We start from the raw sequence: 56,053 nt of genomic DNA, 5'->3' as shown, positions 1-56,053 counted from the left end.
CGCATTTTTCCCAATGAGTGGGCTCGTTCCGAAGAAGTTGATGTGATCTGTGATAATCATCAAATCTCCAGGGTTGAACGACTCGTTACAAGCGCCCGCAGCGTTCGTGACGATGAGTGTCTCGACACCAATCAATTTGAGGACACGAACCGGGAACGTCACTTGTTCCATCGAGTATCCTTCATAGAAGTGGAACCGTCCTTGCATCGCGACGACGCGCTTTCCTTCAAGTTCCCCGAACACGAGTTGTCCTGCATGTCCTTCGACGGTTGATACCGGGAAGTGCGGAATCTCCTCGTAAGGGATTGCAACCGGGTTCTCAATTTCGTCCGCAAGGACCCCAAGACCTGACCCGAGAATAAGTCCGATTTCTGGTGTATCACCCATACGCTCCTGCAAAAACGCTTTTGTTTCGTTCCAATTTACCATGAATGTTGCCTCCTCAAATTTCGTTTAAGAAACTCTTTCCGTTTGATGGTGTTTCAACGTCAAAGTTGTCAGCCACTGTCGCACCGATATCTGCGAACGTAGCACGAATGCCTAAATCAACTGCTTTCGCTCCATTGTGATGAACGATGAGCGGGACGTATTCACGTGTGTGATCAGTTCCAGCGTGTACTGGATCGTTCCCATGGTCCGCAGTGATGATGAGTAAATCGTCTTCACGAAGACGTTCCATTACTTCTGGTAGACGAGCATCGTATTCTTCAAGGGCAATCGCATAGCCTTCAGGATCACGACGATGACCGAACAAAGCGTCAAAGTCTACCAAGTTCAAGAAGCAAAGTCCTTCGAAGTCTTCCTCGAGGGAATCGACCAACTTGTCCATCCCGTCCATGTTCGATTTCGTACGGATTGCTTTCGTCACGCCTTCGCCATCGTAGATATCACTGATTTTGCCGAGGGCGATCACATCTTTCCCTGCTTCTTCAAGCGTGTTCATGACTGTCTTACCAAAAGGTTTGAGTGCGTAGTCATGACGATTTGCCGTACGTACCCAAGCACCTGGCGTACCGATGAACGGACGAGCGATAATGCGGCCGAGCATATATGGATCTTCACGTGTGATTTCACGCGCGTATTCACAAATCCGGTACAACTCGTCGATCGGCACGATTTCTTCATGTGCAGCGATTTGTAGAACCGAGTCTGCAGATGTATAAACGATGAGCGCACCTGTCTCGACATGTTCTTCGCCGAGCTCGTCTAAGATAGCTGTCCCCGATGCCGGTTTGTTCCCGATCACTTTACGGCCACTGAACTCTTCAAGACGATGAATTAAATCATCCGGAAACTCTTCAAAGACACGGAACGGTGTCTCGATATGAAGGCCCATGATTTCCCAGTGACCTGTCATCGTATCTTTACCAGCCGAGATTTCTTCCATACGACCGTATGCACTCGGTGTCTCCGATGCGTCGATCCCTTGAATCGGCTTTATGTTCGCGAGTCCGAGTTTTCCCATGTTCGGCATGTTCAACCCGTTATGCTCACGAGCGATATGTCCGAGCGTGTCCGCCCCTTTGTCACCGAACTGTTCGGCATCCGGTGCTTCACCGATCCCAACCGAGTCCATGACGACTAAGAATATACGTTTAAACTTCTTCACAAAAAATTCCTCCTTTTCGGTGTCTAGGCACGAGGGTGATGCTTGCGATACACATCATGTAACCGCGACTTATTGACGTGTGTGTACACTTGCGTCGTCGCTAAATCCGCATGACCGAGCATCTGTTGAATGGCACGTAAGTCCGCACCGTTCTCGAGTAAGTGTGTCGCAAAGGAATGACGGAGTACGTGAGGTGTGATCTCCTTGTCGATTCCAGCAAGCTTGGCACGTCGTTTGATCATCTTCCAAAATCCTTGACGACTGAGCCGTCCTCCTCTGCCGTTTAAAAAGAGCGCTTCGGTTTCTCTGCCGCCAAGACCGTTACGAGCTTGTTGAATATATCGCTCGACAAACCCTTGCGCGACGGACGAGACCGGAATGATTCGAGCGCGCTCGCCTTTCCCTTCACATTGTAGATACCCCAATTCGAACTGCAAATCATCCAAATCAAGACCTAAAAGTTCACTGACCCGCATTCCTGTCCCATATAGTAGCTCGAGCATCGCCCGGTCTCGAAGCGAGAGCGGATCGGATGTCGGTACACTATCCAAGAGACGTTCTACTTCCCCTTGCGACCAAGTATCGGGAAGGTGTTTCTCTGCTTTTGGCGACTCTAGATAAAGAGATGGATCGGTCGTTGTGACCCCAGTCATTTTTAGATGATGATGGAACATCCGGATTGAACTGACGGCCCGTCTTAACGACGACGAGGCACGACCAGCCTGTGACAGTTCTTCGATATGTTTGACGATATGGGAACGCGTCACATCGTTCCAATCTTCCACCCCCAACTGGGTCAAGGTCGATGCGTACTGCGTCAAATCGCTCGCATACGCCTGTCTCGTGTTTGCGGACATCCGCTTTTCAACCGTCATGTACTGAAGAAATGACTCGATATGCGAACGCATCATACCCTCCTCCTTCCTCGTTTCACCTGAATACGCTTACAGCATATCACTTATGTAAACTGTTGTGAAGATGTCTGACCTCATTTTTTAATCACTTTTTTGTGACAAAATAACCGTGACTATTTTTTCTTATGAGTACAACAAAAAACCATCCTCATTCAAGGATGGTTTGCATGTAAGATTAACCGTTGATGACTGCTTTATGACCTTCAAGCGTGACGCCTTTTGCTTGGCATACTTTACAGATGCCATGAAACGTCAAGCGATGGTCTTTAATGAGAAATTCGTATTTGCTCTCGACTTTTTTCTCGACATCGACGAGCAAGTCTTCCATGATTTCCTCGACCGATCCGCATTCAACACAGACGAGATGGTGGTGCGAATGATTCGCGCCTTCCGGACGCAAGTCAAAGCGTGCGACCCCGTCGCCGAAATTGACTTTATCCACGACACCAAGCTCGGTCAGTAACTCGAGTGTTCGATATACTGTGGCGAGTCCGATTTCTGGTGCGATGCTCTTGACGAGCATAAAGACGTTCTCCGCACTCAAATGGTCACTCTCATTCTCAAGTAAGATGCGAACCGTCGATTCACGTTGTGGTGTCAATTTATATCCTTTGGCGCTCAATTGCTGTTTAATTCGTTCAATTCGCGTTTCCATAAGGCGCCCCCTCTTTACATAGTTCACTACACAAAGCATACCGAAGTTTTAATCAATTTTCAATTTAAAATCATTACTATGTAAGTTTACCATATAAAAATTTAGATTAGAATTATTTTAATCTGGACAATTGCCACCATTGAATCGCCATGATTGTCTTCGCATCAGTGATGATCCCTCTGTCTAGCAAATCGACGACCTCATCAAAGCTATAACGTTTCACATTTAAAAATTCATCTTCATCTAAATTCATCTCGCCAGCTGATAATCCCTTTGCGACAAAGACATCGACGCGTTCACTGCAAAAACCTGGTGCCCCGTAGAAAGAAAAGATTTTTTCAAGCGACTCTGCCGAATATCCGGTCTCTTCTGCTAATTCACGTTCGGCACTCGCCACCGGATCTTCTCCCTTTTCGAGTTTTCCGGCAGGGATTTCAAGTGACATCGACTCGAACGCCTTACGATACTGCTCCACCATGACGATGTTGTCCGATTCATCGATGACGAGCACGGCGACGGCCCCATTGTGATAGACGAGTTCACGTACAGACGTGTTTCCATTCGGAAGGGAGACGACGTGCTTTTCCACATCGAAAATCTTACCTTGATAGATGACTTCCCGCTCAATCGTTTTTTCTTCCATATGATTACTCCTCACTTTTCGATATACTCTGATTATGAGTCAAACCAACATTTCGAACAAGGAGGAATCCATATGAGTGAACTCGGACTCGGAACGATGACGATTTTAAAGCATGGAGAGACTGAGGCGAAGAAAATTCTGGAGACTGCGATTCAGTCCGGTATTCGCCATATCGATACAGCAGATGTCTATGCACGACAAGCTGTCGAGCGCGTGATTGGGGAAACGTTAGGCCAGGAACGAAAACACCTTTTTTTAGCGAGTAAAGGCGGAAACGAACTGACCGAGGACGGCATGCGCTGGAATCCTAATCCATCCTACTTAGAGGAAGCGTTACACGGATCGCTCGAACGATTGCAAACAGATTACCTCGATTTATACTATATTCACGGCGGTACGCTTGAGGATGACCTCGACGCAACAATCGAATGGGCACAAAAACAAAAGCGCGATGGTCTCATCCGACAAATCGGACTCTCATCCATTCGACCGAATGTCATCAACCATTGGGTCGAGTCGGGTGCTCTCGATGTGCTCATGACGCCATACTCGCTTCTCGACCGACGTCCAGAAACGCTCGAGACATCGATTCCTATCGTTGGTCGTGGTGTCCTTGCCAAAGGACTTTTGACAGATGAATGGGAGACGCGTCTTGGTGATAAAGGATTCGAGGCGTGGCGAAAAGAGGAACTCGAAAGCGAACTGGCGATGATGCCTAAACCGATTCAGGCGTATGCGCTCGAAGCCGCAACACGATTCTGTGACGTCGTCTTACCGGGTGCCTCTTCAGTCAAGCAGTTGAACGAGACGATTCGCGCATTCGAGACTGAAGTCGATGAAGAAGTGCTAGACCGACTACTCGCCCGTCTACCGATTCATCCTTATACAAAACACGTGACCTGATTTGTTCAGGTCACGTGTTTTTCATTACGCGCTTTAATCTGTTCAATCGCCCAGTCTGCCCATCCGGCATAGTTTTCCATCATCCGAATCGCATATTCACTCGTTAACAAATAGCCGAGCGTATCTTCATCGGATTGATGTTCTTCCTGAAACATCCGAATTTGTTGAGCGACTTGTTCGTGATGGGCTTTTGTCTCTTCGATATATCGAACCGCTTCTTCGACCGGTAACAATTGAAGCAAACTGACTCGCAACAGATTCTCATCTTTCATTTTTGGTTGAAACGATGTCGGTTGACGAAGCCAATTGATCAACTCTTCACGTCCTTGATCCGTGATCGAATATATTTTCTTATCTGGCAACTCCTGTTGCGAAATATGCTCCGCTGAGACAAGTGCATCTTCTTCCATCTTTAACAGTTCCCGATAAATCTGTGTATGATGTGCGTTCCAAAAATGAATCATCTGCGCCTTGAACGTCGCGTTCAGGGCGTACCCGGTCGCAGGCTGATGGGTCAATAACCCGAGCAATGCGTGACGTAACGCCATATCCATCACCTTTTCCTTATCATGCTATTTTTATAAGTGTATCACATTCTTCTATGGATTCGAGAATGCCAATCTGTTGACGACTCGTTTAAAACCCGACAAAATAGATAGAAGAAAGGAGAGTTGTCTATGCAACCGATTCATTCATCACAACAATTTGACGAAGCTACTAAAGATCATGGAATGGTGGTCTTCACCACATCATGGTGCCCGGACTGCAAACGTCTGGACATGTATGTTGACGAGCTCGTCAAAGACTATCCACAGTTTAACTGGCATGTCGTCGACCGCGACGAACTCCCAGAATTATCTGATGCACAAGAAGTTCGCGGCATCCCTTCACTTCTTTATTATAAAGACGGGGTAAAACAAGAACACCTCCACTCGGCGAACGCCAAGACGGAGATGCAAATCCGTTCATTCCTCGATACGATTCAAGCATGACCTAATTCCTGCAGACCATTCGGCTGCAGGATTTTTTGTACACGCATCTGTCATTCTCGATTATAATGTAAGAAATATCCAACCGAGAGTGGTGAATGAAAATGACAGGTACTCGCTTTTTCACAGGGTTATGTTTGACCATTTTGATGTTAACCGGTTGTATGCACCCATCGACTTCGTCATCTACATATTCTGATGATGAAGCGGACGCCATCAAAAGTGCCGTTTTATTTTTGGAGCAGATGGATTGGCTGCCGGTAAATGAAGATTCAAAACAAGCCACGATTCAATCGATCAAGGTCGATGATCGTTATGAGCTACTCGACTCACAATTTAAAGAAACACACGCTTGGCTCATCACATTTCCAACTGATTCGCAGCGCACGATTGAAATTCCACACGTGCTCGTCGATCCTGAATCAAACGAAGTGATCGGCTATTTGCCGAGTGAATGAAACATCTCACCATCCACTAATTATAATGACGCACATATCGCGAGTCGATGAATCGCTTCAAATAATATGGAAGTCGTCCATGCCACGTGAATCGTCCGAATGTCAACAATGCATGTCCTGATGTCGTCAATAAAATATTCAACGATTGACGCTTCCGAAAAGGTCGGGTCGTTTCACCGAGTAACCGCTTGGCGACATAACGCCCCGACCTGACAGCATCGACACCCCCATTCAAATTAGATGCCATGTCTCCGGTCACATAAATCGTTCTGAACTGGTCATGACGCAAATACGCATCCGTCTCGATGAACCTGTCTGGTTTTGCGAGTCCGGACTCAGCCCACCATTCTAGGGGAACAACACCAGTCGCATCTAGTAATAGTCCTTCTGATTCGTCACTTTGAAGCTGTTGTTTTACGACCATAATGCCTGACTTCACTAAAAGACGTTCGATTTGTTTTCTAGTGTGAGTCGGCGCCTCTGGCAAGATCCGTTTTGCATATAGCGTCACGTTCTTCGTCCGAGCGCAAGTGAACGCCAATTCCACCCCGGCCTTCCCCCCACCGACGATTGTCACTTCCTGACTCAAATCGATGCGTTCGAGTAGAGCTTGTGTCATCGGTTTAAGTGGTGTCCCAATTCCCCTGCTTTTTGCACCCGTCGCGAGCACGAGTTGATCGTAGTGAATCGCCCCCTTTTCCGTTTGTACGGTCTGCTCGCGAGGATCAATCGAGATGACTCGTTCTGCGACCGGTTCAAGTTGAGGTGGCCTCACAGTGGCGGTCGGCATCAGTTTCGCAATGACTTGTGGAAACGCACCGGTATACACCGTCTGTCTTCCTCCGATGAATCGAACTTCGTAGTGCTCTTGAATCTCCTCTAAACGATCAAGAATCTCAAGTTGACCGTGACCAAGTCCTGCCAACACTAATGTTGGTTTCATCGCAAAATCCTCCGCGCCTCAATGAAACGTTGTGTAATCGTCATCACTTCAAGCAACAAAAAGATGAGTGCGATTCCACCAACCCAGTTCGGGAAGAGAATCATCAATGTGAATAAGATGAAACATTCTGTTCGTTCGATGATTCCTGGTTGATAATAAAACGTCTTTTCCGATTTCCTTGAACTACTTGCCCCGACAGCTAAAAATAGTGTCATCGCAATGACGAACGAGGCAATCAATATTAGAAAGATTGGCATATATTCCGGGTAACGAAGTGCGAGGGCAATCACGACCGATAGTTCGACAAACCGGTCTAACACGAGGTCGAGTACCGTTCCAAAACCACTCGTTTTAGATTTTCGGGCCATCGTCCCGTCTAATACATCAAACAAACCAGAGAGCCACAATAAGATGACGGCAGTCCAGTGCATGTCATTATAAATAAAGATTCCTGTTGAGACTCCTATCATTCCACCAAGGATTGTCACTTCATTCGGTGTAAAGTTCCACTTGAGCAGTCGATCCGCCCCTCGTTCTATGACAGGTTGTACGTAACGACTTCCGTACGTATCGAGCATATTATCCCTCCTTTCGTTTGATTCGATACATCATTCCGATTTGGAACGATTCTTCCGTCGATAACATGACCGACCGTCCATCCTCAAAATGATATTCACCGAAGCACTGACCGAACCGATAAATTTTTTTCATCAGTTGCACCGGTTCACCGGCCGTTTCAGATACTTCGACTTCAGCCAACGGACGCAGTTCGCCCTCAAGCATCACAAAATCTCCGAAGCCAGGTGCGGTGTCGTATAATTGCTCGACTGTTCCTGTCCTCGTCACTTCGCCTGATTCGAGTAACGTCACTCGGTCTGCCATGAGCATCGCCTCTTCCCGGTCATGGGTGACCAGAATCGCTGTGAGTTTGAGTTCTTTCACTAAATCACGAATAAAGCGCTGCAGGTCGACTTTTAATTTTGGGTCTAAGTTTGTGAACGGTTCATCCAGTAAAAGAAGTTCTGGTTCTGCCGCTAGCGCTCGCGCGAGACTGACGCGTTGCTGCTCGCCACCAGACAGTTCGTGTATCTCGGCATCGTAACGGTCACCAAGGCGAACGACTTGTAACCACTCTTCTGCTTGTTTACGTGAACGGCTACGTGTCGCGAGCGTGACATTTTCTCCTACCGTCAGATGAGGAAACAACAAAGCAGACTGCGATAGCATCGTCACGCGTCGCTTGTGTGCCGGGATATTAAGCAAAGATCGATTATTCCACAATACGTCTCCCCCATCAGTCGTCTCTAACCCTGCGATAATTCGTAAAATCGTCGACTTGCCTGAGCCACTCACCCCGACAATTGCATGAATATCATGAGGCTGAACCTCAAAATCGACACTATCTAGTATTTGTCTTGTTCCAAATTGTTTCCGTATCGCTATTACATTCAAACTCATTGCAGACGTCCTTTCAGCATGCGCACCATCCACCGACTCCATCCTGAGAGCAGGAAGTAGATCAATACGGGGAAAAAGATGAGCATCCATGTGTTTGAGAGCGCGAGGCTCAGATTGTTTCCGGCATAAGATTGATATAGTTCTGTCGTCACCGTCGGAATCAACCCAGCGCCAATCAGCTGGATGAGCGCAAATTGGCTTAGCAAAATGACGGTCGTGAATAAGGCGATTGTTCTCATTGTTCGAGAAAAGAGCGGAAACAACACGTAAATGAAGCGTCGTCTCATCGGCAATAATTGTGCCTGTTCTAAAAGTGGACGACCGATGACGGCCATTCCGTTATAGGCAAGACGAATCGAATAGGGTAACGTCACGACGAGCAAGCCAAGCGAGACACCGATATACGTTCCAATCAGTCCAGCTTCTGCCAAGATGAGATACAGACCAAATAGTGTAGCAAGCATCGGAATGAACAACGGTAAAAATACAAGCCATTCCAAAATATACCGCCATTTCGATTCTGTCCATAAGAGCCACCAGGCAAATGCCGTCGCGAGCCACACGTTGATCGCGGATAATAGGACGATTAGTCCAATCGAATGAAAAATGGCTTCTCTGTTTTCAAATTCGATCGCCGGAATCGCTAAAAACAGACTGACGAATGGGATTAAGACCAGTGAGATGATGAGCACTTGACGAATCATCGTCTCACCCCCCGTTCAATCCGTCTCCGAACGGATGCGGTGAAGAAGTAAGTCGTGAATACGCCGATTCCGACTAGACATGTCCACACGAGCGCTACCGCGTATGGCTCGGTCGCCTCCAAATATAGTCCCGTAGACAGTCGTTCATATGCGAGCACGCCAAGTAGTTTCGGATAGGTCACACCAAGTAATGCCGGCACCTCGTATGCGAACGAGATAAAGGCGACTAGAATCCATGTCGAATCGAGCAACGGTTTAATCAAAAACGGGAGCTCCCCATGTTTAAACTGGTCAAGTGGTGAGAGTTGGAGTGTCTTCGCCGTCTCTACATAACTCCGATTCAACTGTTCATACGTCCCGAGCATCATTAGGAAAACAAACGGTGTCTCCTTCCATATGTACGTGAGGATGACCGTCGCATAATTTCGCTCGTTCGCTTCAATCCAGCCGATACCGCCCGACCCGCTAAACAATAGCCAAAACAAATAGGCAGCTGCGATATGTGGGACGAACATCGGGACTTTCAGTATGGTCGATGTGAGGTGCCATCCCTTTTTAACGACCGTTCGCGCGAACCACGTTCCGAGGATGAGTGATAGGACTGTCGACACACTGACGACATAAAATGTCGTGAATAGGCTATCTCGCCACGTCTCATCCGACAACAGCACGCGCCAATCCGTCCCGATCGATTCGACCCCTAAAAAGACGAGGGCGGCGAGTGGCAAAAGGGATACGAGAATTGTTAACGCGACACTACTTCGCAACACGTGGCCATTCCTCGCGGACGGTATCGATCACGTCTGGTCCGTAATCTGGAATCGAACGTTCGAGTAACTGTTCTGGATCCGGATACGTCACGCCATCTCCAAGTTCTTCGAACGCTTGCTGGTCTCGCTCGTCAAGCTTCGTCAAATCGAGCGATGTCCCATCTCCCCAATAGTCAGGTCCTTGTTTGACGAGCTGTGCTTCAGGCGACAATAATTCTTGAATGAGGACGAGTGCCCCATCCGGATTAGGAGCATTGAACGGGATTGCCAAAAAGTGCGTCGAGGCAATCGAGTGATCTAAGACGAGGGCACGTGTCTCTTTCGGGAAGATGCCTTCCTTCACTTCCGCTTCGGCTCGGCGCTCATTGAATCCCATCGTCATCCAAACATCTCCGGATGCATATAACTGATCGAGTTGCTCGAGCGTCTTCGGATACGTCTGTCCTTCTTTCCATAAGTTCGGTGACCAAGCTTTCAAGTCATCCCAGAACGACTCCTCAATGGTTGCATTTTTGTCTAACTCATCTCCATAACGTTCATATAAAAGATGGCGAACGAATGCATTGCCGGTGAAATCGGTGACTTCAGGATACGTGAAACGACCTGGGTTGTCTTCGGTCCAGCGACGTAATTCTTCAAACGATTCCGGAGGATCATCGACTTTCGCTGCGTCATAATGCAAGATAAACTGTACATTTCCCCATGCGAGTTCCAAATCATCCGTCGGCGTGCCGGCATCTGATTGTTGAGCCGTCTCATTCAACAATTTGGCGTTTGGGATACGTTCCATCAATCCGTCACGCAAAAGTTTAGCTTCTTTCGCATTTCGGAAATTATCGCCATTAATCCAGACGACATCGATCGTCCCGACCTCTCGATCCGCTTTTTGATCGAGTGAGAGCTGTCGAATGAATTCGGCCGTATCCATCGCGACACGATTCAATTCGACTTCATAAGATTCCTCAAGGCGAGGGGCGACGTAGTCATCAATGTAGCTGTTAATTCCCTCGTCTCCACCCCACATATATAGATTGACGGTCGACCCTTTTGCGGACTCGGTCGCCGCTTCAAATGAGTCCGAGAACTCGACCTGTTCTTCATTCCCACATGCTGCAACAAACGCGAGCATACACGTTGCGAGCAAGATTCTCCATTTCTTCATCGTTCTCCCCCTTTTTACTTTTTCTCAAATCCCCGTTTTGCGAGCATTTCGAACATGTTTGGGCAGATTGCGTACACATTCGCCCCAACGTTCATCCACCAAGGGGCATTAATTTCGCGTTTACGTTTGCGACTCCCGTTGACGATTGCGTCTGCCAAGCGCTTCGGATCGAGCATAATACCTTGAACACTATGGGCATATGTACCACTCTTATCGGCTCGATCGAAGAACGGCGTGGCAATCGGTCCCGGGTTGACGGTCATGACATGGATTCCACGTGGCTTCAATTCTAATCGCAATGCATTCGAGAATTGCAAGAGTGCTGCCTTTGAACCGGCGTAGACGGCGGACTTCGGTGTCGGCACTTTCCCTGCTTGCGAACAAATATTTACGATGACGCCTCCACGCTCTAACACATTGGCAGCATCTCTCGACAATAGCATCGGGGCGACCGCATTTACACGCATCGTCTCTTCCATCACATCGGTTGATTGATCCGTTACGAAATCAAATTCGGCCATCCCTGCATTGTTGACCCATACATCAAACTTCCCGATTCGTTCGATTACCTCATTTACGAGAGCTTCCGACTTCGTGACATCTGCGCATATCCAGTCTCCCTCGCACGTCGTCGCAATCGTTTTTAATCGATCTTCATTTCTTCCAATCAACAATACGTTATATCCTTGTTCATAAAAAGAATGCGCCAATGCGGCACCGAGCCCGCTTGACGCACCTGTAATGACTACCCGTTTCATGACATCGCTTCTTTCTTTGTATAAATCCATTTTTGGTTATCTCGACGCCTTTCGATGTCGCCACGTTCCTCAAGTAAACTGAGTCTTGCGAACACTTCGCTAAAGACAAGCGGCAAACCGCTTCGCATCTTTCTTCCATATAATTTCATCGACCAGTCAAACACACTGAGACCATCTTCCCAATCGGCGAGCAATTGTTCACTTCGCTCATACCGCTGACGAATTCGACTCTCAATCAAATCGTTCGGATGATGAATCGGTTCACCGTGCCCACTGACGACAAGTTTTAAATCGATTCCGCGCAATTTTTTGAGCGAATCGATATAGAGAATGACCGGTGAGGCAAATCCTTCATCATCATATGGCTGTTCGATGAGGGGATTCGGTTCGACTTTATCAATCAAGTGATCTCCCGCGATTAAGACTCCACCAGGACCTATCAGCCCGAGCTGGTCGCTCGCATGTCCCGGCAAATGGATTGTCTGCCACGCCCCGTCCGATGTCACGGCTTGTCCGTCACTGAATGTCATCGTGACGGTCGTCGGTCCGATCCAACGTAACGCTTCCCGATAATCTGGCAATTTTTCCACGAGTTGCTCTGGTGCGCCGAACGAGAGGGCCAGTTCATGTAAAAAGTGGTTGCCCCGCTTTAAAAAATTTGGGGTCTGTTCTAAGTATCGAACGAGCTTCTCGTGCCCGTACACGGGAATTGATGCGTCGCGAAGTCGCCACGCCTGCCCTGCATGATCGGCATGATGATGTGTCAAAAATAAAAAGTCGATGTCAGACAACGATAGTTCAAGCTCTTCAAGTTGCTGATTCAATGATGTCCACGCTTCTTCCGTATCTGGTCCACAGTCGACCATAAAAAAGCGGTTCATATGTTCAACGATATATACGTTCACGTTTCCAACTTCGAACGGTGTCGGAATATCGAGTCTTGCCAGTTGGCTTGAAATCCAGTCCGCCACGTCATCACCATCCCTTCTTCCTGTCTTTCTCCATTATACCCGTCTGAAAGATGCGTTTTCAATCAAACAAAAAAGAGGGGGATGTCTCCCCCTCACGAAATTTGATTCTTATAGGTTGATGACCGTCACTTTGTCACGCGTCATCGTCTCGAGGCTACGTCCAATCCCTTGAACGCCGAGTCCCGATTGTTTCACACCGATGAACGGGAAGTGGTCTGGGCCACGTTCTGTGCGCCCGTTCACTTGGACCGTACCGACTTCTAACTTGTCAGCAACAGTGAAGGCGCTGTTCACGTTTTGTGTGAAGACACTCGCTTGAAGACCGAACTCAGATTCGTTCGTCAATTCAATCATCTCGTCGAGTGATTTCACTCGGATGACAGGAAGGACTGGTCCGAACGGTTCTTCCCAGGCGACACGCATGTCTGTCGTCACGTGATCGAGCAATGTCGGATAAATAAGGTTTCCTTCACGTTCGTTCCCGTGAACGACCGTCGCCTTTTTATTGACCGCATCGTCAATCAAACCTTGAACGTAATCCGTCGTCTTCGCATCGACTAAAGGAACGATGAAGCTGTTCTCTTCAGGAGATCCGACTGAAAGTTTCGCGACGCGTTCTTTCAACATAGCGACAAGTTCATCTGCTTGTTCTTCAAGAACGAATACACGCTTGATCGCTGTACAACGTTGACCTGAATATGAAAACGCACCACTGACGATTTGATCTGCCGCGAGTGTCAAATCTGCATCTTCAAGGACAAGTGCAGGGTCTTTTCCACCGAGTTCGAGCACGACCGGTACCATAGATGCTTGTTGCGACAAGTGTTGACCTGTACCTGTTCCACCTGTGAATGTGATCATGTCAATCCCTGGGTGAGACGTCAAATAATCTCCGATGACCGAACCGCGTCCTGTCACGAGATTTAAGAGACCTTTTGGAAGTCCTGCATCATGAAGGGCTTCGACCATCTTGATTCCACTGATTGCACCTTGAGTTGCCGGTTTGAAGACGACCGCATTACCCGTGACGAGAGCCGGCGCAATTTTCGCCGCTGCCAAGTTGACCGGGTAGTTGAACGGTGAAATCGCGAGAACGACACCAAGTGCTTCTTTCTTGATGATGGCCATCTTGTTTTTCGAACCACCTGGGAACGAATCTCCTTGCATGAATCCACCGTTGAAACGAATACCTTCTTCCGCAGTGTAGCGGATGATTTCAGCTGTACGAACGACTTCTTTTTTTGCGTCGTTCAAGTTTTTCCCGACTTCTTGCATGATGATTTGACCGATCTCATCAACGCGTTCTTCGAGTTTTTCTGCCCATGCATACAACAATTCAGCGCGCTTGTTGACCGGAAGCGCCGCCCATTCTTGTTGTGCACGTTTTGCGCCATGAATGGCTTCGTCGACTTCGTCGCGTGACATCGCCTGAACGCGACCTACGACTTCGTCTTTATATGGTGAAACGAGTTCAATCGTCTCCTGACTTGAAGATTCCTGCCATTGACCATTCAATAAATATGGATATGTGTTCATACTCATCATCTCTATCTGCCTCCTGAGTAAGCTGTAATATCTCGTTGCCAACCCCATTGTATGCAGATTTTTTTGCATTGGACAACTATAACGATTCAGTTTATAAGATGTAAACGGTTACTATGAAACTTTTTGTGAATTCTGACGAGAGTTCGACAACTTTTCACTATAGATTTGATGCTTCGAGACCGATAGTAAAGAAGAGAGTACGTGAAATAGGAGGGACAACCATTGAGCACTGATCATAATATTTTACTTGAGGCTGGGACGAACGAACTTGAAATCGTCATCTTCCAAGCCGGACCGTTCTTATTCGGCATCAACGTCATGAAAGTACGTGAAATCATCACGATGCTTCCGTTGACACCTCTACCGGGTACACCAGAGGCAATTATGGGACTCATCGAATTACGTGGCGAGGTCATGACCGTCATCGATCTTCCGATGGTCATCAATCACCCACGTGAGGTCGGTAGTGACGATCGCTTGATCGTCTGTGAATTTAACGGCGAAAAATCAGTACTTCGTGTCGACCAAGTGACTGAGATTAAACGCATCTCGTGGGAGCAAATTGACACGCCTTCTGATCTTGCACGCGGCGTCCAAGGAATCACGAACGGTGTCGTCAAAACAGGTGACCAAATGATCATCTTACTCGATTATGAACGAATCGCACTCGAGCTTTCTCGTAAAGACATCATGGCCCGCGAATCCGTCAAACGCCTCGGTGCTCGTGAGCGATCGAACAAAAACATTTGGCTTGCTGAAGACTCTGAAATGCTCCGCTCCCTCATCCTCGATACGTTGGATGATGCGGGCTACTTCAATACGACCGTCTTCAACAACGGGAAGGAAGCGCTTGATGCGTTCGAACAAGATGGGGCGGAATGCGACCTTCTCATCACGGACATCGAGATGCCACAGATGGACGGACTCCATTTAACAAAACGCCTTCGGGAGATGGATCGTTATGCTTCCCTTCCGATTATCATCTTCTCTTCTCTCATCTCAGATGACTTGAAGCATAAGGGGGAGGCCGTCGGTGCCAACGCCCAAATCACGAAACCCGAAATCGGGATCTTGATTGCGACGCTCGACGAATTTGTAGGGTAACAAAAAAAGTTTGCGACTCCTCGGTCGCAAACTTTTTTACGTCAACTGTTCAAAATGATTGTTCCATTCAATTAAAAACCGCTTACTGTGTGACTCGATTGTCGCAAGGGTTTCATTTGCTCCATCAAGATGTGCATTCTCGCCCGCAACTTCAAGGTCATGAAAAAGAAGCGCTGTCTGTTCCAAGCCGACTGAATAAGACGCTCCTTTTAGTAAATGAGCGAGTTGTTCGACTTGTGAATAATCATTCGATTCAACAGCTGCTTGTAGTTCAGGATATTTCGCCTCGAACTGCTTAATATATGTGGTTGCAATTTTATTTAAAAATTCCATGTTTCCATTTGCGATTTGGTGGAGCTCCGCTAATTTATCTTCATTGAACAGAGCATCTTCGGGCATTCTTGTCAATGTAACCCCTCCTCAATAAACGATATCCAATCGTTCCCTTTCACTGTAACACGTTTTCGGGAGAAAACAAAAAAACTCCTGCTTTGGATTGCACTCTTCTTTTTGGCTACCTATAATAAGATTGAGTTAAGGTAGGAGGAAGATGCATGCTGACGATTTACCGTACTGACGCATCAGGCCATGTGGATGAAATCGAAGACTTTGATAAAGGAAGCTGGATTCAACTCGTGAATCCGACAAAAGATGAGGCCGATCAAGTCATCGAGGCGTCCGGCATTCCAGAAGACTTTGTATATGACCCACTTGATATTGAAGAAAAACCGCGTTTTGAAAAAGATGATGAAGGACTTCTAATGATCATTGACGTCCCATATGTGGAGGAAGATGATACAGGTCGAGCCTACAATACGATCCCGCTCGGTATCATCGTGACCGGACGACATTTCATCACCGTCTGCTCACGTGAGCTTGACGTCCTGAACTTGTTCGCAAACGGCAAAGCACGACTGTTCCGGACGAACTATCGAAGTCGTTTCGTCTTTCAAATTTTACATCGGGTAAGTATGACGTACTTACGCTTTTTGCGACAAATCGACCGGAGAATGGACGAACTTGAACAGGAACTACAACGTTCAATGCGAAACCAAGAAATCTTTCAATTGATGAATCTTCAGAAATCCCTCGTCTACTTCATGACATCTTTGAAAGCAAACGATAGCGTCTTAGACCGAATCGTCAAGACACCAAGTTTGGAGAAACATGAAGAAGATGAAGAACTGTTAGAAGACGTCTTCGTTGAACACCGCCAGGCTATGGAAATGGCATCGATTTATAACGACATCATTAGCATTAAGATGGAAGCATTCGGGTCAATTATCTCGAACAACGTCAACTTCGTCATGAAGTTCTTGGCGTCAATCACCATCGTCCTAAGTATTCCGACGATGATTTCTGGAATCTTCGGGATGAACGTGCAAGTCCCATGGGAAGGACAGCCGTTCGGTTTCATCATGGCGATTGCTATGATGATCGGATTTTCTGGTCTCGCCTTTTACATCCTATGGCGAAAGCGATATTTCTAACGAACAAGAGCCTGACGCATCATACGTCAGGCTCTTTCTTATGTGATTTTGACCGTGACGAGACAAAGGTCATCCTCAATTTCAATTTTCGGTACGAGTTGCTCTGCGACGTGACGGCTATAGTCGAGACCGTACGTGCCAACGTCCTTCTCAAGCCAACGAATCCCATCATCGATATCTTTGCTGTAACATTCCATCAGCCCGTCCGTGTACATGTGAAGTGTCATATCCGTCGTAATATCAATCTCTTTCGACTCATAGTTCGGTTCTTCAAACATGCCGACTGGTACGCCTGTCGTCTCAAGACGACAGTTGCCTTCTTTTGACGACACAATGACTGGGGGATGGCCAGCATTCACATATTCGATTCGACGCTTCGTTGTATCGATATAGCAATACACCGCTGTAAAATAACTATGCATATCATCACCTGAGAACAAGAACGTCATCTGACGATTTAACTCCGTCATGACGTCCACCGGATATTGCACATTTCCGACAAGTCCCGGTAAAATCGAACGAATTCCCATCGTGATGAGCGCTGAGGAGACGCCGTGTCCCATGACATCAAAGATGATGACACCATAACGGTCCGGTGCGACCTGGAACCATGCATACATATCCCCTGCCAATTTTTTTGATGGCAAATAGAGGGCACGTACGTCAATCTCTTCATTACTGATCGGTGGAGTAAGTGCACTTTGTTGAATTTTTTGCGCAAGATCCAAATCGTATTGAAGACGGGCCTCATAAATTTTCCGCTCGTCGACGGCCGCTTTATAGCGGAGAGCAGAGCGGATTCGCGCGAGTAGCTCCGTCACTTTGATCGGTTTCGTCGTATAATCTGACGCTCCTGCATCTAGTCCTTCTGCAATCTGCTTTTCATCTGTACGACCCGAAACCATAATGACTGGCATTTCTTCATAATCAGCCATCTGACGAATTCGTTTACATGTCTCAATCCCAGAAATTCCAGGCATCTCGACATCCAACAGGACGAGATCATACAGCGATGCGGCTTGTGGGGCCATCAATAAGTCGAGCGCCTCTTCCCCGCTCGAGACCGAGACCGTCTCATAGTCGTGTTGGTGAAGCAGTTGCTCGAGAACGAGTGTATTGACCGGTTCGTCATCCACAATCAAAATCGCCATGTCTATCCCTTCCTTCTCTACATAATGTTCTACATCGTATTGTACCATATCTTTTCATTTATCAGACGAAATTGCCGTTTGTTCATTCTAGTTGAAGAACTGGCTTACTATTTGGCATACTGAAGAGAGAAAGTGAGGGGTTCTTATGGCCTGGATATTTGCCGTCAGCGGCTTGATTATTTTACTCGTCCTCATCGCGTCCATCGTCGTCATCCAAAAAGGATATGCCTATAAAGATAACAAAGACGATATCGTTCTCGACTATGACGAAATCAATCGTCGCATCGAGGACGACCAGAAAAAAGAAACGACTGACAAAACAGAAGGGCCGCTCTAATTCGCGACCCTTCTTTTATTTGAACTCGAATCGTAACGTACCTTTTTCAAGATATAGAGAAGCATTGAACGTCTTCTCGCCTTTTTTAAACGTATGCACGTTCGATTGACCGCCATTGATCATTTGCTTCAACTCATCTTTGACGAGGCCTACGCCGAGCACCTGTTTCGAGACCGTGAAACGACAGCCTTCCCGGTAACCGCTGCAGCCGATGAACTTCGGATGTTCAACAAGGCCTTTACCACAATTCGGACAAACCCCGAACGACGCCTTCGGTCGAGTCGTCCCCTTCTTGCCGTAACGCTTCGCCTCAATCGTATAGCCTTCTGGGTTTGCCGCTTCGACCCGTGACTTTGCTTCTTCGACCAAATGAATCGACATCTTCTTGGCCTGTTCAATGAATTCAGCAGCAGATGCAGATGCCTGTCCGATTTCGTGAAGTCGTTTCTCCCATTTCGCTGTCATAACGGGCGATGCTAAAATACTGTCCCCAAGCACGTCAATCAGTAGACGACCTTTGTCTGTTGGGACGAGCTCTTTTTTCTGAAGTTGGACATAGCCCCGTTTCTTCAATCCATCGATAATGTTAGCACGTGTCGCCTCAGTGCCGAGACCTTCTACTTCTTTCATGATATGAATCAACTCTTCATCATCGAGCTGTTTTCCGGCGACCTTCATCGCCATAATGAGCGCCCCTTCGGTATACCGTTTCGGTGGCTCTGTCTGTTTCGACAACACTTCGACTTTCTTTTCTTTTACCTCTTCACCGAGAGTCAACGCCGGAAGTTCGACATCTTTTGATTTCATCTCGACGACTTGACGATAGCCGGGACTCACGACGACGGTCCCTTTTGCCCGATACATGTCGTTCCCATCAATCAAATCAACTGTCGTCTTCTCAAGCATCGCCGCAGGTGCAAATGCGGCAAGGAAACGTCGGTTGATCAAATCGTACAGTTTTGCCTCGTCTCCACTGAGTCGGGCGACGTCACCACATGCTTCAGTCGGAATGATGGCGTAGTGGTCACTAACCTTTTTCGCATTGACGTACCGACGATTCTTAGACGGGTCTTCGGTTAAGACATCGCGAAGTCCAGCATAGGCAGCAGACTTCAGTAGTCTCGCTTTCGTCTGAGGGAATAGCGTCGCTTCATCTGGAGTGACGAAACCTGAATCCGTCCGCGGGTAGCTGATCCAACCTTTCGTATAGAGCTTTTGAGCGATATCAAGCGTCTTTTTCGCCCCGAAACCGAACCGTTTTCCCGCTTCGGCTTGAAGCCCGGATAAACTGAACCAAAATGGGGGGTGCTCCACTTTTTCTTCTTTATCAATCGTTTTCACGATTGCGGTTCCAGAAGCGCGTTTGACGACCGCGTCTGCTTCCTCACGTGTTTTTAACTTCGTCGTCTTCCCGACTGTATATTTCGCTTTGAATGTGCCTCGACCTTTCGCGAGAGTCGCCTCGACTTCAAAGTACGGTTCTGGTACAAACTGCTTGATCTCGCGTTCGCGATTGACGATCAAGGCGAGTGTCGGAGTCTGAACACGACCGAGCGAGAACACGTCCTCAATTCCAATCGTTTTCAACAAGGTCGTGTACGCACGCGAGGCGTTCATTCCGACGAGCCAGTCGGCACATGCTCTGCTCATCGCTTCATGATAGTAAGGGACGGTTTGCTCACCCGGCAACAGTTGCGAGAATCCACGATCGACCGCTTGCTCCGTCAGACTCGAGATCCATAGCCGTGCTAACGGTTTATTGTTGCCTGCGAGTCGAAGAATTAAGCGAACAATCGCTTCTCCTTCCCTTTCAGCATCCGAAGCGATAATCACGTCTGTGATGGAACGGTCGTGTAACCATTTTTTTATGGCATAAAACGGTTTTGATTTTCCTTTTGAGATCCGATAATCAAAACGCTCTGGAACAATCGGAAGCGCCTCATATTTCCATGACTTCCATTCTGGACGATAGTGTGATGGTTCCTGTAGTTCGCACAGGTGACCGACCGCCCAGACGACGATTGCTCCTTCTGGGAAACGTGAGCAAGGTGAGATTTCAATCTCATCTTTTCTTTTTTTAGATGGGTAGGGAGCCGCCAACTTCTGAGCTTGTGATGGCTTCTCCGCGATGATTAGTCTCATAAGAACTCCTTACTTCGCCTTAAGTTTTATGGCAAGACGTACGTGGTTAGATTGCTTCTTCTTATGTATTTTACTATACCAAGTCGAGGATGGACACCGCGAAAGGGGAGCATTTGTTTGTGATTCATGAATCATGTCTTGCCTCACGGCTGTTTTCCGATATGATTAACAGAGAATATACATATGTGAAGGAGTGTCGTCATGTCTTATCTCATTTTATTCGCCGCTGTCTTTTTCTTGTCGACGAGCGTTTTGTTCGTCAAATGGACGTCCGCTCCAGCCGAGACGGCTGCGTTTTACCGCATGCTGATCACGTGTCTTATGCTACTCCCGTTCGTCGATTTCAAATCACTTATCACCACTCGACTCATGACACGATATGCCTTGTTACTGAGCGGAACATTGCTCGCGTTTCACTTTTGGCTTTGGTTTTTATCTCTCGATTATACGACGGTCGCCAGTTCAACACTCTTCGTCACCTCAAGTCCGATTTTCGTCTTGATTGGAAATGCGTTGATCTTTAAAAAGAACCCGACTCGAAAAGGATTGGCATACGCGCTCGTTGCCGTCCTCGGTGGTATGCTTGTCGCTGCTGGTGATATTCAACTTGGACGAGAAGCACTGTTCGGAGATCTGCTCGCGCTGATCGCCGCACTCCTGATCGCGGGATACTGGCTTGTCGGCCAACATGTGCGGACATCGATGAATACGAATACATATTCCTTTAGCGTCTATCTCGTCGCAACGGTCGTCCTTTGCTTCATGCTCCTCGTTCGCGGGACGACATTCACCGACTTTGAAACCGTCAACTGGTGGTATTTCCTTGCCCTCGCCTTCTTCCCGACGATTTTGGGGCACAATCTATTCAATTACGCTTTAGCCCGAGTCAGTGCCACTGTTGTCAGTATCACGATTCTCGGGGAGGCATTGTGGGGAATGCTTTTCGGGTACGCCTTCTTTGGTGAGCGTCTCGGTCCATTTCAATGGCTCGGAGCCATCGTCTTACTTGGAGGGATTTATTTGTTCCTAAAAGAAGACGCCCGCTCGACACGAGCGGACGTTTGATGATTTGATTATAAGTTTGTCGCTTTCGGATTAGCTTCATGCGTCTCCGCATTCTCTTCTGAAGGACGGAACAACAATTTACGATCCCAGAACGCCAAGGCGACCGCCGTCAAAAACGTCATCGCATCAGCAATCGGAAACGCCAGCCATACCCCAAATACCCCGAAGAACGATGGGAGAATGAAGACGAGCGGAATCGTATAGAGCGTCTGACGCGAAAGGGACAAGAACATGGCGACCCGTGCTTTCCCAAGAGATTGATATATACCGTTGACGAGCATTTGAACACTCGGTAAAAACGAGACCGCGAACAAAATGTGAATCGCCGTTACGCCTCCTGCGATTAATGCCTCATCTGTCGAGAACCACCCCATCAACGTATTCGGGAACAACTGCAAGATGAGCCAAATGATCACAGCAATCGCAATTCCTGCTCGCATCGCCGTCCAAATGGTTTCACGCATACGGTCAAATCGCTCGGCACCATAGTTATATCCAACAATCGGTTGCATCCCTTGGACAATCCCCATGATTGGCATACCGACGAGCGCCATAAATTTATTGATGATGGCGAAAATCGCCAGCTCCTCCGTCCCACCGTACGTTCCGAGCATCACGTTGACGCCGACGAATAAAATCGATTGAGACACCATCATGATGAACGAAGAGGAGCCGATTGCCATGATCTCTTTCATCTCATCAAATCGTATCCGGAACTGTCGCCATTTGAAGCGCAGTTCCGTTTTTGGTTTTCGTGCGAAGAAGAATCGAAGCATCAATACGGAACCAACGACTTGGGCGAGTGCCGTCGAAGTTGCTGCTCCGTACATTCCCCAGTCGAACGTAAAAATGAAAAGGGGCGTCGTCACGAGATTGACGAGGACGGTCGTCAACATGACCTTCATTTGATATGGTGCCTGTCCTTCAGCACGAACCATCGCACTTGAAGCAAGTGTGAACATAAAGAACGGTGAACTAATCAATACAACCGATAAGTACTGTCGACTGAGCTCCATAATCTCGGACGTCGCTCCGAACACCATTAAAATCTCATCTAGCATAAAGAAGGCGGAACTGACGGCGAGTGCCGCGAACAGACCGACGAGGACGAGCACATTCAAAAACGTGACAGCCGCCCCAGCATCGTCTCCTCTTCCTAACTTCCTAGAACTGATGGAGGCTCCACCGAGACCGACGGCACTCGACACGGCCATTAAGATCATCTGTATAGGAAACGCAATCCCGATGGCTGCGACGGCCGAAGCGCCAATGCCACGGGCGACAAAAATCGTATCAATGATGTTGTAGAGCGCCGTCACGAGCATCCCGATCATCGCAGGTAGCGATAATTTGAATAGGAGTCGGCCGATGGGCTCTGTCCGCAATTGCTCCGTATTTTGGTTCATCCTTCCATCCCTCCGTCTCTACCTTCTAGGGTAGCAGGATTGAATGGTTCGGGCGACTATGTTGGCTCGATGGATGTGTCAGACGAGAATGCGTGCCGGGACGCCTTTTCGCTTGCGCATGATGAAATCGGTCGCGACGGGTTCGTCCACTTTAACTCGAATGGTCATCATCGCTTGGTTGGCAGACTGAAGCGGCTGACCGTCTACATCTTCAATCGTCTCGATGACTTGGGAGAAACGGACGAATCCTGGTCCAAAAAATTCAACTTCTTCGCCGATGGAGAAGTGGTTACGTTGCTCGAGTGTCGCCATCCCGCTCACCCCATCGTATGAGATCACACGAGCTGCAAAAGCGTATTGAGGAATCGAACGGGGTTTTCCGAACAATTGCTCCTTTTCGGTCGGGATCCCGTAATAGAAGCCACTCGCCAGTTCTCGCTGTGCCGCTTTCCAAATCTCTTCTTCCCACGCCGGGTCAAACTCGAAGTTCTCAGGGTCTTCACAATATGCGTCAATCACCTGGCGATAGACGTTACAGACGGTTGCGACGTAATGGATCGATTTCATCCGTCCCTCGACTTTCAAGCTGTCGACTCCCGCGTCGACCAAGTCAGGAATATGTCGGACCATCGATAAATCGACAGAACTCATGGAGAACGGTTCTTCATCTCGTGCCTCCATCTCTTCCGTCAAGAGATCTCCCTCTTCGAAGAAACCATATTTCCAACGGCACGACTGGGCACACCCACCTCGATTGGCATCACGCAACGTCATATGATTCGACAGCGTACAACGTCCTGAGTATGAGATACACATCGCCCCATGGACAAACGTCTCGATCTCGACATCGACTTCTTGTTTCATCTGCACTATTTCATCCATCGATACTTCACGGGCCAACACAACTCGTTCGAGCCCTTCTTCTTTCCAAAAGCGAAGCGTCTCATAGTTCGTCGCGGAAGCTTGTGTCGATAGGTGAACCGGCAACCCTTCCGCCTCAGATAGACATGTCTCAATCATTGCAGGGTCAGAGACGATGACCGCATCAATCCCTATGTCACGGAGCGTGCGGAAGAAATCACCCGCTCCCGCGATATCCCCTTCATGCGTCACCATGTTTGCGGCGACATATACTTTTGCACCGCGAGCATGTGCAAAAGCCACACCTTCACGCATCTCGTCATAACTAAAGTTACCGGCACGCGAACGTAACCCGAACTGTTGCCCGCCGATATAAACCGCATCGGCACCATAATGGATTGCCATCTTCAATTTCTCTAAGTTTCCTGCTGGCGCTAATAATTCTGGACGTTGTTTCATCTTGATCCCTCACTTGATCTCTTCTGGTTTGCGTAACAATAATCCTGTACCGAGTCGAAACGCTTCCGGTTGTAATTCTCTAAGGCGATGCTCCATCTCGATTCGGTCGAATTGACCGTTCAACAGATTCGCCCGTGCTATGGTAAACAACTGCACAATCTCAACGAACTGTTCTCCCGCGTGCCACCCGTCGAGTTTCCATGTGTGAAGGCCATGTTTGACTAATGTCGGCAACTGCGCCATGAGCGTCAAATCTTCTGAGAAAATATGTGTACCATTCTCGTCCTCATAGATGGGATAACGACTCGACGCATCTGCCGGTTCACTCATATAAAACTCACGTTGTTTTGCCTCTTCAGAGGGACGCCCGAGCTCATTGAAATAGTTCGTCACGAGCGGTCGCTTCGAATGATGGATACATGTCGGACCGTATACTTGTACTTCTACCGGGAGTCCGATTTGTTGTTGAATCAAAACCAACTCCTCAAGCGTGACTTCTCGCGCGACAACCGCCCCGATTGCCTCACGCTTTGCCCAGAACTGAATCTGTTTGGAGGACGTGACGAGTGTTTGAGCATCGTACCAGTATGGGATTTTCGCTTGACGAATCAGACGGATAGCCCCGGGATCTCCAGCTGTCACATCATCGACTCCAATCGCTTTCAACGCTTGTAAATAGTCAGGCAATTCTTGAATGTGGTCGTTATGCATCAAGTTATTGACGGCCACCGTCACTTCTTTTCCATACCGATGGGCAAGTTGTGTGACTTCTCTCACAGCATCAATCGTCCAGTCTCCTTTTTGACGTAATCCGAACCGTGAATTCCCAATATATAATCGGTCCGTACCCGCTTTAATTAACGCTTCTGCTTGTTCGACGCTTTGCGCCGTAGTGACGAGCTGAATCATCATCATTATTCTTCTCCCTACTTTGTGAGTCTAATCACATTTTCTTGCTATACTTTAGCATAGGATTGAATGTGCAAACGGAGCAGGATTTTAACAACTCGTGAAGAATTCAGTAACAATGTATGACTTTTCTTAAAAGGAGTGGATCACGTTGTCAAAGACAGCTTTAATCACCGGTGCCTCGATGGGAATCGGTTTAGACTTGGCCGTACTCGCCGCTCGAGACGGATACGACTGTATTCTCGTATCGCGAAACGAGCCACGCTTACACGAACTAAAAAAAGTACTTGAAACGAGATATCGAATCAACGTCCACGTCTTCGCGCTTGATTTGGCAAAGCATGACGCAGCATCCCGCTTGACTAAAATGATTGATGAGGCTGGACTGACCGTCGACTTTTTGATCAACAATGCAGGGTTCGGCACGGCAGGAGCATTTGCCGACCTTGATGCTGAGACAGAGGCGGACGAGGTCCGATTGAACGTCAATACGTTGACCGAACTGACGAAAGCCTATCTTCCCGGTATGCTTGAACGAGACCATGGTTATGTATTGAATGTCGCATCCGTCGCCGCATTCCAACCTGGTCCGTATATGGCTGTATACTATGCGACGAAGGCTTATGTACTCTCACTTACCGAGGCGTTACATGCAGAAGTGAAAGGAAGCGGTGTCCACGTCAGTGTCCTTTGCCCTGGGCCGACAGATACGAACTTCTTTGATCGTGCTGGGAGTGAATTATCCTTCTCGAAAATGCCTTCACACCTCGTCGCCTTCTTTGGCTATAAAGGGGTAATGAATAATAAGCGCGTCATCGTACCAGGTCTCTCGAACCAGTTATTAGTCGGGTTCGCCAAGCTGATGCCACGCGCTCTCAGTCTTGAAGTCTTGCGCCGCGTTCAAAAACCGACAGACGGCAATGCCGCTGAATCAACGACATAAAAAAAGGAGCGCCCGGCGACGGTCGCTCCTTTTAATGTTCAGAATGTAATCGTGAAATGGTCACGAGCCGATATAAAAAGACACCTGCCGGAATGATCGTCATGAGCGCTGTCGAGAGGACGACTCCCCACGCGAGGGCAGCATCTAGCGTCCATTCACCAGAGGTCAATTGATCGATCACACTCAATTGCTCTACGGATAGAACAATCATCAATGCCGGCCAAACGCTCGCCGCAAGGATGCTCAGCATCGCAAAACGGGCTCTCGTATAACGCTTTACTAACAAAACAAGGTTTAACAGGATAAACAACAACCCTACGAGTAGAAACATACCGACTTCAGTGATATTGACATAGGCACTCATCCGTCGTTCACCTCACTCAACATGATAGGAATATTGTATATTTACCCGAGTTGATGAAGGAATATGCGCTCAAATAATGGACGAATCATGATTAAAAAGACGACGTTAGAAATCCCATGAGCAAAATCAAATGGAAAGCTAAGCAACAACAACTTCACGACATCCATGCCGACCACTTCAATTAATGCCAAATTTGTGGTCCATCCATACAGGAATCCAGATAGCAAACCGAGGATCAAGAAGAGGACTGTTGACTTCATTAGAATCGGACGAAATAAATGAACGAGCATTACGACGAGAAGCCATCCTAAAAATTGATAGAACACGAACGGACCAATTCCGAGCAAAAGTCCTGACAGAATCGGGACAAAGAGCGAAAGGATGGCTGCCCCGTTCAAGCCGATCAGTAAAGCGGTCAACATGATGATGGCCGTCGTCGGTTGGACATTTGGAATCGTCATGAAGAGCCAGCGACCGATGACCGCAAGTGCTAACAGTTGAACGAGCGGTTGAATCGGGGTGGAAGATTTTTCGAACCGATACAGAACGACAATTGCAATCAGGATGGCGAGGACGTATGTGACCATAGCGTGCTCCGATCTTGGAAAAGGATGCGATCTCCTTGAAAGACGATTTGACCGTTCGCCAGATAAATCACATCTGTCGCAGTCTGAATCAGCTCCATATCATGTGTCGCACAGACCACAAGGGCTGACTTCGCCTTCTGTTGCAATGCGTCGAGAAACGCGTCACGCTCTCCACTTGTCAAATCGACAGTAGGTTCATCGAGTAGAAGAACGCCCGACGGATCGTGTAGGACAGATTGAAGTTGAGCGACCCGTCGCTTCTCTGCTTTCGGGAACGGTCCAACTTCTGGGTCGGCAGGAAGGTAGACCGCCCGCTCCCCGCGCTTCATCCGTCCTTGGAGCGGTCGTCTGCTTCTGGCCAACAGTTCGAGCAATGTCGACTTTCCACTCCCGTTCGTCCCGACAATGACCGTGAGTCCAGGCTCATTCATCTGGACCGTCACATGATCAATCGCATACGTCGCTTGAAGAGGATGTCGATAAGACACGTCGGTTGCATCGATTGAAGGTAGCGTCGTCGATTCATTGAAGGTGAACGTCATCTCGCCCGAAGATTCTTTTGCCCGCTCGGTATAACCGATTTGTACACCGATTCCGGAGATCCGACGGAGCAACATCTTTAAATGTTCTCTTCGAAATGAATCTAAATGTCGAAACGGTTCGATGAGGACGATTGAATCTGGTCGATCTAACAAGGCATAGGCGACCCGCACAATTTGTTGTTCCCCGCTTGAACACGCATCAAATCGCTTCGGATAAAGCGCATCGATTTGTAAAAGCGTCGCAATTTCCGCCCCACGAAATGGATCAACACTTGATAATAAGTGTCCAACCTTTCCTGAGAAAGATTGATTCATCTCGATCACGCGGGGGCGATATCGTTCTACGAATCGTTCGAACGAACCGTCAGCGTATGATAACCATTGCATCACGCACCCCTCCTTTCGTGAGATATGGATAGATGAGCCAAAGTCCGATAAACAGATGAAGGGAAAGCGCACAAATGGCTCCAATGAGCACGATTTGGAAAAAATCCTCTATACGAAAGCGTCGCATTGGTTCGACCGCGAACTTCGGCTCATCTTGCTGTCGCTCAATACCAATTTGGACCGCGTCTCGCCAAGACGCTTTCGGATGACTTCTGATTGCCTGACGTACCGCCTGCTCCAATGCCGGGATGAGTGCCCATGCACCGTATAAGAGTGAGGACGAGCGGGGGAAGTTCGATAAGAGTGGGAGCAATCGTTCGAGACGAATGATTCGAGAAATCCATAACATGCCGAGTAGAAAAGCGGCTAATTTTAAAATCTGACGCCATATGTACGTAAAAGAAATCTCCCAACCAATGAGTATGGGTAAAATCGAAATGATTCCGAAAGCAACAAGTACAGATAACATCGGCCAAGGGAAACGACGCTCGATGAGGAGCAGAAGAATAAGCCCTATCACGAAAAACGTGGTTGTTTCAACATTCATCAGCACATATAAATGACAGAGTAGATAGAAAAGGAGCGTGACAGGATGTCTCCGCTCCCAATCTGCCTCATTCGAAGAAAGCCACTGCATCTTCTTCGAACCGCCATTGAATGACATCCGTCGACTCTACTTCTTTAGCGCCCGCTCCCTCATCTCCCGGAGCACCGTTAAAAGCAAATACCCATCCTGACGATTGTCCTTCTGATTTTTCTTCAATTCCTTCAATTGCCGTTACGTAAGACATGTCACCACTCCCTGTCACTTCAAGGTCGAGTCCTGTCGCTTTCAACGCATCGAGCACGGTCGCATCTTCTTCTAAGCAAACACTTTTCTCTTGATAAAGTGTTTCTTCGGTCGCTGCGTTATAGACGGAGATGGTCGGACTTACACCACACGATTCTTGCTGCGCTTCTTCCCCGCCACATCCGGCAAGTAGCGCCGTAGCTAATAGAGTAATGGTTACATACGGTTTCATTGATCTGTCAAATCCTCTCGTTGGTGTATCGAATAATTATATAGAATCGCATAGCGCTCGCCTGTACTACGGCCCTCCTGCGTCAGTCCGACGAGCTGGATACTGTTAGCAAGGACCGGTTCTCGCTGCAGCCAAAACTTAACGAGTTCATCGTCTCGGTTGATCATAAGCATCGACTCGTTTTCGAACGTATACATGTCGTAAAGCCCATCATAAGAGAGTTGTAAAATCGGCGCGGCGACGACATCTGTGTACTCTTCCCATGACGGTCCTCTCAATGTCGATAACATATGATCGAATTCGACGAGCTTTTCAAAAAACGCCTGTCCCGATTCTATTCGTAGTTCATCGACTTGTTCATAGGAAAGTTGTCCCTCTCCATATGTCACGCGAATTTGCTGGAACGATTCGGCTCGCTCGACCATCAGTAAATACTCAATCGTTTGGACGTTCCCTTCCCGATCAATTTGAAGCTTACCTCGGTCTAGCTTGATTGAATCACTATTGATTCGTTGCAATACCTTCTCCGTCATCTCATCGAATGACTCATCCGTGACGGAAACAGCACCGATTTGCTGGGATTCTGTACGAAATCCAGATTGGTCAAATAACGGTACGAATAATAAGACGATAAAGAAGAAGAATCCTAAAAGTGCTCCATACCATTTATAGCGACTATTCTGTTTCGGGAAGAATAAAAAAGACAATAAAAACCCGATTGGGATATGAAAACCGCCGATTGGAAACGAAACGATCCCAAGCAGTGAATAGAATAAGAACTTCGGAAAGAAATTGGCTTCCGGCTCTTTTAACTGGTTCAATCGAACACCTAACAAGATGCTGATTACTAAGAACGCTGCCCACACATAGAGTTGAATGGTCACATCAATCCCCCACTGTATATTCTAAAAAGTCGGTCGCAACTATACTCGACGGAAAGTCCGATACGACCTCTTGCTCAAACTCTTCCTCTCGCCCGACATAACGAGCTGAAATATGCGTGACAATCAATTGATTGACAGCAGACGCCTTCGCAAGCGTTGTCGCCTCACGCGTCGTCGAGTGACCATATTTCCGCGCGAGCGGCTGTTCACTTTCCATAAATGTTGCTTCATGAATGAGAAGGTCCGCACCTTCTGCCAAAATCCGAGCGTTTTCACAAGGGGTCGTATCTCCGAGAATTGCGACGACTTTACCCGGAGTCGGTTCAGTGACGTATTCTTTAGAGTCATACCATTTTCCTTCATATTCAAACCGTTCTTCTTCTTTGATTGTTTTATAGATCGGTCCACTCGGAATCCCGAGCGCTCTCACTCGATCAACGCAAAGAGTCCCTGGCTTTTCAGGTCCTTGAATTCGAAAACCGTAAGATGGGAAACGGTGCTCTAATTTTCGCACAGTGATGATGTGACCGTCTTGTTCAAATGTGTCTCCATCCGTGAACTCGATGACATTCAGCTCATAACCGAGATGAGAACCCGTGACACGAAGCGTCGCTTCAAGCCACTTTTTCAATCCTTTCGGTCCATAAACCGTGAGGGGTTCCGTTCCATCCAGTGCTGAACGTGTCGATAAAAATCCAGGTAATCCGAAAACATGGTCGCCGTGCAAATGCGTCACCCATACCGCCGTCACTTTTCGTGGTTTGACTTTCGTGTAGAGCATCTGATGTTGCGTACCTTCTCCACAGTCAATCAACCAGGTGACTTTAGGTAAGACGAGTGCGAGACCTGACACGTTTCGCTGCTTTGATGGCATACCTGATCCAGTTCCTAAAAACTGTAACTTCATAAATAATTTAGTCCTTTCTTCAAGTCCGTTCCATGCTATACTTGTGGTAATCGCTGAAAAGGATGTGATTTGTGATGACCAAGGCAGAACAACCCGAATCAATTTACGAGACGATTCGAGATCGCGCAGCTTTGATGAATCGCTTGCACCAACAGGAACAAGGCACCTCTATCCGCATTCACGACATAGCGATCGAACTTCATTGCACAGACGAGTTGATTTTAGAGTCTCTGGAGTTCGCAGCATAACGAGTACGAACACATACGAAGAGCCGACGAATGGTCGGCTCTTTTTTTATTTCTTAGGTGATGCAACTTCTTCAACGATTGTGACGACATACTCGACGAGTTTGTATAACTCTTCAAGAGGCATGCGTTCGTTCGTCGTGTGAATTTCTTCATAACCAACCGCCAAGTTGACCGTCGGGATCCCACCACCGGCGATCACGTTCGCATCCGAACCGCCGCCTGAGTGTAAGATTCGTGTCGGACGTCCGATTGTCGCCGCCGCACGTTTCGCGACCTCGACGACTTCGTCACCTTCTTCAAACTTGAATCCTGGATACATGATGTCGATGTCGACTTCAGCACGACCACCAAACGACTCCGCCACTTCGATATAGGCTTGTTTCATCGTTTCCGCCTGCTTTTCCATCTTCTCGTGAATGAGCGAACGGGCCTCAGCGAGTACTTCGACGTAGTCACACACGATGTTTGTGGCACGTCCCCCTTCGAAGCGACCGATATTTGCCGTTGTCTCTTCATCGATTCGACCGAGTGGCATCTTCGCGATGGCTTTCGCTGCGATTTGAATCGCTGAAATACCCTTCTCTGGAGCGACACCTGCATGGGCCGTCTTCCCGTAAATTTTCGCATTTACTTTCGCTTGTGTCGGTGCTGCGACGATGATGTCACCGACCGGGCCGTCCGAGTCAAGTGCAAAACCAAACTTCGCATCGATTTTTGATAAATCCAAGACTTTCGCCCCGACGAGTCCTGATTCTTCCCCTACCGTGATGACGAATTGGATTTGTCCGTGTGGAATCTGTTTTTCGTTCAACACGCGAACGAGTTCGATCATCGCCGTGAGGCCAGTCTTATCATCCGCTCCGAGAATTGTCGTCCCGTCTGTCACGACGTATCCGTCTTTGATGCTCGTTTTGATTCCCTTACCAGGAGTCACCGTGTCCATGTGAGCCGTGAAGTATATCGGATCGACATTCTCTTTCGTTGCAGGCAACGTGATGATCAAGTTATTACCAGAGTGCGCTGTCTTTGTTGATGCGTCATCCTCATAGACGTCGCAACCAAGCTCTGTGAATACGGCTTTCAAATGTTCACAGATGACAGCCTCTTCTTTCGTTTCTGAATCGATGCCGACCAATCCTAAAAATGTGTCGAGCACTCGTGTCTCGTTTACCATAAACAACATCCCTCCATCCAAACATTTCTTGACCATTATAACAAACTCCCTTAGATTGCACGAATCTTTTCCATTCTGTACAATGATGGCAAACACGTACATGGAGGCAAGTTATGAAGAAAAAGCAAAAAAGACGACAACGCATCATTCAAATCGGCGTCATCGTCATCGTCTCAATCTTTTTGATCAGCACGTTTCTCTCGAGCATGACCATGTTCTTTTAAGAGCAAAATATAACGCTCTTTCAAGATCAAATAACTTTTCACATCCGACAAAATATTCAACAAGGATGAGCGTACCTCAAATTCTTCACGTGTCGTGGGGAGAGGTACGTTTTTTCGATAGTGCTCAATCATCTCTTCAAGTTCTTGCAGAAAGACCGAAGCATCCGCTTGTTCATTCACATGGTCCCCGACGCGACGCAAAAATGTGGCAACAGGCTTTGCTTCATTGACGACCATCGTAATCTCTCTGGCGTTGTCAGCGACGCGTTTCAAAATATCGTATTGTCGCTCTCGCATTCGGAAGTAGAGATAGTCCATATCTTCATTCCGTTTTCCGATCGAGTTACCCATACGCCGAAGGGCCAAATCTTTCCCTTCTTTCAAATAGTCCCTCGTCTTGATCAGCATCATCGAATGGTTATTATACACACCTGTCTCTACACATGCTGCCACATCGTAAAAGAGTACGGCGAGCGAACGGTCGATATTGTCTTTGATTCGTTCGATTTCACGGTCGAGCGTCGGCATATACATGTTGACGACAAGTCCGACACCGACACCGATAGCGATGAGTAATAACTCATTGATGAACAATTCGAGCGAAAATTGCGCCTCGGTATAAAGGTGCGTCAAGATGACGACACTTGTAATGAGCCCATCTTGCAGTTTCAATTGTTGTACGAGTGGAATGAAGATGACAAAATAAAGTGTGAGCGTCACCGGTGAATAACCGAGTAACGTAAACATCGCGGCACCCATCCCAATGGCGAGAAGACTCGCCATGACACGCTCATACGAAGCGCGAATGGATTTTTTCCGAGTCTCTTGAATACTCAAAATAGCGATAATGGCTGCAAATACAAAATAATCAAGATGAATCGTCTCGGAAATGAGCATTGCGATACCCGCTGCGACCGCGGTCTTTAACGTCCGCGTTCCAATTTTCATACTGATTTCCCCCTTCTCCATCAAATTGTTGACTAAATCAACTCGTTTGGCAATTCAAAAGTTTGGAAGTGATCTGATTGAAACGAAAGAAAAAACGTACACTTTGGCCGATGGTCGCGACACTCAGTATTGCCATCGCCTCATTTTTATGGATCCAGTCCGAACGTCCTGACTCGTACACCGTCGAAACCGTCACGAACGGAGACCGTGTCACGAGATCGTTCGAATCCCTTACTGAAGCAAAACGATACATGGCGGCTGGAAACAACCGCACCTTATTCTCTCCTTCAGGAGAAGTCCTCGACTTCACAGGAACTGGTGTAGTCGTGACACCGAGCGATGCGATCACGAACCTATATGAAGATCAATCGTTCAAAAAACGTCAGTCCTATGTCGCTGGCGGTACGAGACTACAACTGCTCGAGCGAGGCGATGACCACTTGAAAGTACGCATCTCAGGCGCAGACGTCTATGTAAAGCCAGATCAGATGGCATTGTTCCCAGAAGCTGTCGTAGAGAGACGCGGCTATTATGAGATTCGGGATGGGGATGTGTATCACTCGGTCGAGGCGAATGCAAATCTCGCCGGCACGTTCCTCGTTGGACCGACAGAGAAGCGTTCAGAAGAGCGTTTCTACACGGAACGCGTCCGGGACGTCTTCGACTCTCCCTATCAATTCGCTTCGATTCAATCAACAACACCGTATTCCGCCAAAGCATTTGATCAGTATTTACAATCCATCGACTCCCCACTCGCCGGAGAGGGGGATGCTTTCAAACAGGCAGAAGAAACGTATGGCATCAATGCGTTATTCTTACTCGCCGTAGCCGGTCATGAGTCGAAATTTGGAACGTCCGACATTGCTCGAGAAAAACGTAACTTATTTGGATTTCGAGCGACCGATGACGACCCGAGCGGAAACGCAACATCGTTTGAAACGATTGAAGCGAGCGTTGATGCGGCTGCCGAATTGTTCGCCACGAAATATGTAAAAGGTCCATACGCACGCGGAGACTACCCGGGGAACAAGCAAGAAGGGATCAATATCTTTTACGCGTCAGACCCATACTGGGGCGAGAAAGTCGCCGGTACGATGTATTCAATCGATCGTGAACTCGGCTTGAAACAGTTAAAACAAATCCAATGAACAGTAGCCCGGCTCAAATGAGTCGGGCTGATTCACGTATTATTTATTTATAGAGTGCCCTTGACTTCATCCTCGTAAAGCTCGATGAGTCGATTGTTGTCGTGCACTTGCTCACTTGACTCTCCATACCGTTCCGTGATGATTGGAATCAATTTTTCCCATACGACCCATTTCATGTATTGATTGCGATCATAACCATGATTCAGCTCAATTTCAGGAACGGTCTTAGTTTCGACTTGAGAATTCGTCACCTTTTCAAACGGTGCGGACGAATCATCAGCATCTTTCATATTCGTAAAGATAAGCGCCATCACAATTATAAGACTGAAAATAGTTATCCCTAACATTCGCTTCATGTCTCATCTACACCTTCCATTGGATTGACGTCATCTCACTCACTTCAATCGTATCATATTCTATATACGCTTCTTGTCGAAGAAATGATTCAACATCAAACGATATCTCATTGAAGGAATTTTAAATTAGAAGACGAATAAGTAAAATGAACGACTATTCATTTTTGAGGGGGAATCAATATGAAAACGATTTGGATTACCGGAGGATCGTCTGGTATGGGGAAAGCGATGGCCTTAAAATTTAAGCAAGAAGGATGGAATGTGGCCATCAGTGGTCGAAACGAGGAACGACTACTAGAAGCGATGAACGAACTGAACGCAATCGAAGCAGGTCAGGCGATGAGTGTGCAACATGATGTTCGTGACTATGAAGGATGCGCTCAAGCACTCGCTGACATCGCATCCGCTTACGGTCCAGTCCACGCGCTCGTTAATAACGCGGCAGGTAACTTCGTCTGTCCGACACTCGATTTGTCACCGAACGGTTGGTCAAGTGTCATTGACATCGTCTTGAACGGAACATTCAACTGCACCCATGTACTCGGGAAACATTGGGAGGCAGAAGAACTACGTGGCGGCTCAATCATTAATATGGTCGCCTCGTATGCATGGCAGGCAGGACCTGGTGTGGCACCGAGTGCGGCAGCGAAAGCCGGCGTCCTCAATTTAACGAGAACGCTCGCTGTTGAATGGGGCTATCAATTTGGGGCTCGAGTCAACGCCATCAGTCCAGGACCGATTGAACGGACAGGCGGTGCGGAAAAACTCGTGTCTCACGTGAAAGAAGTAGAGCGGATTCGTCGGAACGTTCCACTCGGACGCTTCGGGACACCGGAAGAAATCGCTGACTTGGCTTACTGGATTGCTTCTGACGAGATGCGCTATTTAAATGGAGATTGTATCTCTCTTGATGGCGGTCATTGGCTGAATAAACATCCATTCTAATCAAAAGGACGACCGAGACATGTATCTCGGTCGTCCTTTCAATTATCCACGCCATCCCACTCTTCGTGAAACTGCTCTAGAAACTGTTGCATGAACGCATGACGTGACATCGCTAACTGTTTCGCTTTTGCGGTATGCATCATCGGCGCCAACTTCAACAATTTATCATGAAAATGTTGAATGGCACTCTCTTCCGACAAATCGAGCGGTGTTCCGCGAGAACCGGCGAATTGGAACGTGCGAGCAATACCGATTGCTCCGATTGCGTCTAATCGGTCGGCATCTTGTAAAATTTCACTTTCGCGGGTCGTAGGCTCTCTTCCTTTTGAGAAAGAGACTTCATCGATTAAGGTCAGCACCAAGTTTGCTTGCTCATCAGTGATGTCGATAGCATTCAGATGTTGTTTGACGAGCCCTTTCGGTCGACCAAGCTTATGGTCTTCCACGTCATGTAGATACGCAGCAAGGATGAGCACTGTCTTGTCGACAGGCTCATCCTCCATCAAGCGCTCCACCAGTCGAACGACACGCTCAATATGAGCGCTGTCATGCCCTGAATGGTCGTTTTCATGAATCTGTTCGACGAACTGCTTCGTCGTCTGAATCATCTCCATATTTAAATCTCAATTGTCGTGTTCGGTTCAATTAGAAGACCGCGACGATGTAACTGGTCACAAAACGCCTGAGCATCCTGCTTAATCGGTGGGAACGTATCGAAGTGGATTGGGACGACTCGTTTTGCTTGTAGCCACTGGGCCGCATCTAACGCGTCTGCAGGTCCCATCGTGAAGTTATCACCGATTGGAAGGAAAGCGACATCGATTTCAAAACGTTCTCCGTACATCTTCATATCGGAGAAAAGACTCGTGTCTCCTGCGTGATAGAGCGTCAACTCATTCGTCTCGATGATGAATCCGGCCGGCATTCCCATATAGATCGGTGTGTCCCCCATGTCAAAACTCGAACTATGGAAGGCTTGCGTCATCGTGACGCGCCCGAATGGGAAGGCGTGTCCACCACCGATATTCATTCCATGTACAGAAAAGCCTTTCTTCTCATAATAGGTCGCGAGCTCATGCGTCGCCACAATCGTTGCCCCTGTCTCTTTCGCAATCAACTCGACATCTTCGATATGATCAAAATGAGCGTGGGTGAGCAACAAATAGTCTGGTCGCAGTGTAGAAGGGTCTACTTCCGTATGAGGGTTACTCGTCAAAAATGGATCGATCAACACGTTTACGCCATCAATCTCAAATCCAACAGTCGCATGTCCATAATAGGTGATTTTCACGTGTATTCATCCTTCCTTCGTAAGTTCAGATTACAACACTTTTTCTAAGAAACGTTTCGCACGATCGGTCTGGGGATTTAACAACAAATCGGCCGGTTTTCCTTCTTCCATCAAAATTCCTTCATCAAGGAAGAGAACGCGGTCTGCCACTTCACGAGCAAACCCCATTTCGTGTGTGACGACAACCATCGTCATTCCGGTCTCAGCCAACCCTTTCATGACATCAAGTACTTCGTTGACCATCTCTGGGTCAAGTGCCGAAGTCGGCTCATCGAACAACATGACGTTCGGTTCCATCGCTAACGCACGCGCGATGGCGACACGTTGTTTTTGTCCACCCGAGAGTTGGCTCGGATAGGCGTCGATTTTCTCAGAGAGCCCAACACGTTCGAGCAATTTTTTTGCGCGCTCGAGTGCTTCAGTCTTGCTTACTTTCAAAACGTTGACTGGTGCGTACGTCAAATTGTCCAATACGCTCATGTGCGGGAACAGATTAAACTGTTGGAATACCATCCCGATATTTTGGCGCGCCTTCGCAACGTTCGCCCCTTTTTTCGTGAGTTCGAACCCATCCACACTGACCGTCCCGCTTGTCGGGATTTCTAGCATGTTCAAGCAACGCAGAAATGTCGATTTACCAGACCCAGACGGTCCGATGACGGCGACCACTTCACCACGTTCAATCGTCGTCGTGATCCCCTTCAGTACTTCTAAGTCACCAAATTGTTTGTGTAGGTCTTTTACTTCGATCATCTTCCATCACTCTTTCTTAACCGTTTTTCTAGACGTTGTCCAAGATACGTCAAGATCATCACTATCGTAAAGTATATCACACCGGCGAATAGAAGCGGTTCGAAGTAGATCGCCTTCTGCCCACCGACAATCTGTGCACGGCGCATGATGTCGAGTACCCCGACCGTCGAAACGAGGGCCGACTCTTTCGTCAATGTAATCATCTCGTTGACGAGGGCAGGCAAGATATTCTTGAACGCCTGTGGCAAGATGATTGAACGTAATTGTTTTACATATGGAACACCTAAAGCATCAGAGGCTTCCCATTGCCCTTTATCGACCGCTTGAATACCGGCCCGGATAATCTCAGAAATATACGCTCCTGAGTTTAATGAGAAAGCGATGACCGCTGATTGATACGGTGTCGTGATATAGCCGGTCAATTGCGGTAATCCGAAGTGAATAATGGCGAGTTGTAAGATGAGCGGTGTTCCACGGAACACTGCCGTATACGCATGCCCAATAAAGTTGATGAAACGATTTGGGACAATCTTTAGTGTTGCCACGACAATCCCAAGTGAGATCCCGATCAATGCCGAGACGATGACCACTTGGAACATGACTGGAATCCCTTCAAGTATGTAAGGGATAGAATCATAAATCCGGCTAAAATCCATTGTAAGTTCCTCCTAAAAAAGGGCTGACCGATTCATCTTCAGTCAGCCTCGTACGATTCATTATTCGGCTGGTGCAGCCTCTTCTTCAAACCATTTTTGTGCTAACTCTTCGATTTCTCCACTGTCGATCATCTTTTTCAACTCTTCGTTGAATTGATCACGGAGCTCATCGTCTTTACGGAAGGCAGCAGCAGATCCTGCTTCTTCTTCGTCTACGATTTCGAACGTTGTCAATTCGCTGTCTTGCTCGAGGTATTTCTTCGCGACCGTATCTTCGATGACCATTGCGTCAATACGTCCCGTCTTGATTTCTTGGATGATCTCAGGAATCTTGTTCAATGAGACGATTTCAGCGTCAGTGATTTGGTCCTGTGCGATTCCTTCTTGGATTGAACCGAGCTGAACACCAATCTTTTTGCCTTTCAAGTCTTCAAGTGATTGGAGAGAATCATCTTTCGACAAGATCAAGTTCACCGCTGTGAAATAGATATCCGAGAAATCGGCATTCTCTTTACGCTCTTCCGTCGGTGTCATACCAGCCATGACGAAGTCGACACGACCCGCGTTGAGTGCTCCGAGCAAGCTTCCGAAGTCCATATCTTCAATTTTCAATTCATATCCCATGTTTTCCGCCACTTTTTTGGCGATGTCGATATCAAATCCGACGATTTCGTCGCCGTTCGCTGTGTCGACGAATTCATACGGGAAGTAATCGGCACTCGTACCCATGACGATGACTTTGTCATCCTCACCATCGGTCGATGTCGATCCTCCTTCGTTCACGTCTGCCCCACATGCGACTGAGAACGCGGCAAGTCCTGCTAAACATAATGCTAGAAAACCTTTTTTCATCTTCATCTCCCTTTCGTAGTTGAATGATAATTATCAGAACTTTAACAAAATTATGACATATGTGTGAACGTAGCTCAACTGTTCTATGACACATCAGTTGTCCGACTTGTGTCTTCAACCACTATATACACATAATTATTACTTGTAAAGTATATTCATGCAATTTATTAAAAAAAAGAAGGTCACATTCGCTCGAAAGCGAAATAAGTGACCGTTCCGTTGTCGCGAGACCCGTAAGGTTGGACCTGTTTGACTGAAGACATCGGGATGGCGCTATACACGTGCGGATAGCGCTCTCCATCCTCATCTAACTCATAATGTAACAACTGTCCTAGTCGATTGACGTGAAGGGAGACGAGGACGACTGCTTCTCCTGGATAGGACGATTTGACGACCTTACCGATTTGCTGCGGTGTGCAACATTTGATTGTCCCTTCCGATTGAAGTGACGGCTCATTGATTTCACCGCGTGACAGGGCAATCATATACTCTGCCTCCGTCATAATTTTGATGACTGGTTCCATATACACTGCCCCTTTTCACAAAAGCGCAAAGGCAGTGCCTTTGCGCCGATGCTTGATTATGCGAAATAAATATCGAACAATGTTTGCAATTGGTCGACGAGTTCTTCAGCCGTTGAGGACTCGATTTCACTGCGCTCTACCATCGTCACGATGTTTCCATCCTCGAGGAGAGCAATCGAAGGTGAAGACGGTGCGTATCCTTCGAAATATTCGCGTGCACGATCTGTCGCTTCACGGTCTTGACCTGCAAACACGGTTACGAAATGATCAGGCTTGGTGCCTTCCATCTTGTTTACGTAAGCAGCTGCCGGACGAGCGATTCCGCCTGCACAACCACATACCGAGTTAACGAGTACAAGTGTCTTTCCTTCTTTTTTCAGTGCTCCGTCTACTTCTTCTGGTGTCGTGAGCTCTGTGTATCCTGCAGCACGTACTTCGTTACGTGCTTGTTCGACTACATCTTGAAAATATAATTGAAAATCCATGTTGTTTCCCCTTTCGACATTTCGTCTGTACTCTCTTATTTTACGTCTTGTTCTACCCCGAGGACAAGTCTATCGCTCAATTCCCGTTCTAAGAATGGATCTGCCTGTAACATTTGTTTAAAGGCGAGGTAACGTGCTTTCGTCTCGGCACTCGCCTTACGATTCGTCAAATAGGCACGAATCATAATATTCTTTGGCGTATGCTCAAGATCGATGAACTCAAGCAATTGTGCATCATAGCCGACAAGTCCGAGGAGTTCAGCCCGAATCGAATCGGTCGCGAGCGAAGCGAACCGCTCTTTAATCAACCCATGTTGAAGCATCACGTCTAAATTAGGTGCTTGCAGTTGGCGATTCAATTCCTTTTGACAGCAAGGGACGCTCAAAATGACTTTCGCTCCCCAGCGCACGGCGCGTGCTAACGCCATGTCTGTCGCCACATCACAAGCATGAAGGGTCACGACCATATCGACAGCCGTCTCTCCTTCATACTCATTGATGTCCCCGACTAAAAACTCAAGCCGTTCATATCCCAAATCTTTTGCGATTGACGCGCACTCTTCGATAACTTCTTTCTTCAAATCGAGCCCTGTGATATGCACGTCATACCCTTTCATCTCATGAAGGAAGTGATAGAGCGCAAACGTCAGGTACGACTTCCCTGAACCGAAGTCCAAAATTCTAACGGTCCGGTCTGTCGGTAAATGTTTGAGCGAATCCTCAATGAACTCAAGGAAACGATTGATTTGTTTGAACTTGTCGTACTTTTGTCGCTTCACTTTGCCGTCACTCGACTGGATGCCAAGTCGAATCAAGAACGGGACCGGCTCATCGAGCGGGAGTACATACTGCTTCTCCCGATTATGGCTCAACTGGATTTCTTTTTGTGCCGTTTGCTTTTCTTTCAATGTCACTTTGAACTTTTTCGATAACTGGAATTGGAGGTCAGATTCCTTTAGTTGGAACTGTCCTTGTCTAAACGTTTCGAGAAGTTCGAACAATTCTGTCACGGCTTCATCCGGTGTCAGATTTTTATGATTCATGACCCGTTCATACCGGTACTCGAACTGGATATGATACGCATTCCGAAGCATGACCGGTTTCAATTTGACCCGTTTGAGATCACTTGATTTTTGACGGGGTTGACTGATTGTCGCCGACACGAGATGATTTGATTGGATCACGTCTTCTAGACGCTCTTGTAACGCTTTATATTCCAATGGATTCAATCCTTTTTTAGAAATTTTGAAACATATTGTTTCACCTGTCCGTACATACTATTACACGAAGACGACGTTACGTCAAAGGAGGATACACATATGTTTAAAAAGATTTTATCATCAATCGGAATTGGTGCCGCAAAAGTGGATACACGCCTGAATGAAAGCCACTGTACGCCTGGTGGAGAACTCAATGGGGTCGTCCATATTGAAGGTGGTTCGGTCGAACAATCAGTCGACAGCATCTATCTTTTCTTCAACACGCTGTATAAACACGAAGTCAACGACAAGTCGACATACTCGACGTTCACGATTGAAAAAATCTTGTTGAATGAAGCTCCGTTCATGATTGGTCCCGGAGAAGTGAAAGAAATCCCATTCACAGTCAACGTTCCATTCAATACGCCACTCTCTGTGAGCCAATCGAAATCATGGATTGAGACAGGACTCGATATTGCCCAAGCCGTAGATCCGAAAGATGAAGATGCGATTACCGTTCAACCGAACGCGGCACAACAAGTCATTTTAGATGCGATGGACGAGCTCGGTTTCCGTCTGAAGAAGGCTGATACAGAGATGCTCCCGGCACGTCATCGTTCAGGTCGTCTTCCGATCGCACAAGAACTTGAATATTCTGCGAACGGTTCGCGTTTCGGTCGTCAGTTAGATGAGGTCGAAGTCGTCATCTTACAAGACAAGGACGCAATCGAATTGCTCATCCAAGTCGATCGCAGCGTCCATGATCTCGGTAGTCTGTTTGCGGACTTGACGGGGACGGACGAATCGACACATCGTGTCCGCTATGATGTCGCACGTTTGTCACCAGCTGAAGTTCGTCGCGACATCGAATCGATGATTGAACAATCGATATAATGAACTTACCGACACGCCATTTCTATGAATGGCGTGTTTTTCTGAGATGTTGAATTTCACCATCCATTATTTTACAATAAACACATAGAATCAACTCTTTTTTGGAGGTGACTACATCTTGTTCGCTTTAATAATCATCGGGAGTCTGGGTCTTGCGACGCTTGCCTCACCGATTCTAGAAACCAGCTTCTCTGACTCACTCGCTTTCTTCACGCTCGGTGGGCTCGAAGTGCTGATTGGTTTACTTGCCATGTGTCTCATGCGCAATCCGTCGACAAATGCCTTATCATTTATGAAGTTCATGCCCTATCTTGTACTATTAATTCATTTCCCTACCTCACTCCTTTTGCTTTGGCTTTCTTCAGTCAGACATGATGGGATTCCCGCGTTTGCTTTAGACTATTTCTTTGTATATTGGATGTTCCTTCTAGTGTATGTTGTAATCAACACATCGATGTATCGTGTCCATCAACGTCGATTTGCGAAAGTGCATGACTAGTAAGGATGATTTAACTTTGGATGTACTTTACCTTTTTTACAGAATTTCCGATCGGGAAAGCCCACTCCTTTAGGGGTGGGATGAAAGCTCGGCAGGATGCGGAGTGTCAGTAAAAAATCCGAAGGTTTTGGCGCTTCAAGTATCTGGAAATCTTCTTGTTGCAGTTTGTTGGTTAAACTGACACGATATTAATATGGAAACCAACTATAGAAGAACTCATACTACTGTTTCTCTAATCAATTATCACTTCGTTTTCTGTCCTCGATACAGAAGAAAGATATTCCTTCGTAACGATGTAGAAATACGTTTCAAAGGTTTGATGTCCGAAATATGCGAAGAACTGAATATCAAAATTATAGCCTTGGAATGCGATACAGATCATACGCATATGTTCCTTAACGCCCCTCCAACACTGAGTCCTGCTGACATCATGGCAAAAATAAAGGGAGTAACGTCTAAAAAGTTAAGAGAAGAATTTCCTCATCTTCAACATTTGCCGAGTCTCTGGACACGATCCTATTTCGTCTCCACCGCTGGAAATGTATCGAGCGAAACGATTAAACGTTATGTCGGACAACAAAAAACAAGGGGGTGACACCGTGTCTCAGACGCTGACAGTTAACATTAAACTGAAGCCGACAAAAGAACAGGAAGTTGTTTTAAAAAGCATGGCAGAAACATATATCGAGACGGTCAATCAACTTATCTCTGATATGGTGGATGCTAAAGCGATGCTCAAATTGACAAGTAAAAGTGTTTGCGCTCATTTGCCTAGTGCCGTCAAGAATCAGATAATTAAAGACGCCCAAAGCGTATTTAAAAAAGCGAAGAAATCGAAATATGAAATAGTCCCAATCCTAAAGAAACCTTACTGCACATGGAACAATCAGAACTATTCGTTTGACTTCGAGTCAATCTCTCTTCCTATCATGGTAGATGGAAAAGCAAAGAAAACACCAATTAGAGCAGAAATGGTCGACAAACACAATCGCAACTTCTCGCTTCTTAATAACAAGTTGGGTGCGGTGCGCATTACGAAAAAGTCTAATAAGTGGATTGCCCAAATCGCCGTTACAATCCTCACAATCGAAAAGACGGGCTCAAGGATCCTTGGTGTGGATTTAGGCTTGAAAGTCCCGGCGGTCGCATCGACCGATTGCGACAAGGCGAGGTTCTTCGGGAACGGTCGCGAGAACAAGTACATGAAACGAAAGTTCCGGGCGAGACGAAAAGAGCTCGGACAAAAGAAGAAGCTGGACGCAATCAAGAAGTTGGACAACAAGGAACAGCGTTGGATGAAAGACAGGGATCACAAGGTGAGCCGTGAGATCGTCGACTTCGCAAAAGAGAACAATATTTCTGTCATTCGCCTAGAGAAGCTGGCGAACATCCGACAGACGGCAAGAACAAGCCGTAAAAACAATAAGAATCTGCACACATGGTCGTTCTACCGCTTAGCATTATATATCAAATACAAGGCGAAGCTAGAAGGGATCAAGGTCGAGTATGTCGACCCGGCATACACATCTCAGACATGTCCCTCTTGTGGCGAACGAAACAAGGTGAAAGACCGTGCTTATGTCTGTAAATGCGGGTTTAAGAAACATCGAGATTTAGTCGGTGCGATGAATATCCGAACCGCACCTGTGATTGATGGTGACAGTCAATCAGCCTGAGAACCTATAGGGTCTGTCTCAGGAGGGGTGATGACACACCCTCATCTGAAGGTTTGAGCAAAACAGAAATGGACTGCGCTCGCACAAGCACTTCAGAATCCCACTCATCCCGAAGGTTGAGCTTGCGGCTTTAACCGTGGGAGTGTCAAGACCGAGCAATCCCGCTCACATTATTCACGACGCTCGGCGTATTCAGTCTCATGTTTGCGTATGCGCTCCATAGATCCAAACAACGACTTTCTAAATGGCTCGTCTCAATCGGCATGTCATTCTCACTTTTCCTTTTACTTGTCTCGACCGTCAGTTTTCTCTTCACGCTATTCTTCGGCTATAATTCATAAAAAAATGGAGGCATCCCGCTGGGAGCGCCTCCATTTTTATACATCAATACACTGTATATGTGTCCGGGTCGATCGATTCGAGCGACTGCTTGATTGCTTGCAAGAACTGACCTGCGACGAGACCGTCGAGGACACGATGGTCGACCGACATACAAAGGTTGACCATGTCGCGTGCCGCAAACATGCCATTCATCCAGACCGGACGTTTCACGATTGATTCGACCGATAAGATTGCCGCTTGCGGGTAGTTCAAGATTGGTGCCGATTGGATTGAACCAAACGCACCCGTGTTGTTGATGGTGAACGTCCCACCACGCATCTCTTCAGCTTTCAAACGGTTCTCACGCGCACGTGACGCCACATCTTGAAGGGCCACGGCAAGGCCTTTGATGTTCTTCTCATCCGCTTGACGAATGACCGGTACGTAGAGTGCCTCATTTGCCGCGACAGCCACAGACAGATGAATGTCTTGGTGCACTTTGATGTGATCACCTGCCCATTCCGAGTTCATCATCGGATACTTCTTCAGCGCCTCGATGGCCGCTTTCATGAAGAATGGCATGAATGTCAATTTGACACCTTCCCGTTTCATAAACTCATCTTTCAATTTCGCACGCGCCTCGACGAGGTTCGTCACATCGACTTCAATCATGAGCCATGCGTGTGGCGCCTCATGCTTCGAGCGAACCATATTGTTCGCAATCGCTTGACGCACACCAGCTGTCGGAATCGTTTCGTATCGTCCTGTAGAAGTCGAAGCAACTGGTTGTGAAGGTTCGACGGCAGGACTTGGCGCTTCAGTCGGAACGTCCATTTTCGTTTGTACCATCGTCTCCTGGACAGGTGCTTGTGTCGCTTGCTCAGGAGTCGATGCCGGGCGCCCTTCTGATAAGTAACGAAGAATATCTTTCCGCGTGATCCGTCCGCCTAGACCGCTTCCGCTCAATTCATTCAAATCGATATTATTCTCATTGGCGAGTCGGATGACCGCAGGCGAGTAACGACCGTTTCCACTCTGTTTTTTCGGAACGGTCGCGACAGCTTGCTTCGCTGCAACCGGCTCTGGTGGTGCAGTTTCGGCGACCGGCTCCGTCTTCGTCTCAGCCGCAGCTTCCTCTGCGCTCTCGACTTCCATCGTCAGTACAGGCGTCCCGACACTGACCGTCTCACCTTCTGGAATGAGGAATTCTTTCACGACACCAGCGCTCGTTGCCGGAATTTCTGCAGTGACTTTGTCCGTCATGACTTCGGCGAGTGGTTCATATTCTTCCACACGGTCGCCCGGCTTGACGAGATAGGTCGTAATCGTGCCTTCCGTTACACTCTCACCGAGTTGGGGCATTTTAATCGTTTGTTCCATGGAGACGCCTCCTTAAAACGCGGCGAGCTGACGGGCCCGCTCGGCAATTTTTTCTGGGGATACGATAAAGAATTTTTCCATCGGTGGTGCATAAGGCATCGCCGGCACATCAGGACCTGCTAAGCGTTCAATCGGTGCATCGAGCTCAAAGAGCGCTTTCTCTGCAATAATCGCCGCAACTTCTCCGATGATACTTCCTTCTTTGTTGTCCTCTGTCACGAGTAACACCTTACCCGTTTTCTTGACTGACTCAATGATTGCGTCCTGATCAAGCGGATAAACTGTACGAAGGTCAAGGATGTGCGTGCTGATACCTTCTTCTTCAAGTGTTTTCGCGGCTTCTTGAGCCATATGGACGCAAAGACCGTATGTGATGATTGTGATATCGTCCCCTTCACGTTTGACAGCTGCTTTACCGATTTCAACCGTGTATTCGTCCGTCGGCAAGTCTGCTTTTAATAGACGATAGGCGCGCTTATGTTCAAAGAAGAGGACAGGGTCGTTCGAACGGATTGCTGCCTTCAACAATCCTTTTGCATCAACTGGGTCTGATGGAATGACGACTTTAAGACCAGGCGTCGAACTGAACATCGCCTCGACAGACTGTGAGTGATAGAGTGCACCGTGAATACCACCACCGAAAGGCGCACGGATGACCATCGGACACGTCCAGTCGTTGTTTGAACGATATCGAATTTTAGCGGCTTCTGATACGATTTGGTTCACTGCCGGCATGATAAAGTCTGCGAATTGCATTTCTGCAATCGGTCGCATCCCGTACATAGCAGCCCCGACCCCAACACCTGCGATTGCGCTCTCAGCGAGCGGTGCGTCGATGACACGGTCTTCTCCATACTTTTCAATCAGTCCTTGTGTGGCACGGAATACACCACCACGTACGCCGACGTCTTCTCCGACGACGAAGACGTTCTCGTCGCGCTCCATTTCTTCATGAATCGCTTCATTGATCGCTTCGATAAACGTTTTCATCATTTTTCCTCCTCGTAGACGTAATCCAATGCAGATTCAGGCGATGCGTATGGTGCTTTGTCCGCATAAGTCGTCGCTTCATTTACTTCAAGATCGATTTTTGCATCGATTTCAGAGAGAATATCCGCTGTTGCGATTCCATCGTTCACAAGTCGTTGACGGAACATTTGAATGCCGTCCCGTTCTTTTAATCCTGCCAATTCTTCGGCTGAACGGTATGCTTTATCGTCATCATCTGATGAGTGAGGCACGAGACGTTCGACTTCTGCTTCAATCAGCGTCGGTCCTTCTCCACGAAGGGCACGTTCACGCGCTTCCTTCACGACCGCGTATACGGCAATCGGATCTGTCCCGTCGACTGTCACGCCAGGCATTCCGTAACCTTTTGCACGGTCTGATACGCGCTCACACGCCAACTGTTTTGAAAGTGGGACGGAGATCGCATATTTGTTGTTCTCACAGAACAAGATGACCGGCAACTTATGGACACCTGCAAAGTTTGCGCCTTCATGGAAATCACCTTGGTTAGAAGAACCTTCACCGAACGAAACGAACGTGACGAGTTCTTCCTTTTTCATCTTCGCAGCAAGTGCGATTCCAACCGCATGAGGGACTTGGGTCGTGACCGGAGATGAACCTGTCACGATCCGATGCTCTTTCGAGCCGAAGTGACCAGGCATCTGACGACCGCCTGAGTTTGGGTCTTCCGCTTTCGCAAATGCCGACAGCATCAAGTCTCTTGATGTTTGGCCGAAGTGAAGGACGACCGCCACGTCACGATAATAAGGCAAGACGTAGTCAATTCCTTTTTCTAAGGCGAACGCTGCACCAACCTGCGCTGCCTCTTGTCCTTGACACGAGACGACGAACGGGATTTTCCCGGCACGGTTCAACTTCCACATGCGTTCATCGATTTTACGCGCACGCACCATCGTTTCGTACATCGCCAATAAATCTTGTTTAGTTAATCCAAGCTCTTCATATGAGTTCACAGTCATCTGTTCCATCCTTGTTCCTCCTTAGGCGTGAATCGGTAATCCATCGACAGCGAGTGCTGCCTCCTGGAAGGCTTCGCTTAATGCAGGGTGTGGGTGTACAAGTTGCCCCATCTCCCAAGCAGTCGCGTTCAAGACGAGTGCCAGTCCACCTTCAGTGATCAGTTCAGTCGCTTTTGGACCGACGATATGAACACCGAGAAGGTCGTCTGTTTCTTTGTCCGAAATAAGTTTGACGAACCCGTCGGCTTGCCCTTCAATTCGTGCTTTCCCGAGACCGTTGAAACGATAAGTCCCTGTCTTCACATCATGTCCGGCATCTTTTGCCGCTTCCTCTGTCAAGCCAACCGATGCAACTTCTGGGACGCTATATACGCAACGCGGGATAAGCATGTAATCGAGTGGTGTCGGCTCAAGCCCAAGAATCGTTTCGACCGCCTTCACTCCTTCGGCAGACGCGACGTGGGCAAGTTGTAACTTCCCGATGCAGTCTCCGATCGCGAAAATATGACGTTCTTTCGTACGATACTGGCTATCGACTTGAATAATTCCGTTTTCCACGACGATGGACGTGTTTTGAAGTCCTAAGTCTTCCGTATTTGCGACTCGGCCAACCGAGACGAGCACACAGTCTACCTTCAACGTTTCTTCACCTACAGCAAGCTCCACTGCATCTTCATGAACTAACGTTCGTTCGGCATCGACTGTCACGCTTTTCTTCACACGGACGCCGCGCTTCTTCAATAAGCGTTCCACTTCGCGAGAGACCGCCTTGTCCTCAAGTGGGAGTAAACGATCTCCAACTTCAATCAACGTTACATTCACATCTAAATCGACGAGCATGGACGCCCATTCGACTCCGATGACACCGCCGCCGACAATCGCAATCGATTCAGGAAGCGTTTCAAAATTGAGGAGATCGTCCGAGTTCAAAATCCGCTCATGATCGAATGGCAACCCAGGAAGTTCACGTGGAATCGAACCTGTTGCGATAATCAATTGGTTCGGCAAGATAAGTTCTGACTCTCCGTTTTCGTCTTCAACAGAAACGGTCCCTGGTTGTGGCGAGAAGATACTTGGTCCGAGAATCGAAGCTTTCCCGCGAAACACTTCAATCTTTCCTTGTTTCATCAAATGCTCAATTCCTTTTTCAAGGCCGGCCACGAGATCGCGCTTATACGTTTGTGCCCGTTCCATGTTAAACGTCACATCTCCCGTTTCTACGCCGTACGTTGCACCTTGTTTCGCCGTTTGATAGACATGGGCAGCTTTTAAAAGAGCTTTCGTCGGGATGCATCCTCTATGTAAGCAGGTGCCGCCTAATTTTCTCGCCTCAACGATTGCGACAGTTTTACCAGCCTGCGCCGCTTTGATTGCAGCCACATATCCTCCTGGTCCTCCGCCGATGACGACAACATCAAATTCTCGTGCCATGTGTATCCCCCTCATATTCTTTTGCGGCCTCTTCCTTCTCGATGACGCGAAGCGCACCTTCTGCCAAGGCTTTCAATTCATCTTCGCCCGGATAGACGTGAACCGGCGCAAGGAAAGAGACACGCTCTTTAATCTTGTCTGTTAGCCATTCTGAATAGGCGATTCCACCTGTCAATAAGATGGCATCCACCTGACCACTGAGCGTCGCACCATGTTTTGAAATCTCTTGTGCGACACGATAAGCCATCGTTTCATAAAGGAGTCTCGCCTCATCGTCTCCTGATTCCATCCGTTGCTCAATCTCAATCGCATCAAACGTACCGAGATGCGCGAACAAACCACCTTGACCGACAATTTTCTTTTTCATTTCCGATTCTTTATACCTGGTACTATAACATAGTTCTACTACCTGTCCAACAGGAATTGAGCCCGCTCGTTCTGGCGCAAGCGGTCCGTCACCATCAAGTCCGTTATTTACATCAATGACGCGACCAAGTGAATGAGCGCCGACTGTGATCCCGCCGCCGAGGTGAGCGACTATCAAATTCAGCTCATTGTAATCGCTTCCATTTTCGGCCGCAAAACGTTTAGCGACTGCTTTTTGATTTAAGGCATGGAAAATACTACGGCGATTGATCTCAGCCATCCCAGTCTTCCTTGCCAATTCATGCATCTCATCGACAACGACCGGGTCAACGATAAAGCTCGGGATTCCTTCGTTCTCACCAATTTTTGATGCAATCAATCCCCCGAGGTTCGAAGCATGCATCCCGAAGCGACCGCTCGTCAAGTCTTCTTGCATCAGCTCGTTAACGGTATATGTCCCTGACGTCATCGGTGCGAGCAATCCACCACGACCGACGACCGCGGTCAAGTCATTGACCGCGATGCCAGTCTCTTCTAACAAGGCACGTACTTCTTGCTCACGATGAGGTAACTGCTCAGGAAGGCTGAGACCGGTCACGTCCATCTCGTGACGGACCGTACGTGTCAGCACTTCTTCCTTCCCATCAAACAATCCAACTTTCGTCGAAGTCGACCCTGGGTTGATCGCAAGAATTAGCCGTTTTGTCATCTTAGCGTCTCCCTAGAATGCTTTTTTCGACTTTGAGGAACTGACTACGTGAACGAGACATCATATGAATACGTTCTTCTGCCATCTTGTCAGCCGCCACATGCGTCGGTACGCCGTCACGCTCTGCGATTTCAAAGACACGCATCATGTTGTCATAGATGAGTTCGACCTTTTTCATTGCGCGTTCGCGATTGTATCCTTCGAGTTCGTCCGCGACGTTGATGACACCACCAGCGTTGATGACGAAATCTGGTGCGTAGAGGATGCCGTTCTCGTCAAGCACATCCCCGTGACGATCTTCAGCCAATTGGTTATTCGCGGCACCAGCGACGATTTGCGCTTTCAACTGTGGAATCGTTTTGTCATTGATGACTGCACCGAGTGCACATGGAGCGAAAATGTCACACTCGACCCCATAAATCTCATCTGGTTTAACAACCGTCGCACCAAAGTCTGCTTCTGCACGTTTGAGCGCTTCTTCGTTGATGTCCGTCACGATCAAATGTGCACCCTCTTCATGAAGGTGGCGGCATAAGTTGTAGGCTACGTTTCCGACACCTTGCACTGCAACCGTCTTCCCAGCGAGAGAGTCTGTCCCAAACTTCCATTTCGCAGCCGCCTTCATACCGCGATAGACACCATAAGCTGTCACCGGTGAAGGGTTCCCGCTTGAACCGAACGCTGGGCTCACACCCGTTACATAGTCTGTCTCCATATGGATGAAGTCCATATCAGCGACCGTTGTGTTCACATCTTCAGCTGTAATGTAACGTCCGCTGAGTGATTGTACGTATCGACCGAATGCACGGAAGAGGGCTTCCGATTTATCCGTCTTGGCATTTCCGATGATGACAGCCTTCCCACCACCGAGGTTGAGACCGGCGGCCGCATTTTTATACGTCATTCCTTTAGCGAGACGTAAGACATCGGTGAGTGCCTCTTGCTCTGACTCATAGTTCCACATGCGAAGCCCACCGAGTGCAGGACCAAGAGTTGTATCGTGAATCGCAATGATTGCTTTTAGTCCAGACGCTTGGTCTTGGCAAAATACGATTTGTTCGTAATCCTCAGATTGTAAGACGTCAAAAATACGGAAGCGTGGTTCTGTGTTTGTTTCCATCATGATCAGTTCCTCCTGTTAAGTACGATTAGTTTTTAGCATGTAACAATGCGAATGCGAGAGAATAAAGTTTCGCCTCCGCTGTATCGGCACGACTCGTCAATACGACAGGGGCAGACGCGCCAACGACGATCGCCGCTACGCTCGCCTCTGCGAAATACATGATTGATTTATAAAGGACGTTGCCGACCTCTATGTATGGCACGACTAATAAATCAGCTTGCCCTGCTACTTCACTATTGATTCCTTTTTGTTTCGCTGCGACCATGTCGACTGCATTATCAAGGGCGAGCGGTCCATCTACGATACAGCCTTTGATTTGTCCCCTACGATTCATTTGACTGAGCAATGCGGCATCGAGCGTCGCATTCATCTGTGGATTGACAACTTCAACAGCTCCGATTGCTGCGACTTTGGGCGATACGTAACCGATGTCATGCATCGCTTCTACCGCATTATGAATGATTTCTACTTTTTCTTCGAGCGTCGGCGCGATATGGATTGCGGCGTCGGTCACACCGATCAATTTTTCCCGATTCGGAATCTGAAATAGCGCGATATGACTGAGTGTTCGTTTCGTACGAAGTCCTGCCTCCCGATTAAGGACGGCTTTCATGAATGTCGATGTCGACACCATCCCCTTCATGAGCACATCTGCCTCTTTGTTTTTTACGGCTAGTGCGGCACGTCTCGCAATCTCAACGTCACCTTTTGCATGTAAAATATCGACGGCTGACTCGTCGATTCCATACTGTTCACATAACTTTCGGATTTCCCGAGCTTCACCAAATAAAATGAATCGTGACAATCCATGATCCGTAGCGAGTTTTACGGCTCGAATGACCTCTTCGTCCGCTGCCCCCGCAATGGATACTGTACAACCCTCAAGTTGTTTTGCGTTTGTCAGCATCCGTTCAAAATTCATCGTTGTCCCCCCTTGCACTCTACACTATACCATAAGCAAGTTTGTTTCCTAAATTGTAAGCGCTTTATAAAGCGGGAAGCCATGCACATAATTGCTTAGTGCGCATATAATTGCATGCACTTTATTGCATGGCATCTAATTTATTATATAAAGTCCGGATTGAAATTTTTAACCGCCGGGCAGCTTCTGACTTATTCCCACCGGCTTCTTCAATCGTTCGTTCAATCAAATCACGTTCATATTTCGCCACGGCTTCATGAAGTGTTCCAGACTCGACGACTTTCTGGCTCGGTGTACGAGGTGATAATTGTAAGTGATGTGGAGCAATCTGTTGTTCCGTGTTCGCCATATAAATCATTGCGCGACCAATCACATTTTCAAGTTCGCGGACATTCCCCTTCCAATGCTGACTTTTCAACAGAGTCAACGCATCTTCATCTACCCCTTGTACACTTCGGCCATACTCTTGATTCAACTTTCGAACGATGCGGTCACAGAGTGCCTCGAGTTCATTTAACCTTTCTCGAAGTGGCGGGATATGGATGGGCATCCGGTTGATTCGATAGTATAAATCTTCACGAAATGTTCCGTCCGCCACTTTTTGTTCAAGATCCGCATTCGTTGCGGCTATGATGCGGACATCAATTGGAATCGCCGTTGTCCCCCCGACTCGCACAATCTCATTTTCTTGAAGGACACGAAGGAGTTTTACTTGGACATCGAGTGGCAATTCTCCGATTTCGTCCAAAAAGAGCGATCCACCATCCGCCTCCTCGAAGTAACCCGTCTTCCCACCACGCTTTGCACCACTAAATGCACCATCTTCATAACCGAACAATTCACTTTCGAGAAGCGTAGGCGAGATGGCCGCACAATTTACTCGGATGAACTTTTTAAATTTTCGTGGAGATTCTCCGTGGATAGCGTGGGCAAACAGTTCTTTTCCTGTTCCCGATTCTCCACGAATCAATACCGTAACTGGTGTCACCGCTGCCAATTTTGCTTGATCGATGACAAATCGCATCGTATCACTCGTTGCGATAATATCAGCAAATTGATATTTAGCTTCTAAATTTCGAATACGTGTTTTCGCTTCTTGCAATTCATCACGAAGTGCACGGATTTGAGACACATCACGGATGACGCCGACCGAACCTCTCAATTTCCCCTCTACGATGATCGGTTCTGCATTCACAAGTATGTCACGTCGCGTCGCCCCGATTTGCATCCGAATATCTCGGACACCTTGACCCGTCGATAGAACTTTCAGATGCACACTCTCCTGCATACCGATATCGGCCGTGGCAGGCTTATCAACGACGTCCTCTTTTTTAAATCCCGTCAACCGGGTATATGACGGATTGATCAATATCGTATTGCCGTGATGATCGGCTACCGAGATCGCCTCACTCGTACATTCGATGATTGCTTCAAGCATCTGTTGATTTTGTTTCAATCGCTCGACAACGATTCGAATAAATTCTCCCGGCAACACAACCGCATCTTTGTAATGATCTTTCAACTCTTCGAACGTTTGATGCTGCCCTGTCGTCTCAATAACAAAGTCTAATGCTACCTCTGCATATTTCGTCCAATCGTCCGTCACGGCGATGCCATAACTTTTGGCGAGGGCAATCCCTTCAGCCGATGCATCGGAGTCGACGACCGCAACGATCGTCGCGAGCGGGGAGTCCATCAACATGTTCAAGACTTCCGTCCCTCCTTTGCCCGCACCGACAATCATCAATCGTTTATTCATACGAATTCCCCCATCTTTCTCTCTTCTCTTCTTCATGCTACTGAATCCCACCATGATGCGCAAGCCGCCTAAAAATAGACAGTGTGGAATGAACAGATTTCTGTTAAAATAATGTATGGTAAAGGAGGAGATTGCATGCGTTTCATCGCGCTTCTAATCTTAATCGTCCCTGGTTTATTAGGTGTTTACGGAATCAAATTGCTTCGCGACAGCTTCTTTTTGAAGACGAGCGCACCGTTCACATGGATCGATTCACTCGCTGCCGCCTCCATGTTGCAGGGGACTTTCGGACTTCTGCTCGCCATGGGCGGGATCGGATTTGTAGCTGGCTATATATTTAACCGCGACAAAAAAACAGGAAAAGTTCAACGACTCGACTCATAAGCACACAAAAAAAAGGTTCCCTAACTTGACTTCATTTCAAGTGCGGAACCTTTTATTCGTATTGAATTGTGATCACTACGGATGATCTCCTTTCCAACTGCTTTACTTCCTTTGACATGATATCCAACGTCTTCTTAATGAAGAAGTATGAAAGAACTTTAGTAACTGCCGTCTTGCGTGAACGGAACATTTCCATTCGAGTTACTAACATTTTTTATTATCGGATCATGTCCAACCATCCATCGTGAAGTCGAACGCTTGCCATAAACTGTTCAACGGTTGACAACACTCCTTTTGGTTAACTGAACGATTTGTTTTTCCTATATCAACCCCTAGCTTCGAGTTGATGATAGAATCGTCTCGCAAATGAGCGACTGTCGCGACCTCACGTCGGGACATTGACGACTTGAGATGTCGTTCCCACCTCTGAGCTATTGTCGGATAGCGAACCGAGATGATTTTGTTTCTTCAAACATTGCTCCGGAACAAGTTTGAAAAGCGTTCATCTGACGCTTGTCCAAGTAACTTGGTACACCTTTATTATAACAAAGTACGACGGTTTTGCAAGCGCTTTCTTTCATAAAGTAAATAAAATTTTTTATTGATTATTTTAAAAAAAGGACTAAGTCATTTGATGACTTAGTCCACCTTTAAAGATTCAATTACTTTTAAACGACAAGTACGTGACGAAATATGAAATGAACTCCGAGTTCTTTGGACTACGTTCACGCTCAGGTCGCCCTTCAAACATCTCAT

General features: G+C 47.6%; 64 protein-coding genes (2 of these 64 only partly in view). 16 read left to right on the top strand and 48 right to left on the bottom strand.

The window, feature by feature from the left end; translation table 11 throughout:
- From KNO87_RS07510 to KNO87_RS07490, 5 genes are all read right to left on the bottom strand, one after another.
- A protein-coding gene (locus KNO87_RS07510; protein WP_214740965.1) for a purine-nucleoside phosphorylase crosses the window boundary here: on the bottom strand, window positions 1–429 show its 5' portion. Its footprint begins 381 nt before the window's first position; the window shows 429 of its 810 coding nt (coding positions 1–429); its start codon is at window positions 427–429; the stop codon falls past the left edge of the window.
- 13 nt (window positions 430–442) lie between these two features.
- On the bottom strand, window positions 443–1,609 hold the full coding sequence (gene deoB / locus KNO87_RS07505; protein ID WP_214794761.1) for a phosphopentomutase: 1,167 nt from the start codon (window positions 1,607–1,609) through the stop codon (window positions 443–445).
- Between the two features lie 23 nt (window positions 1,610–1,632).
- The gene (xerD, locus tag KNO87_RS07500) at window positions 1,633–2,517 is read right to left on the bottom strand and encodes a site-specific tyrosine recombinase XerD (RefSeq protein WP_214787632.1); all 885 of its coding nucleotides are present in this window, start codon (window positions 2,515–2,517) and stop codon (window positions 1,633–1,635) included.
- Between the two features lie 181 nt (window positions 2,518–2,698).
- Window positions 2,699–3,178 (bottom strand): ferric iron uptake transcriptional regulator, encoded by a 480-nt coding sequence (gene fur, locus KNO87_RS07495; protein WP_012726507.1) that lies wholly within the window; start codon window positions 3,176–3,178, stop codon window positions 2,699–2,701.
- A gap of 112 nt (window positions 3,179–3,290) precedes the next feature.
- Window positions 3,291–3,821: an NUDIX hydrolase gene (locus KNO87_RS07490; RefSeq protein ID WP_214787629.1), complete on the bottom strand. Its 531-nt coding sequence runs from the start codon at window positions 3,819–3,821 to the stop codon at window positions 3,291–3,293.
- A 72-nt stretch (window positions 3,822–3,893) separates the two neighbouring features.
- Between KNO87_RS07490 and KNO87_RS07485 the strand changes: the two genes are divergently transcribed.
- Window positions 3,894–4,724 carry an aldo/keto reductase gene (locus KNO87_RS07485; protein ID WP_214794759.1) on the top strand — a complete coding sequence of 277 codons (831 nt, stop codon included), beginning with the start codon at window positions 3,894–3,896 and terminating at the stop codon, window positions 4,722–4,724.
- 5 nt (window positions 4,725–4,729) lie between these two features.
- Here the strand turns inward: KNO87_RS07485 and KNO87_RS07480 are convergent, their stop codons facing one another.
- Window positions 4,730–5,272, bottom strand: a complete 543-nt coding sequence (locus tag KNO87_RS07480; protein ID WP_214787625.1) for a PadR family transcriptional regulator — start codon at window positions 5,270–5,272, stop codon at window positions 4,730–4,732.
- Between the two features lie 129 nt (window positions 5,273–5,401).
- On the opposite strand from KNO87_RS07480, the gene KNO87_RS07475 reads away from it, so the two are divergent.
- Window positions 5,402–5,716: a thioredoxin family protein gene (locus KNO87_RS07475; RefSeq protein ID WP_012726511.1), complete on the top strand. Its 315-nt coding sequence runs from the start codon at window positions 5,402–5,404 to the stop codon at window positions 5,714–5,716.
- 134 nt (window positions 5,717–5,850) lie between these two features.
- Entirely contained in the window at window positions 5,851–6,171 is a 321-nt protein-coding gene (locus KNO87_RS07470; protein WP_214794757.1) for a hypothetical protein, read from the top strand.
- Window positions 6,172–6,187: 16 nt separating this feature from the next.
- Here KNO87_RS07470 and KNO87_RS07465 read toward each other — a convergent pair whose 3' ends face one another.
- The 9 genes from KNO87_RS07465 to KNO87_RS07425 form a co-directional block, all read right to left on the bottom strand.
- Window positions 6,188–7,114: an NAD(P)/FAD-dependent oxidoreductase gene (locus tag KNO87_RS07465; RefSeq protein ID WP_214794755.1), complete on the bottom strand. Its 927-nt coding sequence runs from the start codon at window positions 7,112–7,114 to the stop codon at window positions 6,188–6,190.
- Window positions 7,111–7,692 (bottom strand): CDP-alcohol phosphatidyltransferase family protein, encoded by a 582-nt coding sequence (locus KNO87_RS07460; RefSeq protein ID WP_214794753.1) that lies wholly within the window; start codon window positions 7,690–7,692, stop codon window positions 7,111–7,113. Before KNO87_RS07460 ends, KNO87_RS07465 begins: the two co-directional genes overlap by 4 nt.
- A gap of 1 nt (window position 7,693) precedes the next feature.
- Window positions 7,694–8,572 (bottom strand): ABC transporter ATP-binding protein, encoded by an 879-nt coding sequence (locus tag KNO87_RS07455; RefSeq protein WP_214794751.1) that lies wholly within the window; start codon window positions 8,570–8,572, stop codon window positions 7,694–7,696.
- Window positions 8,569–9,276 carry an ABC transporter permease subunit gene (locus KNO87_RS07450; protein ID WP_214794749.1) on the bottom strand — a complete coding sequence of 236 codons (708 nt, stop codon included), beginning with the start codon at window positions 9,274–9,276 and terminating at the stop codon, window positions 8,569–8,571. The genes KNO87_RS07455 and KNO87_RS07450 overlap by 4 nt, the downstream gene beginning before the upstream one ends.
- Window positions 9,273–10,046 (bottom strand): ABC transporter permease, encoded by a 774-nt coding sequence (locus KNO87_RS07445; protein ID WP_214794747.1) that lies wholly within the window; start codon window positions 10,044–10,046, stop codon window positions 9,273–9,275. The genes KNO87_RS07450 and KNO87_RS07445 overlap by 4 nt, the downstream gene beginning before the upstream one ends.
- On the bottom strand, window positions 10,033–11,208 hold the full coding sequence (locus KNO87_RS07440) for an ABC transporter substrate-binding protein (RefSeq protein ID WP_214794745.1): 1,176 nt from the start codon (window positions 11,206–11,208) through the stop codon (window positions 10,033–10,035). Before KNO87_RS07440 ends, KNO87_RS07445 begins: the two co-directional genes overlap by 14 nt.
- Before the next feature lie 14 nt (window positions 11,209–11,222).
- Window positions 11,223–11,966: an SDR family NAD(P)-dependent oxidoreductase gene (locus KNO87_RS07435; RefSeq protein WP_214794743.1), complete on the bottom strand. Its 744-nt coding sequence runs from the start codon at window positions 11,964–11,966 to the stop codon at window positions 11,223–11,225.
- Window positions 11,963–12,937 (bottom strand): MBL fold metallo-hydrolase, encoded by a 975-nt coding sequence (locus KNO87_RS07430; protein ID WP_214794741.1) that lies wholly within the window; start codon window positions 12,935–12,937, stop codon window positions 11,963–11,965. Before KNO87_RS07430 ends, KNO87_RS07435 begins: the two co-directional genes overlap by 4 nt.
- Before the next feature lie 108 nt (window positions 12,938–13,045).
- Window positions 13,046–14,482 (bottom strand): NADP-dependent glyceraldehyde-3-phosphate dehydrogenase, encoded by a 1,437-nt coding sequence (locus KNO87_RS07425; RefSeq protein ID WP_214794739.1) that lies wholly within the window; start codon window positions 14,480–14,482, stop codon window positions 13,046–13,048.
- Window positions 14,483–14,704: 222 nt separating this feature from the next.
- Between KNO87_RS07425 and KNO87_RS07420 the strand changes: the two genes are divergently transcribed.
- The gene (locus tag KNO87_RS07420) at window positions 14,705–15,586 is read left to right on the top strand and encodes a chemotaxis protein CheV (RefSeq protein ID WP_214794737.1); all 882 of its coding nucleotides are present in this window, start codon (window positions 14,705–14,707) and stop codon (window positions 15,584–15,586) included.
- Between the two features lie 36 nt (window positions 15,587–15,622).
- Here the strand turns inward: KNO87_RS07420 and KNO87_RS07415 are convergent, their stop codons facing one another.
- The gene (locus KNO87_RS07415) at window positions 15,623–15,985 is read right to left on the bottom strand and encodes an Hpt domain-containing protein (RefSeq protein ID WP_251126628.1); all 363 of its coding nucleotides are present in this window, start codon (window positions 15,983–15,985) and stop codon (window positions 15,623–15,625) included.
- A gap of 155 nt (window positions 15,986–16,140) precedes the next feature.
- Between KNO87_RS07415 and KNO87_RS07410 the strand changes: the two genes are divergently transcribed.
- Window positions 16,141–17,076 (top strand): magnesium transporter CorA family protein, encoded by a 936-nt coding sequence (locus KNO87_RS07410; protein WP_214787597.1) that lies wholly within the window; start codon window positions 16,141–16,143, stop codon window positions 17,074–17,076.
- Between the two features lie 38 nt (window positions 17,077–17,114).
- Here KNO87_RS07410 and KNO87_RS07405 read toward each other — a convergent pair whose 3' ends face one another.
- Window positions 17,115–18,227: a PP2C family protein-serine/threonine phosphatase gene (locus tag KNO87_RS07405; protein WP_214787595.1), complete on the bottom strand. Its 1,113-nt coding sequence runs from the start codon at window positions 18,225–18,227 to the stop codon at window positions 17,115–17,117.
- A gap of 145 nt (window positions 18,228–18,372) precedes the next feature.
- On the opposite strand from KNO87_RS07405, the gene ytzI reads away from it, so the two are divergent.
- Window positions 18,373–18,564, top strand: a complete 192-nt coding sequence (ytzI, locus tag KNO87_RS07400; protein WP_214787593.1) for a YtzI protein — start codon at window positions 18,373–18,375, stop codon at window positions 18,562–18,564.
- A 15-nt stretch (window positions 18,565–18,579) separates the two neighbouring features.
- Here ytzI and KNO87_RS07395 read toward each other — a convergent pair whose 3' ends face one another.
- Entirely contained in the window at window positions 18,580–20,706 is a 2,127-nt protein-coding gene (locus KNO87_RS07395; RefSeq protein ID WP_214794733.1) for a DNA topoisomerase III, read from the bottom strand.
- Window positions 20,707–20,907: 201 nt separating this feature from the next.
- On the opposite strand from KNO87_RS07395, the gene KNO87_RS07390 reads away from it, so the two are divergent.
- Window positions 20,908–21,771 (top strand): DMT family transporter, encoded by an 864-nt coding sequence (locus KNO87_RS07390; protein WP_074033262.1) that lies wholly within the window; start codon window positions 20,908–20,910, stop codon window positions 21,769–21,771.
- Between the two features lie 8 nt (window positions 21,772–21,779).
- Here the strand turns inward: KNO87_RS07390 and KNO87_RS07385 are convergent, their stop codons facing one another.
- The 3 genes from KNO87_RS07385 to KNO87_RS07375 all read right to left on the bottom strand — a co-directional run bounded on the left by KNO87_RS07385 (window position 21,780) and on the right by KNO87_RS07375 (window position 25,409).
- Entirely contained in the window at window positions 21,780–23,177 is a 1,398-nt protein-coding gene (locus KNO87_RS07385; protein ID WP_214794731.1) for an MATE family efflux transporter, read from the bottom strand.
- Between the two features lie 78 nt (window positions 23,178–23,255).
- A complete protein-coding gene (locus tag KNO87_RS07380) occupies window positions 23,256–24,497 on the bottom strand; it encodes a peptidase U32 family protein (RefSeq protein WP_214794729.1) in 1,242 nt (413 codons plus the stop codon).
- A gap of 9 nt (window positions 24,498–24,506) precedes the next feature.
- Window positions 24,507–25,409 (bottom strand): peptidase U32 family protein, encoded by a 903-nt coding sequence (locus KNO87_RS07375; protein WP_214795358.1) that lies wholly within the window; start codon window positions 25,407–25,409, stop codon window positions 24,507–24,509.
- A gap of 148 nt (window positions 25,410–25,557) precedes the next feature.
- On the opposite strand from KNO87_RS07375, the gene KNO87_RS07370 reads away from it, so the two are divergent.
- Window positions 25,558–26,349, top strand: coding sequence for an SDR family NAD(P)-dependent oxidoreductase (locus KNO87_RS07370; RefSeq protein WP_251126782.1), 792 nt, complete (start codon window positions 25,558–25,560; stop codon window positions 26,347–26,349).
- Window positions 26,350–26,380: 31 nt separating this feature from the next.
- Here the strand turns inward: KNO87_RS07370 and KNO87_RS07365 are convergent, their stop codons facing one another.
- From KNO87_RS07365 to rnz, 7 genes are read right to left on the bottom strand one after another with little or no spacing between them, the layout of a single operon-like run.
- Window positions 26,381–26,713 carry a hypothetical protein gene (locus KNO87_RS07365; protein ID WP_214794727.1) on the bottom strand — a complete coding sequence of 111 codons (333 nt, stop codon included), beginning with the start codon at window positions 26,711–26,713 and terminating at the stop codon, window positions 26,381–26,383.
- A 41-nt stretch (window positions 26,714–26,754) separates the two neighbouring features.
- Window positions 26,755–27,300, bottom strand: coding sequence for a hypothetical protein (locus KNO87_RS07360; protein WP_214794726.1), 546 nt, complete (start codon window positions 27,298–27,300; stop codon window positions 26,755–26,757).
- A complete protein-coding gene (locus KNO87_RS07355) occupies window positions 27,273–28,229 on the bottom strand; it encodes an ATP-binding cassette domain-containing protein (protein WP_214794724.1) in 957 nt (318 codons plus the stop codon). Before KNO87_RS07355 ends, KNO87_RS07360 begins: the two co-directional genes overlap by 28 nt.
- Window positions 28,207–28,893 carry a hypothetical protein gene (locus KNO87_RS07350; protein WP_251126781.1) on the bottom strand — a complete coding sequence of 229 codons (687 nt, stop codon included), beginning with the start codon at window positions 28,891–28,893 and terminating at the stop codon, window positions 28,207–28,209. Before KNO87_RS07350 ends, KNO87_RS07355 begins: the two co-directional genes overlap by 23 nt.
- On the bottom strand, window positions 28,844–29,251 hold the full coding sequence (locus tag KNO87_RS07345) for a DUF4430 domain-containing protein (RefSeq protein WP_214794722.1): 408 nt from the start codon (window positions 29,249–29,251) through the stop codon (window positions 28,844–28,846). Before KNO87_RS07345 ends, KNO87_RS07350 begins: the two co-directional genes overlap by 50 nt.
- Window positions 29,248–30,135: a hypothetical protein gene (locus tag KNO87_RS07340; RefSeq protein WP_214787574.1), complete on the bottom strand. Its 888-nt coding sequence runs from the start codon at window positions 30,133–30,135 to the stop codon at window positions 29,248–29,250. The genes KNO87_RS07345 and KNO87_RS07340 overlap by 4 nt, the downstream gene beginning before the upstream one ends.
- 1 nt (window position 30,136) lies before the next feature.
- Window positions 30,137–31,042, bottom strand: coding sequence for a ribonuclease Z (gene rnz, locus KNO87_RS07335; RefSeq protein WP_214787572.1), 906 nt, complete (start codon window positions 31,040–31,042; stop codon window positions 30,137–30,139).
- Window positions 31,043–31,116: 74 nt separating this feature from the next.
- Here rnz and KNO87_RS07330 point away from each other — a divergent pair, with 74 nt between their 5' ends.
- The gene (locus KNO87_RS07330) at window positions 31,117–31,290 is read left to right on the top strand and encodes a hypothetical protein (protein ID WP_214692882.1); all 174 of its coding nucleotides are present in this window, start codon (window positions 31,117–31,119) and stop codon (window positions 31,288–31,290) included.
- Between the two features lie 46 nt (window positions 31,291–31,336).
- Here the strand turns inward: KNO87_RS07330 and KNO87_RS07325 are convergent, their stop codons facing one another.
- Both KNO87_RS07325 and KNO87_RS07320 read right to left on the bottom strand, forming a co-directional pair.
- Window positions 31,337–32,464, bottom strand: a complete 1,128-nt coding sequence (locus tag KNO87_RS07325) for a M20/M25/M40 family metallo-hydrolase (protein ID WP_214787570.1) — start codon at window positions 32,462–32,464, stop codon at window positions 31,337–31,339.
- Between the two features lie 173 nt (window positions 32,465–32,637).
- Entirely contained in the window at window positions 32,638–33,636 is a 999-nt protein-coding gene (locus KNO87_RS07320; RefSeq protein WP_214794720.1) for an aromatic acid exporter family protein, read from the bottom strand.
- A gap of 77 nt (window positions 33,637–33,713) precedes the next feature.
- Between KNO87_RS07320 and KNO87_RS07315 the strand changes: the two genes are divergently transcribed.
- A complete protein-coding gene (locus tag KNO87_RS07315) occupies window positions 33,714–34,784 on the top strand; it encodes an N-acetylglucosaminidase (protein WP_251126780.1) in 1,071 nt (356 codons plus the stop codon).
- A gap of 47 nt (window positions 34,785–34,831) precedes the next feature.
- Here the strand turns inward: KNO87_RS07315 and KNO87_RS07310 are convergent, their stop codons facing one another.
- Entirely contained in the window at window positions 34,832–35,140 is a 309-nt protein-coding gene (locus KNO87_RS07310; protein WP_214794718.1) for a hypothetical protein, read from the bottom strand.
- A gap of 180 nt (window positions 35,141–35,320) precedes the next feature.
- Here KNO87_RS07310 and fadH point away from each other — a divergent pair, with 180 nt between their 5' ends.
- Window positions 35,321–36,085, top strand: coding sequence for a 2,4-dienoyl-CoA reductase (fadH, locus tag KNO87_RS07305; RefSeq protein ID WP_214794716.1), 765 nt, complete (start codon window positions 35,321–35,323; stop codon window positions 36,083–36,085).
- A gap of 38 nt (window positions 36,086–36,123) precedes the next feature.
- Here fadH and KNO87_RS07300 read toward each other — a convergent pair whose 3' ends face one another.
- The 8 genes from KNO87_RS07300 to KNO87_RS07265 form a co-directional block, all read right to left on the bottom strand.
- Window positions 36,124–36,699, bottom strand: a complete 576-nt coding sequence (locus tag KNO87_RS07300) for an HD domain-containing protein (RefSeq protein ID WP_214794714.1) — start codon at window positions 36,697–36,699, stop codon at window positions 36,124–36,126.
- Window positions 36,700–36,701: 2 nt separating this feature from the next.
- The gene (locus KNO87_RS07295; protein WP_214748101.1) at window positions 36,702–37,376 is read right to left on the bottom strand and encodes a metal-dependent hydrolase; all 675 of its coding nucleotides are present in this window, start codon (window positions 37,374–37,376) and stop codon (window positions 36,702–36,704) included.
- A gap of 30 nt (window positions 37,377–37,406) precedes the next feature.
- A complete protein-coding gene (locus KNO87_RS07290; RefSeq protein ID WP_214748098.1) occupies window positions 37,407–38,129 on the bottom strand; it encodes an amino acid ABC transporter ATP-binding protein in 723 nt (240 codons plus the stop codon).
- Entirely contained in the window at window positions 38,126–38,785 is a 660-nt protein-coding gene (locus KNO87_RS07285; RefSeq protein ID WP_214787558.1) for an amino acid ABC transporter permease, read from the bottom strand. The genes KNO87_RS07290 and KNO87_RS07285 overlap by 4 nt, the downstream gene beginning before the upstream one ends.
- A 60-nt stretch (window positions 38,786–38,845) precedes the next feature.
- On the bottom strand, window positions 38,846–39,637 hold the full coding sequence (locus KNO87_RS07280) for a transporter substrate-binding domain-containing protein (RefSeq protein ID WP_012726549.1): 792 nt from the start codon (window positions 39,635–39,637) through the stop codon (window positions 38,846–38,848).
- A 182-nt stretch (window positions 39,638–39,819) separates the two neighbouring features.
- Window positions 39,820–40,161: a DUF952 domain-containing protein gene (locus KNO87_RS07275; RefSeq protein ID WP_214794712.1), complete on the bottom strand. Its 342-nt coding sequence runs from the start codon at window positions 40,159–40,161 to the stop codon at window positions 39,820–39,822.
- A 56-nt stretch (window positions 40,162–40,217) separates the two neighbouring features.
- Window positions 40,218–40,646, bottom strand: coding sequence for a BrxA/BrxB family bacilliredoxin (locus tag KNO87_RS07270; RefSeq protein WP_214787554.1), 429 nt, complete (start codon window positions 40,644–40,646; stop codon window positions 40,218–40,220).
- A gap of 35 nt (window positions 40,647–40,681) precedes the next feature.
- Window positions 40,682–41,866 carry a class I SAM-dependent methyltransferase gene (locus KNO87_RS07265; protein WP_214794710.1) on the bottom strand — a complete coding sequence of 395 codons (1,185 nt, stop codon included), beginning with the start codon at window positions 41,864–41,866 and terminating at the stop codon, window positions 40,682–40,684.
- A gap of 99 nt (window positions 41,867–41,965) precedes the next feature.
- Between KNO87_RS07265 and KNO87_RS07260 the strand changes: the two genes are divergently transcribed.
- The 4 genes from KNO87_RS07260 (at window position 41,966) to KNO87_RS07245 (ending at window position 44,914) form a co-directional block, all read left to right on the top strand.
- The gene (locus KNO87_RS07260; protein ID WP_214794708.1) at window positions 41,966–42,739 is read left to right on the top strand and encodes a sporulation protein; all 774 of its coding nucleotides are present in this window, start codon (window positions 41,966–41,968) and stop codon (window positions 42,737–42,739) included.
- A 118-nt stretch (window positions 42,740–42,857) separates the two neighbouring features.
- Entirely contained in the window at window positions 42,858–43,238 is a 381-nt protein-coding gene (locus KNO87_RS07255) for a hypothetical protein (protein ID WP_214794706.1), read from the top strand.
- 193 nt (window positions 43,239–43,431) lie between these two features.
- Window positions 43,432–43,833, top strand: a complete 402-nt coding sequence (gene tnpA, locus KNO87_RS07250; RefSeq protein WP_214794704.1) for an IS200/IS605 family transposase — start codon at window positions 43,432–43,434, stop codon at window positions 43,831–43,833.
- A gap of 4 nt (window positions 43,834–43,837) precedes the next feature.
- Window positions 43,838–44,914, top strand: a complete 1,077-nt coding sequence (locus tag KNO87_RS07245) for an RNA-guided endonuclease InsQ/TnpB family protein (RefSeq protein WP_214794702.1) — start codon at window positions 43,838–43,840, stop codon at window positions 44,912–44,914.
- A gap of 384 nt (window positions 44,915–45,298) precedes the next feature.
- Here KNO87_RS07245 and KNO87_RS07240 read toward each other — a convergent pair whose 3' ends face one another.
- The 8 genes from KNO87_RS07240 to KNO87_RS07205 form a co-directional block, all read right to left on the bottom strand.
- Window positions 45,299–46,615, bottom strand: a complete 1,317-nt coding sequence (locus tag KNO87_RS07240) for a dihydrolipoamide acetyltransferase family protein (RefSeq protein WP_214794700.1) — start codon at window positions 46,613–46,615, stop codon at window positions 45,299–45,301.
- 12 nt (window positions 46,616–46,627) lie between these two features.
- Complete coding sequence (locus KNO87_RS07235; protein WP_214782433.1) at window positions 46,628–47,605, bottom strand: alpha-ketoacid dehydrogenase subunit beta; 978 nt, start codon at window positions 47,603–47,605, stop codon at window positions 46,628–46,630.
- Window positions 47,605–48,612, bottom strand: a complete 1,008-nt coding sequence (locus KNO87_RS07230; RefSeq protein WP_371816658.1) for a thiamine pyrophosphate-dependent dehydrogenase E1 component subunit alpha — start codon at window positions 48,610–48,612, stop codon at window positions 47,605–47,607. The genes KNO87_RS07235 and KNO87_RS07230 overlap by 1 nt, the downstream gene beginning before the upstream one ends.
- Before the next feature lie 12 nt (window positions 48,613–48,624).
- Window positions 48,625–50,034 carry a dihydrolipoyl dehydrogenase gene (gene lpdA / locus KNO87_RS07225; RefSeq protein WP_214794699.1) on the bottom strand — a complete coding sequence of 470 codons (1,410 nt, stop codon included), beginning with the start codon at window positions 50,032–50,034 and terminating at the stop codon, window positions 48,625–48,627.
- Window positions 50,018–51,109, bottom strand: coding sequence for a butyrate kinase (gene buk, locus KNO87_RS07220; RefSeq protein ID WP_214794697.1), 1,092 nt, complete (start codon window positions 51,107–51,109; stop codon window positions 50,018–50,020). Before buk ends, lpdA begins: the two co-directional genes overlap by 17 nt.
- A gap of 1 nt (window position 51,110) precedes the next feature.
- Entirely contained in the window at window positions 51,111–52,232 is a 1,122-nt protein-coding gene (locus KNO87_RS07215) for a Glu/Leu/Phe/Val family dehydrogenase (RefSeq protein ID WP_214787544.1), read from the bottom strand.
- Window positions 52,233–52,257: 25 nt separating this feature from the next.
- Window positions 52,258–53,154 (bottom strand): phosphate butyryltransferase, encoded by an 897-nt coding sequence (gene yqiS, locus KNO87_RS07210; RefSeq protein WP_214794695.1) that lies wholly within the window; start codon window positions 53,152–53,154, stop codon window positions 52,258–52,260.
- Between the two features lie 121 nt (window positions 53,155–53,275).
- Window positions 53,276–54,913, bottom strand: coding sequence for a sigma 54-interacting transcriptional regulator (locus tag KNO87_RS07205; protein WP_214794693.1), 1,638 nt, complete (start codon window positions 54,911–54,913; stop codon window positions 53,276–53,278).
- A gap of 135 nt (window positions 54,914–55,048) precedes the next feature.
- Between KNO87_RS07205 and KNO87_RS07200 the strand changes: the two genes are divergently transcribed.
- Window positions 55,049–55,297: a DUF2627 domain-containing protein gene (locus tag KNO87_RS07200; RefSeq protein WP_214787536.1), complete on the top strand. Its 249-nt coding sequence runs from the start codon at window positions 55,049–55,051 to the stop codon at window positions 55,295–55,297.
- A 658-nt stretch (window positions 55,298–55,955) separates the two neighbouring features.
- On the opposite strand, the gene spo0A is transcribed toward KNO87_RS07200, so the two are convergent.
- Window positions 55,956–56,053: the end of a sporulation transcription factor Spo0A gene (gene spo0A / locus KNO87_RS07195; protein ID WP_214794691.1), read on the bottom strand. 634 nt of this gene lie beyond the right edge of the window; the window shows 98 of its 732 coding nt (coding positions 635–732); its start codon lies off the right edge, out of view — the gene reads right to left on this strand; its stop codon occupies window positions 55,956–55,958.

The organism is Exiguobacterium sp. s34 (assembly GCF_018617435.1).
In the GTDB taxonomy this organism is placed as follows: domain Bacteria; phylum Bacillota; class Bacilli; order Exiguobacteriales; family Exiguobacteriaceae; genus Exiguobacterium; species Exiguobacterium aestuarii.
The sequence above is the reverse complement of the archived record's forward strand: the minus strand, read 5'-3'. Positions and strand labels throughout refer to the sequence as shown.

Excerpts from the sequence above, each read along its gene's own strand:
- xerD (WP_214787632.1), bottom strand. The coding sequence starts at position 2,517 with ATGCGTTCGCATATCGAGTCATTTCTTCAGTACATGACGGTTGAAAAG.
- fur (WP_012726507.1), bottom strand. The coding sequence starts at position 3,178 with ATGGAAACGCGAATTGAACGAATTAAACAGCAATTGAGCGCCAAAGGA.
- KNO87_RS07490 (WP_214787629.1), bottom strand. The coding sequence starts at position 3,821 with ATGGAAGAAAAAACGATTGAGCGGGAAGTCATCTATCAAGGTAAGATT.
- KNO87_RS07485 (WP_214794759.1), top strand. The coding sequence starts at position 3,894 with ATGAGTGAACTCGGACTCGGAACGATGACGATTTTAAAGCATGGAGAG.
- KNO87_RS07480 (WP_214787625.1), bottom strand. The coding sequence starts at position 5,272 with ATGGCGTTACGTCACGCATTGCTCGGGTTATTGACCCATCAGCCTGCG.
- KNO87_RS07475 (WP_012726511.1), top strand. The coding sequence starts at position 5,402 with ATGCAACCGATTCATTCATCACAACAATTTGACGAAGCTACTAAAGAT.
- KNO87_RS07465 (WP_214794755.1), bottom strand. The coding sequence starts at position 7,114 with ATGAAACCAACATTAGTGTTGGCAGGACTTGGTCACGGTCAACTTGAG.
- KNO87_RS07460 (WP_214794753.1), bottom strand. The coding sequence starts at position 7,692 with ATGCTCGATACGTACGGAAGTCGTTACGTACAACCTGTCATAGAACGA.
- KNO87_RS07455 (WP_214794751.1), bottom strand. The coding sequence starts at position 8,572 with ATGAGTTTGAATGTAATAGCGATACGGAAACAATTTGGAACAAGACAA.
- KNO87_RS07450 (WP_214794749.1), bottom strand. The coding sequence starts at position 9,276 with ATGATTCGTCAAGTGCTCATCATCTCACTGGTCTTAATCCCATTCGTC.
- KNO87_RS07440 (WP_214794745.1), bottom strand. The coding sequence starts at position 11,208 with ATGAAGAAATGGAGAATCTTGCTCGCAACGTGTATGCTCGCGTTTGTT.
- KNO87_RS07435 (WP_214794743.1), bottom strand. The coding sequence starts at position 11,966 with ATGAAACGGGTAGTCATTACAGGTGCGTCAAGCGGGCTCGGTGCCGCA.
- KNO87_RS07425 (WP_214794739.1), bottom strand. The coding sequence starts at position 14,482 with ATGATGAGTATGAACACATATCCATATTTATTGAATGGTCAATGGCAG.
- KNO87_RS07415 (WP_251126628.1), bottom strand. The coding sequence starts at position 15,985 with ATGCCCGAAGATGCTCTGTTCAATGAAGATAAATTAGCGGAGCTCCAC.
- KNO87_RS07410 (WP_214787597.1), top strand. The coding sequence starts at position 16,141 with ATGCTGACGATTTACCGTACTGACGCATCAGGCCATGTGGATGAAATC.
- KNO87_RS07405 (WP_214787595.1), bottom strand. The coding sequence starts at position 18,227 with ATGGCGATTTTGATTGTGGATGACGAACCGGTCAATACACTCGTTCTC.
- ytzI (WP_214787593.1), top strand. The coding sequence starts at position 18,373 with ATGGCCTGGATATTTGCCGTCAGCGGCTTGATTATTTTACTCGTCCTC.
- KNO87_RS07395 (WP_214794733.1), bottom strand. The coding sequence starts at position 20,706 with ATGAGACTAATCATCGCGGAGAAGCCATCACAAGCTCAGAAGTTGGCG.
- KNO87_RS07390 (WP_074033262.1), top strand. The coding sequence starts at position 20,908 with ATGTCTTATCTCATTTTATTCGCCGCTGTCTTTTTCTTGTCGACGAGC.
- KNO87_RS07385 (WP_214794731.1), bottom strand. The coding sequence starts at position 23,177 with ATGAACCAAAATACGGAGCAATTGCGGACAGAGCCCATCGGCCGACTC.
- KNO87_RS07380 (WP_214794729.1), bottom strand. The coding sequence starts at position 24,497 with ATGAAACAACGTCCAGAATTATTAGCGCCAGCAGGAAACTTAGAGAAA.
- KNO87_RS07375 (WP_214795358.1), bottom strand. The coding sequence starts at position 25,409 with ATGATGATTCAGCTCGTCACTACGGCGCAAAGCGTCGAACAAGCAGAA.
- KNO87_RS07365 (WP_214794727.1), bottom strand. The coding sequence starts at position 26,713 with ATGAGTGCCTATGTCAATATCACTGAAGTCGGTATGTTTCTACTCGTA.
- KNO87_RS07360 (WP_214794726.1), bottom strand. The coding sequence starts at position 27,300 with ATGGTCACATACGTCCTCGCCATCCTGATTGCAATTGTCGTTCTGTAT.
- KNO87_RS07355 (WP_214794724.1), bottom strand. The coding sequence starts at position 28,229 with ATGCAATGGTTATCATACGCTGACGGTTCGTTCGAACGATTCGTAGAA.
- KNO87_RS07350 (WP_251126781.1), bottom strand. The coding sequence starts at position 28,893 with ATGTCATTCAATGGCGGTTCGAAGAAGATGCAGTGGCTTTCTTCGAAT.
- KNO87_RS07345 (WP_214794722.1), bottom strand. The coding sequence starts at position 29,251 with ATGAAACCGTATGTAACCATTACTCTATTAGCTACGGCGCTACTTGCC.
- rnz (WP_214787572.1), bottom strand. The coding sequence starts at position 31,042 with ATGAAGTTACAGTTTTTAGGAACTGGATCAGGTATGCCATCAAAGCAG.
- KNO87_RS07330 (WP_214692882.1), top strand. The coding sequence starts at position 31,117 with ATGACCAAGGCAGAACAACCCGAATCAATTTACGAGACGATTCGAGAT.
- KNO87_RS07325 (WP_214787570.1), bottom strand. The coding sequence starts at position 32,464 with ATGGTAAACGAGACACGAGTGCTCGACACATTTTTAGGATTGGTCGGC.
- KNO87_RS07320 (WP_214794720.1), bottom strand. The coding sequence starts at position 33,636 with ATGAAAATTGGAACGCGGACGTTAAAGACCGCGGTCGCAGCGGGTATC.
- KNO87_RS07310 (WP_214794718.1), bottom strand. The coding sequence starts at position 35,140 with ATGAAGCGAATGTTAGGGATAACTATTTTCAGTCTTATAATTGTGATG.
- fadH (WP_214794716.1), top strand. The coding sequence starts at position 35,321 with ATGAAAACGATTTGGATTACCGGAGGATCGTCTGGTATGGGGAAAGCG.
- KNO87_RS07300 (WP_214794714.1), bottom strand. The coding sequence starts at position 36,699 with ATGGAGATGATTCAGACGACGAAGCAGTTCGTCGAACAGATTCATGAA.
- KNO87_RS07290 (WP_214748098.1), bottom strand. The coding sequence starts at position 38,129 with ATGATCGAAGTAAAAGACCTACACAAACAATTTGGTGACTTAGAAGTA.
- KNO87_RS07285 (WP_214787558.1), bottom strand. The coding sequence starts at position 38,785 with ATGGATTTTAGCCGGATTTATGATTCTATCCCTTACATACTTGAAGGG.
- KNO87_RS07280 (WP_012726549.1), bottom strand. The coding sequence starts at position 39,637 with ATGAAAAAAGGTTTTCTAGCATTATGTTTAGCAGGACTTGCCGCGTTC.
- KNO87_RS07275 (WP_214794712.1), bottom strand. The coding sequence starts at position 40,161 with ATGGAACCAGTCATCAAAATTATGACGGAGGCAGAGTATATGATTGCC.
- KNO87_RS07270 (WP_214787554.1), bottom strand. The coding sequence starts at position 40,646 with ATGGATTTTCAATTATATTTTCAAGATGTAGTCGAACAAGCACGTAAC.
- KNO87_RS07260 (WP_214794708.1), top strand. The coding sequence starts at position 41,966 with ATGTTTAAAAAGATTTTATCATCAATCGGAATTGGTGCCGCAAAAGTG.
- tnpA (WP_214794704.1), top strand. The coding sequence starts at position 43,432 with ATGGAAACCAACTATAGAAGAACTCATACTACTGTTTCTCTAATCAAT.
- KNO87_RS07240 (WP_214794700.1), bottom strand. The coding sequence starts at position 46,615 with ATGGAACAAACGATTAAAATGCCCCAACTCGGTGAGAGTGTAACGGAA.
- KNO87_RS07235 (WP_214782433.1), bottom strand. The coding sequence starts at position 47,605 with ATGAAAACGTTTATCGAAGCGATCAATGAAGCGATTCATGAAGAAATG.
- KNO87_RS07230 (WP_371816658.1), bottom strand. The coding sequence starts at position 48,612 with ATGGAACAGATGACTGTGAACTCATATGAAGAGCTTGGATTAACTAAA.
- lpdA (WP_214794699.1), bottom strand. The coding sequence starts at position 50,034 with ATGGCACGAGAATTTGATGTTGTCGTCATCGGCGGAGGACCAGGAGGA.
- buk (WP_214794697.1), bottom strand. The coding sequence starts at position 51,109 with ATGACAAAACGGCTAATTCTTGCGATCAACCCAGGGTCGACTTCGACG.
- KNO87_RS07215 (WP_214787544.1), bottom strand. The coding sequence starts at position 52,232 with ATGATGGAAACAAACACAGAACCACGCTTCCGTATTTTTGACGTCTTA.
- yqiS (WP_214794695.1), bottom strand. The coding sequence starts at position 53,154 with ATGAATTTTGAACGGATGCTGACAAACGCAAAACAACTTGAGGGTTGT.
- KNO87_RS07205 (WP_214794693.1), bottom strand. The coding sequence starts at position 54,913 with ATGAATAAACGATTGATGATTGTCGGTGCGGGCAAAGGAGGGACGGAA.
- KNO87_RS07200 (WP_214787536.1), top strand. The coding sequence starts at position 55,049 with ATGCGTTTCATCGCGCTTCTAATCTTAATCGTCCCTGGTTTATTAGGT.